Source organism: Flavobacterium xizangense (assembly GCF_054075145.1).
In genome coordinates this window covers 115,344-173,014 of the sequence record NZ_JBSIPG010000009.1, presented here as the reverse complement: position 1 = coordinate 173,014, position 57,671 = coordinate 115,344, and the positions used below count along the sequence as shown (strand labels likewise).

46 protein-coding genes (2 of these 46 cut by a window edge) are annotated in these 57,671 nt (G+C 33.8%); 13 read left to right on the top strand and 33 right to left on the bottom strand.

The window, feature by feature from the left end:
• Nucleotides 1-1,856, top strand: the 3' portion of a protein-coding gene (locus ACWA1B_RS17905) for a glycoside hydrolase family 2 TIM barrel-domain containing protein (RefSeq protein WP_456909262.1). It extends 832 nt beyond the left edge of the window; only the last 1,856 of its 2,688 coding nucleotides appear in the window; its start codon lies beyond the left edge, outside the window; it ends in the stop codon at nucleotides 1,854-1,856.
• 95 nt (nucleotides 1,857-1,951) lie between these two features.
• Here the strand turns inward: ACWA1B_RS17905 and ACWA1B_RS17900 are convergent, their stop codons facing one another.
• Nucleotides 1,952-2,464, bottom strand: coding sequence for a GNAT family N-acetyltransferase (locus tag ACWA1B_RS17900; RefSeq protein ID WP_456909260.1), 513 nt, complete (start codon nucleotides 2,462-2,464; stop codon nucleotides 1,952-1,954).
• 152 nt (nucleotides 2,465-2,616) lie between these two features.
• On the opposite strand from ACWA1B_RS17900, the gene ACWA1B_RS17895 reads away from it, so the two are divergent.
• Nucleotides 2,617-3,798 carry an MFS transporter gene (locus tag ACWA1B_RS17895; protein WP_456909258.1) on the top strand — a complete coding sequence of 394 codons (1,182 nt, stop codon included), beginning with the start codon at nucleotides 2,617-2,619 and terminating at the stop codon, nucleotides 3,796-3,798.
• A gap of 14 nt (nucleotides 3,799-3,812) precedes the next feature.
• Here the strand turns inward: ACWA1B_RS17895 and ACWA1B_RS17890 are convergent, their stop codons facing one another.
• The 4 genes from ACWA1B_RS17890 to ACWA1B_RS17875 form a co-directional block, all read right to left on the bottom strand.
• Nucleotides 3,813-4,430 (bottom strand): cysteine hydrolase family protein, encoded by a 618-nt coding sequence (locus ACWA1B_RS17890; protein ID WP_456909256.1) that lies wholly within the window; start codon nucleotides 4,428-4,430, stop codon nucleotides 3,813-3,815.
• Between the two features lie 82 nt (nucleotides 4,431-4,512).
• Nucleotides 4,513-5,283: an alpha/beta hydrolase gene (locus tag ACWA1B_RS17885; RefSeq protein ID WP_456909254.1), complete on the bottom strand. Its 771-nt coding sequence runs from the start codon at nucleotides 5,281-5,283 to the stop codon at nucleotides 4,513-4,515.
• A 7-nt stretch (nucleotides 5,284-5,290) separates the two neighbouring features.
• Nucleotides 5,291-5,830 carry a hydrolase gene (locus ACWA1B_RS17880; protein WP_456909252.1) on the bottom strand — a complete coding sequence of 180 codons (540 nt, stop codon included), beginning with the start codon at nucleotides 5,828-5,830 and terminating at the stop codon, nucleotides 5,291-5,293.
• Nucleotides 5,831-5,993: 163 nt separating this feature from the next.
• Nucleotides 5,994-8,429, bottom strand: a complete 2,436-nt coding sequence (locus ACWA1B_RS17875; protein WP_456909250.1) for a histidine kinase dimerization/phosphoacceptor domain -containing protein — start codon at nucleotides 8,427-8,429, stop codon at nucleotides 5,994-5,996.
• Nucleotides 8,430-8,635: 206 nt separating this feature from the next.
• Between ACWA1B_RS17875 and ACWA1B_RS17870 the strand changes: the two genes are divergently transcribed.
• Complete coding sequence (locus ACWA1B_RS17870) at nucleotides 8,636-10,609, top strand: sigma 54-interacting transcriptional regulator (protein WP_456909248.1); 1,974 nt, start codon at nucleotides 8,636-8,638, stop codon at nucleotides 10,607-10,609.
• On the opposite strand, the gene ACWA1B_RS17865 is transcribed toward ACWA1B_RS17870, so the two are convergent.
• Nucleotides 10,606-11,388, bottom strand: coding sequence for an alpha/beta fold hydrolase (locus ACWA1B_RS17865; protein WP_456909246.1), 783 nt, complete (start codon nucleotides 11,386-11,388; stop codon nucleotides 10,606-10,608). The two genes, ACWA1B_RS17870 and ACWA1B_RS17865, sit on opposite strands and share 4 nt — an antisense overlap.
• A gap of 289 nt (nucleotides 11,389-11,677) precedes the next feature.
• Between ACWA1B_RS17865 and ACWA1B_RS17860 the strand changes: the two genes are divergently transcribed.
• Nucleotides 11,678-12,514, top strand: a complete 837-nt coding sequence (locus ACWA1B_RS17860) for an alpha/beta fold hydrolase (RefSeq protein WP_456909244.1) — start codon at nucleotides 11,678-11,680, stop codon at nucleotides 12,512-12,514.
• A gap of 202 nt (nucleotides 12,515-12,716) precedes the next feature.
• Here the strand turns inward: ACWA1B_RS17860 and ACWA1B_RS17855 are convergent, their stop codons facing one another.
• The 23 genes from ACWA1B_RS17855 to ACWA1B_RS17745 form a co-directional block, all read right to left on the bottom strand.
• The gene (locus ACWA1B_RS17855) at nucleotides 12,717-13,397 is read right to left on the bottom strand and encodes a metal-dependent hydrolase (protein ID WP_035652303.1); all 681 of its coding nucleotides are present in this window, start codon (nucleotides 13,395-13,397) and stop codon (nucleotides 12,717-12,719) included.
• Between the two features lie 216 nt (nucleotides 13,398-13,613).
• A complete protein-coding gene (locus tag ACWA1B_RS17850; RefSeq protein ID WP_456909242.1) occupies nucleotides 13,614-14,717 on the bottom strand; it encodes a hypothetical protein in 1,104 nt (367 codons plus the stop codon).
• 88 nt (nucleotides 14,718-14,805) lie between these two features.
• The gene (locus ACWA1B_RS17845; protein ID WP_456909240.1) at nucleotides 14,806-15,237 is read right to left on the bottom strand and encodes a DUF4440 domain-containing protein; all 432 of its coding nucleotides are present in this window, start codon (nucleotides 15,235-15,237) and stop codon (nucleotides 14,806-14,808) included.
• Between the two features lie 79 nt (nucleotides 15,238-15,316).
• Nucleotides 15,317-16,135: a hypothetical protein gene (locus ACWA1B_RS17840; RefSeq protein WP_456909238.1), complete on the bottom strand. Its 819-nt coding sequence runs from the start codon at nucleotides 16,133-16,135 to the stop codon at nucleotides 15,317-15,319.
• 175 nt (nucleotides 16,136-16,310) lie between these two features.
• Nucleotides 16,311-17,249 (bottom strand): ring-cleaving dioxygenase, encoded by a 939-nt coding sequence (locus tag ACWA1B_RS17835; RefSeq protein ID WP_456909236.1) that lies wholly within the window; start codon nucleotides 17,247-17,249, stop codon nucleotides 16,311-16,313.
• A 262-nt stretch (nucleotides 17,250-17,511) separates the two neighbouring features.
• A complete protein-coding gene (locus tag ACWA1B_RS17830; protein WP_456909234.1) occupies nucleotides 17,512-17,862 on the bottom strand; it encodes a cupin domain-containing protein in 351 nt (116 codons plus the stop codon).
• On the bottom strand, nucleotides 17,862-18,482 hold the full coding sequence (locus ACWA1B_RS17825; protein WP_456909232.1) for an alpha/beta hydrolase: 621 nt from the start codon (nucleotides 18,480-18,482) through the stop codon (nucleotides 17,862-17,864). Before ACWA1B_RS17825 ends, ACWA1B_RS17830 begins: the two co-directional genes overlap by 1 nt.
• 64 nt (nucleotides 18,483-18,546) lie before the next feature.
• The gene (locus tag ACWA1B_RS17820; protein WP_142452475.1) at nucleotides 18,547-18,837 is read right to left on the bottom strand and encodes a GNAT family N-acetyltransferase; all 291 of its coding nucleotides are present in this window, start codon (nucleotides 18,835-18,837) and stop codon (nucleotides 18,547-18,549) included.
• A 91-nt stretch (nucleotides 18,838-18,928) separates the two neighbouring features.
• A complete protein-coding gene (locus ACWA1B_RS17815) occupies nucleotides 18,929-19,597 on the bottom strand; it encodes a YoaK family protein (RefSeq protein ID WP_456909229.1) in 669 nt (222 codons plus the stop codon).
• A gap of 5 nt (nucleotides 19,598-19,602) precedes the next feature.
• Complete coding sequence (locus ACWA1B_RS17810) at nucleotides 19,603-20,076, bottom strand: Dps family protein (protein ID WP_456909227.1); 474 nt, start codon at nucleotides 20,074-20,076, stop codon at nucleotides 19,603-19,605.
• A gap of 208 nt (nucleotides 20,077-20,284) precedes the next feature.
• Nucleotides 20,285-20,719 carry a DoxX family protein gene (locus ACWA1B_RS17805; protein ID WP_456909225.1) on the bottom strand — a complete coding sequence of 145 codons (435 nt, stop codon included), beginning with the start codon at nucleotides 20,717-20,719 and terminating at the stop codon, nucleotides 20,285-20,287.
• Between the two features lie 11 nt (nucleotides 20,720-20,730).
• Nucleotides 20,731-22,617, bottom strand: coding sequence for an amidohydrolase (locus tag ACWA1B_RS17800; protein ID WP_456909223.1), 1,887 nt, complete (start codon nucleotides 22,615-22,617; stop codon nucleotides 20,731-20,733).
• Nucleotides 22,618-22,678: 61 nt separating this feature from the next.
• A complete protein-coding gene (locus tag ACWA1B_RS17795) occupies nucleotides 22,679-23,311 on the bottom strand; it encodes a hydrolase (protein WP_035652272.1) in 633 nt (210 codons plus the stop codon).
• A gap of 98 nt (nucleotides 23,312-23,409) precedes the next feature.
• Nucleotides 23,410-23,730: a phosphoribosylpyrophosphate synthetase gene (locus tag ACWA1B_RS17790; protein WP_456909221.1), complete on the bottom strand. Its 321-nt coding sequence runs from the start codon at nucleotides 23,728-23,730 to the stop codon at nucleotides 23,410-23,412.
• 60 nt (nucleotides 23,731-23,790) lie between these two features.
• Nucleotides 23,791-24,606: an alpha/beta fold hydrolase gene (locus ACWA1B_RS17785; protein ID WP_142452469.1), complete on the bottom strand. Its 816-nt coding sequence runs from the start codon at nucleotides 24,604-24,606 to the stop codon at nucleotides 23,791-23,793.
• A 451-nt stretch (nucleotides 24,607-25,057) separates the two neighbouring features.
• Nucleotides 25,058-26,008 carry a polysaccharide deacetylase family protein gene (locus ACWA1B_RS17780; protein WP_456909219.1) on the bottom strand — a complete coding sequence of 317 codons (951 nt, stop codon included), beginning with the start codon at nucleotides 26,006-26,008 and terminating at the stop codon, nucleotides 25,058-25,060.
• A gap of 202 nt (nucleotides 26,009-26,210) precedes the next feature.
• On the bottom strand, nucleotides 26,211-27,578 hold the full coding sequence (locus ACWA1B_RS17775; RefSeq protein WP_456909217.1) for an alginate export family protein: 1,368 nt from the start codon (nucleotides 27,576-27,578) through the stop codon (nucleotides 26,211-26,213).
• A 2-nt stretch (nucleotides 27,579-27,580) separates the two neighbouring features.
• A complete protein-coding gene (locus ACWA1B_RS17770) occupies nucleotides 27,581-28,600 on the bottom strand; it encodes an MBL fold metallo-hydrolase (RefSeq protein ID WP_456909215.1) in 1,020 nt (339 codons plus the stop codon).
• A 134-nt stretch (nucleotides 28,601-28,734) separates the two neighbouring features.
• A complete protein-coding gene (locus tag ACWA1B_RS17765; protein ID WP_456909213.1) occupies nucleotides 28,735-30,498 on the bottom strand; it encodes an amidohydrolase in 1,764 nt (587 codons plus the stop codon).
• 8 nt (nucleotides 30,499-30,506) lie between these two features.
• The gene (locus tag ACWA1B_RS17760) at nucleotides 30,507-31,520 is read right to left on the bottom strand and encodes an alpha/beta fold hydrolase (RefSeq protein ID WP_456909211.1); all 1,014 of its coding nucleotides are present in this window, start codon (nucleotides 31,518-31,520) and stop codon (nucleotides 30,507-30,509) included.
• 51 nt (nucleotides 31,521-31,571) lie between these two features.
• Nucleotides 31,572-32,360, bottom strand: a complete 789-nt coding sequence (locus ACWA1B_RS17755) for an alpha/beta hydrolase (protein WP_456909209.1) — start codon at nucleotides 32,358-32,360, stop codon at nucleotides 31,572-31,574.
• A gap of 295 nt (nucleotides 32,361-32,655) precedes the next feature.
• Nucleotides 32,656-34,605, bottom strand: coding sequence for a sigma 54-interacting transcriptional regulator (locus ACWA1B_RS17750; protein ID WP_456909207.1), 1,950 nt, complete (start codon nucleotides 34,603-34,605; stop codon nucleotides 32,656-32,658).
• A 14-nt stretch (nucleotides 34,606-34,619) separates the two neighbouring features.
• Entirely contained in the window at nucleotides 34,620-36,203 is a 1,584-nt protein-coding gene (locus tag ACWA1B_RS17745; RefSeq protein ID WP_456909205.1) for a sensor histidine kinase, read from the bottom strand.
• Between the two features lie 198 nt (nucleotides 36,204-36,401).
• Between ACWA1B_RS17745 and ACWA1B_RS17740 the strand changes: the two genes are divergently transcribed.
• Nucleotides 36,402-37,424, top strand: coding sequence for an LLM class flavin-dependent oxidoreductase (locus ACWA1B_RS17740; RefSeq protein WP_035652249.1), 1,023 nt, complete (start codon nucleotides 36,402-36,404; stop codon nucleotides 37,422-37,424).
• Nucleotides 37,425-37,513: 89 nt separating this feature from the next.
• Here ACWA1B_RS17740 and ACWA1B_RS17735 read toward each other — a convergent pair whose 3' ends face one another.
• A complete protein-coding gene (locus ACWA1B_RS17735) occupies nucleotides 37,514-38,416 on the bottom strand; it encodes an AraC family transcriptional regulator (RefSeq protein WP_456909203.1) in 903 nt (300 codons plus the stop codon).
• 755 nt (nucleotides 38,417-39,171) lie between these two features.
• Between ACWA1B_RS17735 and ACWA1B_RS17730 the strand changes: the two genes are divergently transcribed.
• The 3 genes from ACWA1B_RS17730 to ACWA1B_RS17720 all read left to right on the top strand — a co-directional run bounded on the left by ACWA1B_RS17730 (nucleotide 39,172) and on the right by ACWA1B_RS17720 (nucleotide 42,873).
• The gene (locus tag ACWA1B_RS17730; RefSeq protein ID WP_456909201.1) at nucleotides 39,172-40,158 is read left to right on the top strand and encodes a BstXI family restriction endonuclease; all 987 of its coding nucleotides are present in this window, start codon (nucleotides 39,172-39,174) and stop codon (nucleotides 40,156-40,158) included.
• 276 nt (nucleotides 40,159-40,434) lie between these two features.
• Complete coding sequence (locus ACWA1B_RS17725) at nucleotides 40,435-41,706, top strand: MFS transporter (protein WP_456909199.1); 1,272 nt, start codon at nucleotides 40,435-40,437, stop codon at nucleotides 41,704-41,706.
• 90 nt (nucleotides 41,707-41,796) lie between these two features.
• Nucleotides 41,797-42,873, top strand: a complete 1,077-nt coding sequence (locus tag ACWA1B_RS17720) for a Ppx/GppA phosphatase family protein (protein WP_456909197.1) — start codon at nucleotides 41,797-41,799, stop codon at nucleotides 42,871-42,873.
• A 176-nt stretch (nucleotides 42,874-43,049) separates the two neighbouring features.
• On the opposite strand, the gene ACWA1B_RS17715 is transcribed toward ACWA1B_RS17720, so the two are convergent.
• The 3 genes from ACWA1B_RS17715 to ACWA1B_RS17705 form a co-directional block, all read right to left on the bottom strand.
• Nucleotides 43,050-44,330, bottom strand: coding sequence for a hypothetical protein (locus tag ACWA1B_RS17715; RefSeq protein ID WP_456909195.1), 1,281 nt, complete (start codon nucleotides 44,328-44,330; stop codon nucleotides 43,050-43,052).
• 76 nt (nucleotides 44,331-44,406) lie between these two features.
• Nucleotides 44,407-44,784 (bottom strand): hypothetical protein, encoded by a 378-nt coding sequence (locus ACWA1B_RS17710; RefSeq protein WP_456909193.1) that lies wholly within the window; start codon nucleotides 44,782-44,784, stop codon nucleotides 44,407-44,409.
• 600 nt (nucleotides 44,785-45,384) lie between these two features.
• Nucleotides 45,385-45,852 carry a hypothetical protein gene (locus ACWA1B_RS17705; RefSeq protein ID WP_456909191.1) on the bottom strand — a complete coding sequence of 156 codons (468 nt, stop codon included), beginning with the start codon at nucleotides 45,850-45,852 and terminating at the stop codon, nucleotides 45,385-45,387.
• Nucleotides 45,853-46,308: 456 nt separating this feature from the next.
• On the opposite strand from ACWA1B_RS17705, the gene ACWA1B_RS17700 reads away from it, so the two are divergent.
• From ACWA1B_RS17700 to ACWA1B_RS17680, 5 genes are all read left to right on the top strand, one after another.
• Nucleotides 46,309-46,902: a phage tail protein gene (locus ACWA1B_RS17700; RefSeq protein WP_456909189.1), complete on the top strand. Its 594-nt coding sequence runs from the start codon at nucleotides 46,309-46,311 to the stop codon at nucleotides 46,900-46,902.
• 54 nt (nucleotides 46,903-46,956) lie between these two features.
• Complete coding sequence (locus tag ACWA1B_RS17695) at nucleotides 46,957-48,090, top strand: ABC transporter substrate-binding protein (RefSeq protein ID WP_456909187.1); 1,134 nt, start codon at nucleotides 46,957-46,959, stop codon at nucleotides 48,088-48,090.
• Between the two features lie 15 nt (nucleotides 48,091-48,105).
• Nucleotides 48,106-54,315, top strand: coding sequence for a T9SS type A sorting domain-containing protein (locus ACWA1B_RS17690; protein ID WP_456909185.1), 6,210 nt, complete (start codon nucleotides 48,106-48,108; stop codon nucleotides 54,313-54,315).
• Nucleotides 54,316-54,367: 52 nt separating this feature from the next.
• The gene (locus ACWA1B_RS17685) at nucleotides 54,368-55,204 is read left to right on the top strand and encodes an outer membrane beta-barrel protein (RefSeq protein ID WP_456909183.1); all 837 of its coding nucleotides are present in this window, start codon (nucleotides 54,368-54,370) and stop codon (nucleotides 55,202-55,204) included.
• Nucleotides 55,205-56,382: 1,178 nt separating this feature from the next.
• Nucleotides 56,383-57,671 carry the 5' portion of a glycoside hydrolase family 43 protein gene (locus ACWA1B_RS17680; RefSeq protein WP_456909181.1) on the top strand. Its footprint extends 445 nt past the window's final position, so 1,289 of the gene's 1,734 nt are visible here — the first part of the coding sequence; the start codon lies at nucleotides 56,383-56,385; its stop codon lies off the right edge, out of view.

Here is a 57,671-nt window from a genome sequence, read left to right as displayed (position 1 = left end):
CGGTTATTTTGGATGAAAAGACTAAAGAGCAATTAGATTTATTTTCTGCACCAGTTGGTTTCAGATGGTTTTCGTTTACTGCGGACAAAGGATTTTTCTTAAATGGAAAACCAACTAAATTAATCGGGGCAAACCGCCATCAGGATTATAAAGATTTGGCGAATGCATTGCCAGATGTTTTGGCTGAAAAAGACATGCAGTTGATTAAAGATATGGGCGGAAATTTTGTTCGTGTGGCACATTACCCGCAAGATCCTTCTGTTTTAGAAGCTTGCGATAGAATTGGGCTTTTAGCAATTGTCGAAACTCCTGAAGTAAACCGAATTACAGAAACTAAAGCTTTTGAAGAGAACAGCATCGAAATGCAACGCGAAATGATTCGTCAAAGTTTCAATCATCCCAGTGTAATTGTTTGGGCCTATATGAATGAAATTTTGCTTCGCCCAAGATATGATGATAAATCGGTAGAAAGACAGAATTATTATAAAAACGTCGCAGCATTGGCTCAAAAACTAGAAAATGTAACTAGAGAAGAAGATCCTTCCCGTTATACAATGTTGCCAAATCACGGCGCTTTTGATTTGTACAATTCGGTTGGATTGACAAAAATCCCAATGATTGTGGGATGGAATTTATATCATGGCTGGTACAGTGGCGAATTTGGAGGTCTAGAAAAATTTCTTGAAAATCATCATAAAATATTACCAGACAAACCTATGGTAATTACAGAATTTGGTGCTGATGCAGACAGAAGAATGCGATCAGATAATCCTAAAAAATTTGATAAAACGATGGATTATGCGATGTTGTATCACAAACATTATTTGAATGCAATTGAAAATCTGGATTATGTTGCCGGAGGAACTATTTGGAATTTAGTCGAATTCAATTCAGAAGGAAGAGCCGAAAGTTGGCCACACATGAATAATAAAGGCATAATTTCCTGGGACAGAATTCCGAAAGATGCTTATTATTTTTATCAGGCAAGATTACTGAAAAAGCCAATTGTAAGCATTGGATCAAAAAGCTGGATAAATCGTTCCGGAGTTTTGATTTCAGAAAACGAATCGGCTTTTTATCAGGATTTGGAAGTTTTTTCCAATGAAAATGAAATCACTTTAAAAGTTAACGGACAAAATTTAGGAAGTCAGAAAACAAAAGATGGTTCGGTTATTTTTAATGTTCCGTTCAAAAATGGAAACAATATAGTAGAAGCTTTTTCAACTTCAAACGAAAGTGTAAAAGATTTTGCATCAATTCATTTCACGCTTTATGCACCGAATTTAAACAGCGTAAAATATATTTTTGAAAATATAAGAATCAGTTTAGGGGATCAAAGACAATTTACGGAAGAACTTACACAGCAAAACTGGCTTCCAGAACAAGCTTACACAAAAGGAAGTTGGGGTTATATTGGCGGTCAAGCGTATAAAATGCCTGGAAATCCTCAAATTCCATACGGAACAAATAAATTGATAAAAGGAACTGAAAATGACCCAATTTATCAAACGCAAAGAGAAGGAATTGAAGCTTTTAATTTTGATGTTCCAGACGGAAAATATGAATTAACACTTTATTTTGCTGAGTTTCTTTCAGGAAATACTAGAGAAGTGCTGGCATATAATTTAGCTGAGAAAAGTCAGAAGGAGGAAAAAGCCTTTAGAGTTTTTGATGTTTTGGTAAACGGACAGTTATTTCTGGAAAATTTTGGGAATAATAATTACTTAGAACCTGAAAAAGCGGTTGAGATGAAGACGACTATTTATGTAAAAGATGGCAAAGGAATTCAGGTTGATTTCAAACAAAAAACGGGTAAAACCATCCTAAACGGAATTGAACTAAAAAGAATTTTCTAAACCTACTTAATATTCTTTTCAATTATGGAATGAAACTTTAGAATATTTTACAAATGATTTAAATAAAAATGGCGCTTTAGTAGCACCATTTTTGCTTAAAGTTTTAGAATCATCGTTAAAATAAATGCATATTCTTTTATAAACTGAGGATAATCTAGTTCGTATTTATCTATTTGTCTGAAACCAGCTTTTTCATAAAGAAATCTTGCTGGGCTGCTTTCCATTACTTTCAGCCAAAGTATAGAACGATTTTTTTCTTTGGAAAAAGAGATGATAAAATTCATTACTGTTTTTCCAAGTCCTTTTCCGGTGTATTTTTTTAAAAGATATAATTTGTCCAATTCCATACATTCTTTTTCAGAATAGTGTTCGATTGGACTTTCTTTTAGTTTAAAATAGCCAATTGCACTTTCATCATCATAAATTAAAAAATAAAAAATGAAAGAATCCAAAAGTTCCTCTTTGAAAATTTCTTTTTTATAAAATTTATCTAAATACCAAGCGCCTTCATCCATCCAAAGGTATTGGTAGGTTTCATTATAAGATCGTAAAGCGATTTGATGCAATAAATCGAGATTGGTTTCTTCGCATTTTTTAAATGTAATCAATTGTTTTTTTTTTTAAGTTGGGAAATGCAAAATTAAAATAAAATGGAGAAACTAAGATTCATTCTCCATTTTAAACTTGCAGATGATTTGTAAGCAACTTTTAGTAATTCAGAATAAGATTTTATCTTTGAACAATATTTAATACCCCAATAATGCCTCCTAAGGAAAAATCAATTTATACAGTTCAGTTTATTTTACTCTGCATGAGTTCATTGCTGTTTTCATCAAGTTTTAATATGATGATTCCCGAGCTTCCAAATTATTTAAGCAGAATGGGAGGTGCCGAATATAAAGGTTTAATTATTTCCCTATTTACTTTAACGGCTGGAATTTCACGTCCGTTTAGCGGAAAACTAACTGATAAATGGGGACGTGTACCGGTTATGGCAATTGGCTCATCAGTATGTGTAGTTTGCGGTTTTCTTTATCCGGTTTTAAGTTCTGTATCAGGATTTCTTTTGCTTCGATTAGTTCATGGTTTCTCAACTGGATTTAAACCAACAGCAACTTCTGCATATGTTGCCGATATTATTCCGCAAAAAAGATGGGGAGAAGCGCTGGGAATACATGGTTTATGCTTTAGCATTGGCGGTGCGCTCGGTCCTGCTGTGGGAAGTTTGATATCAAATGAATTTGGAATTAATTTCATGTTTTATTGTTCATCATTGCTTGCGCTTTTGTCTATTATTATTGTAATGAATATGAAAGAAACGCTGGCGCAGAAAGAAAAACTTCATAAGTCAATGTTTTTTCTTAACCGACAAGATATTATAGACAGAAAAGCATTGCCTGCAGGAGTCGTAACATTTTTTTCTTATACCGCTTTTGGACTTATACTTACTTTAATTCCAGATTGGAGCAGTCATTTAGGCGCTCAGAATAAAGGACTTTTTTTTACGGCATTTACCATAACTTCAGTTTTAGTTCGATTTGTAGCAGGGAAAGTCTCCGACAGATATGGTCGTCCAAAAGTTATATTGGCAGGTTTGTTTATTGTTGTACTGGCTCTTTTTGTTATAAGTGAAGGCAGAGATATACAATTTTTGCTTGTAGGTGCGGGAATCTACGGAGCGGGCACAGGAATTTTATCGCCTGCAATTAGCGCATGGACAATCGATTTAAGTAGTCCGGAACATAGAGGTAAAGCAGTTGCCACTATGTATATTTCAATGGAAATGGGAATAGGATGTGGTGCTCTTTTGGGCGGAAGCTACTATAATGATCATATCATGCGCATCCCTCAGATTATGAAATTGGATATTTTGGCAATTTCCATGGGTATTCTTTATTTATTGTATTGGAAAAGAAAAAAGAAATTACAAAGCAGTATTTAAGAAATACAACGGTTTTAATTGTTGATATTAGCAATGAATTCTTCAGTTGATGAAAGAACGTGTCCATAATTTGGAAAGTTTGTTTCAACTGTTGCTTTTATCTCTTCCCAATTAAATGCGCCTATACCATCTTTAATTAAGGTTACATGATATCCTAATTCGACTCCATATCGGGCTGTTGAATCAATGCAGGTATTAGCTCTCATTCCAACAAGAACGATTTGATCTATATTATGCTGACGCAAAATAAAATCCAAATCAGTATTTGCAAAACCACTGGCAGTCCAATGGTTTTGTGCTAAAAGATCACCTTCTTGCATTATTAAGTCAGGATGAAATTCAGCTCCCCATGAGTTTTTCTCAAATAGAGTGATGCCTTTGCTACCTAAATGTGATGGCGCCATAAATTTCCAGTTTAAATAGTCGTTTTTTTGAGTATGGCGATGCGGTGTATAGACAATCTGGATTTTTTTCTCCCTTGCAGCAGTTAAAAGTTTTTTAATGTTTTCAACTACTTTGTTGCCTTCAACAGTTTCTTTAGTTACAGGATATAATTTTCCTCCTTCGGAAAGAAAATCATTGAAGGGGTCAATTAGTATTATGGCGGTTTTTTGAAGTTGATATAAACTCATGACATTAGTATTAAATAATAATTAAATAGTTTGCGATTAGAATAATTTTACAGAAGTGCTTGTGCACTTATATAGCATTTTTTTATAGATCTTCGTACCAACTAAGTATATAATCGGCGACAATTTCCCAGCCAGGTTCTCCACAAATGAAATGACTTTTTCCATTAAATATTTTGAGATCCACACGACCAGAATTATCGCTGTATTTTTTAGCTATAGTTTGTGTCAGGCTAGGAGGGAAAATATGGTCGCTACCACCTCCAATGAATAAAATAGGCTCGTGCGATTTTTTGAAATTGATATTTGAAAACGAGTTTAAAACCAATTCCCGACTGACTTTATAACTTTCAGGTACAGCAAATTTTTCAAATGCTTTCTGTTTTTCACTTTCAGGTATGGTGTTGAAAAAAGCATAATCGTACCATTCCCGACTTCCCATAAAATATTTATTGGAAGAAAAGAAACCAAACGCAGGAATTACTGTTTTTAAAGTTTGAAATGGCGGAAAAACATTTTTTGGAGGTGCTCCATCGATACTCACACCAGCTGCAGCTTTTCCTAATTCGACTAATTTCAAAACAGCCATGCCTGCCATAGAATGACCAATTATTAAAGGCTTTTCGGGTAGTGAATCAATTAATTTGCTAATATTAGAAACAATATCTATGAATCCTGTTTTAACAAGATCTGGATGAACTTTTGTTCTCAATTCAGCAGGATATCCATCGTGTCCCGGATTTGCTGGTGCATAAACGGTATATCCTTTTTTTTCATAGTATTGTTTCCATTCTGCCCAGGTTTTGTCGTTTACAAAATTTCCGTGAATCAGTATTATAGTTTTTGATTTTGACATGATTTTTTTATTTGATTAATGTTAAAATTTCTTTGAAGATATTTTGTCTGGAATCTTTAACAAGTTCATAAAGACACATTTCAGCGTTCGTTAGATCAGCTCCTTTGTTATGCAGTTTTTTCAACGCTATTTTACTACTTTGTTTTGATCGGGAAGAAACACAATCAGTTACGATTTGTACTTCAAAATCATTTGATAATAAGCCCATTGCAGTTTGATAGACACATATATGAGCTTCAATACCACAGATTAACCATTGTTTTTTTCCGGAATCAATAATAGACTGTCTGAAAATTTCAGTATCCAAAGCGTTGAAAGTATACTTTTCAATCGGTTTCTGATGTTGTAATAATTTTTCTAATTCAGGTATTGTTGTACCGAGTCCTTTCGGATTTTGTTCGGCCCAGATTATCGGAATCGAAAGTAGCTGACAGCCTCGAATGAGTTTTTCAAGATTTAAAATTAATGCTTCGCTTTTGTCCACAATCCGGGCAAGTTTTCCCTGAACATCAATTAGAATTAATCCGGTGTTTTCTTCTATAAGCATGACTTTTATTGATTATTAGCGTAATTAAACTAATAAATAAAACCAATTAATATGCCATGCCAATAAACTACCTAATTCATGGTATTTAACGCTTTTTATAAGCATTCAAAAGCGCTATATTTCGCTAAAGTGATTTAAATTAGTGAGATTTCGTCAATTCAATTTATTTTCTTTTTTCATTGATTGGAAATTCTTTTGAAAACTCAATTTTGAAGATAGTCCCGTTTTTATTTTCCATAGAAAAAGTTGCTTCTAAATCGTCGCTTAAACCTTTTATCAGACTCAATCCGAAAGAATTGATTTTCTTGGCGCTGATATTAACATCAAATCCAACGCCGTTATCGGCAATGGTCAATAAATATTTGTTTTCAGAAGTAGCTTCCAGAGTTACGTAAATCATTCCAGTTCTATCGTCTGGAAAAGCGTATTTGATCGCATTTGTAATCGATTCATTCAAAATAAGTCCAATTGGAACAGCTTGTGCAACATCAAGTTCAAGCGGATCAATTTTTAGTTCAAAACGAATTCTTTGACCAAGCGAGAAAGATTCCTTTAAATATTCAACCAATTCCTTAATATAATTAGGCATATTGATGGTCGAAATATTCTCAGAATTATATAATTTCTGATGGATCAGAGACATTGAATGAATTCGGTGCTGGCTGTTTTTTATTGCAGATAGTGCCATATCATTTTCTAAATAAGCCGATTGCGAATTTAAAAGACTAATAACAGTTTGCAGATTGTTTTTTACACGATGATGAATTTCTTTTAAAAGCCATTCTTTCTCATCCAGTAAATGTCTTAGATTAATGTTCTTCTGGTTGATTTCTTTTTCTTTCTGTTCTAATTCAGCATTGTTTTTTTGTTTTAAACGATATCTGTTATACAATAGGGCTATCGTAATTAGCAGCAAAACTAAGCTCCAGATAGAAAGCGTATTTAATAATTTTGATTTTTTTAATGCGTTTTCCTGCAAATCAGTTTCCTGATTTAAGAGTTTGATTTTTTGTTCCTTATTTACGGTTTCATATTTTATTCTTAGCTCTTCAATTTGTCTGTTTTTAGCATAGTCCAAAAGCGAGTCACTAAATTTTTTATATATTTTATGATTTATTAAAGCAGATTTAAAATTGCCATTAACCGAATCCAATTTATATAATGACATATAAAGAGCTTCAGTACCAAAGGTTTTATTGTATTTTTTTGATAATGCATCTATTTTATCTACATATAATTGTGTTTTTTTATAATCAGCTCGGTTAGCATAAAACAAAGCGATAGATGAGTAGCTATTGCAAACATCACGATACGTTTGAGGTGAATCCAGAGCGTCTGCTGCTTCTGCAGTTTTTTTGAAATAATTTTCTGCCGTACCATAGTTTTTAATTCTTGCATAACAATTGCCGTATGCATAATTAACCAGCATTTTGTCAAAGTTATTTGGAGGAGTATATTTACTTGTCACCGTATTCATGTATTCGATCGCTTCTTTATTTTTCCCTTTCATAGATAAAGATGCTGCGGCAGTTACAAAACTTTTGTACCAACTACCGCTGTTAAAAACGTTTTGGCCATATTTTATGCTTTTTTCAGCCATTTTTGAGGCTTCATCATAATGTCCCATATTTAAATATACTAATCCTAATCGCATATAGAAAATATCAGCAAAGGTGTAGTCTTTTGTATTTTCCATAGTTTCTACACTTTTTAAAGCATAATAAAACGCGCCTTTCATATTATATTGAGTACCTTCTATATATGAAATTGTAGTTTCTCCATATTGCTGTTGTCTAAAACCAATTTTTCGCATGTCAGCAATGTTTTGGTAGATTATTTTTTTAGCATCATTAATTTTTCCATGCCAGAAATAAATGGTGCACAGCTTCATTTTTGCTTCGATTTTTTTTTCTACAAAACCCAAGTCTGTATATAGCAATTCTGTTTCTTTTAGGATTTTCTCTTTTTCTGGATCCAAGTCGTATTGATAGGTTGCCTGGTTTAGTAATGCATCTGCTAATATTGCTTTGTCTTTTTGTTTGCGGCATTCTTCTACAACCTGCGAAAAGCATTTTTTGCTTTCAGGATAATTGTTGATTTGGAAGTAAAATTTCCCCAAAAGCATCAAACTCTGATGCTGCCACTTTTTTATTTTTAACTCATTACTGATTTTTACTGCCTCAGATATGTAGAGATTAGCATTATTAATATCGTCTGGAATTGCAAATGGTTTAAACAGGTAAAAAATTCCGAGTTGTAAAGCCAATTTGATTTTATCTACTCCTTTTGATTTTATAAAAAGTTGTTTCGCAGCATGAGCATTTCCTTTTGCGATTAAATCGCTTCCAATTAAGTAAGTACCATCATTAAAGCCTTCGTCATAAGCCAAAGCTACCGGAAGCTTATAAGCCTTGCACGTCAAAACTACGGAGCTGTCGGCATCAATTGATCCTTGATTAGAATTATATAAATAAAGCGAACAGGATTGAATTAACAAGCGTTTCTTTTTCAAATCATAATTTGCAGTTGCGGGATGATTTTGTGCTTCCGAATTAATTGCAATAAGAAACAACAGACAAAATGAGTACAAAAGTTTCATAGATTTATTAGAATTAAATTTTAGTAAGTTTTGGATTAACAAATATAGACACAAACAACTTCCGATTGTTGAGAAATTATATGAAAATTAATATTAAATATGATTTTTATTTACCTAAATTTGAAAACAGAACATTTTAATTGCGATAATTAACTATTTTTGTGTCAATTAATTAAGTGCAATATTAAGATAAAAATTACTCACTTATGAAAAAGACTGCCGATAACGGATATGAAACTGTTACTTCAGGACTAAAAAAAAGAATTTTAATTGTAGAAGATCAATTTATTGAAGCGCATGATTTACAGTTAATTCTCGAAAAGGCAAACTATGAAGTAACGGGAATCGCACGTTCAGTTGAGCAGGCTTTAGAACAAATTCAGATTGAAAAACCAGATTTAGTTTTCCTGGATATTATGCTGAAAGGCAGTCGGAACGGAATAGAACTGGCTTACTATCTTAAAGAAAAATACATCGGTTTTATATTTATTTCTGCTAATTCCAGTAAAAGTATTTTGGATCAGGCCAAGACTACTCAACCATACGGATTTATTGTAAAACCATTTCGCGATCAGGATGTTTTAACGACTTTGGAAATTGCATTTTATCGCCAGCAATACAGTCTGGAATCACAATTGATGCAACAATTTCAATTACAAAAAGAAATTACCGAAATCATAAATTCAAATGAAAAAAGCGAAGATAAACTGCTGGCTTTTGCCAAAATAATTCAGACTTATATTCCATTTGATTATTTAGAAGCTGGTTTTGCGACCACAACGCATTATGACAAACTTGGAATTATTCGCAAAAACATCGATTTATATCAAATTATTGATTCAAAAAAGTTGTCGCAAATTGCTGTAGTTTCTGAAAAAGAGCTTAATGAAACGTATAGAAAATCAACAATAGACAAAGAACCTATTATTTATAGTGAAGAATCACTGATAAAGAATTTTCAGGATGCGCCAATAAAAGCGTTGATTGCGCATAATTTTGGAATAAAATCCTATTTGGTTTTCCCCATTTCTATAGCAAGTATTCAGAGCTTTCATTTCACTTTTTACAGTCGAAATCTGAATATTTATTCTCAGGAAAATTTGAAGTTGCTCCATTCGCTAGAACATACTTTTTCTCAATTTATCAATAGAATTTATTCAAAACAGGATGTCAGCTTGCCTTTAAATAAAGTGGAAATTAAAAGTGCGAAACCTGTAAATATTTCAGAAGGTTTTGAGGGAATTATAGGTAATAGTTCGCAAATGATTTCAGTTTTCAATTATATCCGAAAAGTGGCGCCTTCTGACACTTCGGTTTTGGTTTTAGGCGAAAGCGGCACTGGAAAAGAAAAAATAGCGCAAAGTATTCACGCTTTATCTCCACGAAAAGAAAAACCTTTAGTCATAATTAATTGCGGCGCGATTCCAGAAAATCTGGCCGAATCGTTACTTTTTGGCCATGAAAAGGGAGCTTTTACAGGTGCAACAGACAGAAGAATTGGCAAATTTGAATTAGCTGATGGCGGAACTATTTTTTTAGATGAAATAGGGGAGATGTCGTTAGAACTTCAAGTGAAATTATTGCGTGTTTTACAAGAAAGAGAAATTGAACGCGTTGGAGGAATGTCATCCTTAAAAATAGATGTTAGAATTATTGCTGCGACCAATAAAAATCTTGAAGAAGAAGTCGCCGCAGGAAGATTCAGAATGGACTTGTATTATCGTTTGCATGTTTTCCCGATTATTGTTCCGTCATTAAAAAAACGAAAAGAAGATATTCCGGATTTGGCGAATCATTTCATAAAAGTCTACAGTGAAAAAATGGGCAGAAAAGCACCAATTCTTTCAGATTTTGCTTTGCAGCAAATTATGAATTATAATTGGCCCGGAAATATCAGAGAACTGGAACACGTTATGCAACGTGCTATTTTGTTAACTGACGGAAATACAATTAAGGAGATCGAGCTTTCAATGTCTTCTAAAATGCATCCTGAACAAGTTTCTGAATCCTTTTCGATTAAAACAATTTTAGAAAACGAAAGAGATTATATTTTATATATTCTGAAAAAATGCAACGGGAAAATTTCAGGAGCGGGCGGTGCAGCTGAGATTTTAGATATTCATCCTTCAACTTTAAATTCTAAAATCAAAAAACTGGAGATAAAGAGAGAAATTAGTTAACCAATTTTTTCCAGACATTCTGCTATAAACTCGGCAATTGCTTGCCAATTTTTTTGCTTTAAAACGAGATGATTGGTATCCCGAAATTCTTTATAGCACGTAATAGAATGGATGTTTTTATATTTTTTAAAATTAGAACGTTGAATTGAAGCTGGAATGAAATTATCTTTTGAACCAGATAAAAATAAAAGAGGAGCGTGTTTTTTCTTAAAATCGATTTTGGAGGAAGCACAAAAAATATCGCGAAAAACTAATTGTGATTCTGGAATTACTAATTTCTCGTAAGTCTCTTTTTGTTCTTCAAAACACATTTGATTTGTAAAGTAATGTTGCCATTTTTTAAAAGATATTAAATTGGTCTTTTCTTTAAAATTAAAGAAACCAAAAATGCTCCAAACCTTTCTGTAAAGTGAAAAATTGAAAAAAGTTACATTTTCCGGCGGAATAGAATGGATACAAATTCCAGCATAACCCAAATCTTTCTGAAGCAATAATTGTGTCAAAAGACCTCCGTACGAATGTCCAATAAGAATTGGTTTTTCGGGAAGTTTTTCTATGATTTCGATATAATAATTCAATAAATCGTTTAGCCGAATAGCAGCGATTTTTGGATTTGGATGTTGGCGTAAAGTTTCTGAAGTTTCATTTTTATAAGGCCAGGGCGGTGCTATCGTTTTATATTTTTTATTTTCAAAAAAAATAATCCATTCTTCCCAGCAGGAATGACTTATAAATGCCCCCGTAATAAACATAATCGTTTTGCTATTAGATAAATACATACTATTTGATCTTTAAGATTATTTTTCAGAAAAGCGGAAGTGGTTTAAAAAATGAAAACAAAAGGAATGCCTCTTTTGTAAAGCATTGATTATTAAAGAATCCTTGCTGATGAAAACTTTGTAATTATTAAATGTCGTTAAAAAGAAGTTTTAATTATTGAAATATCATAATTGTGAATGGAATAGTTGATTGTAAAAGCGTTGTTATTCAGTGTTTTGTGTTTTGGTTTAATCTTTGCCTGTCCCAAATGGAAAGAATTATTTAAATACCAATGTTTAAATTATAGTTATGAAAAAAATTTATGATGCAGAGACACGTTTTGCCGACTTAGGCGATCGTAAAATTGCTTATCGTTCTTACGGGAAAGGAAAAGCAGTATTTTTTGTAAACCGTTTTAGAGGAACTCTTGACACCTGGGACCCGTTATTTATTGCTTCAATGTCTAAAAAATTCAATGTTATTGTATTTGATTATTCAGGAATTGGTTCTTCTACAGGTAGTTTGACTCCAGACATAACGGTTGTAGCTAAAGATATTAAAGACCTTGCTGATATTTTGAAAATAGATTCAATTGTGGTTTTAGGTTGGTCTTATGGCGGATTGGTGGCACAAGCGGCAACTTTATTATATCCTAATTTGGTAACTCACGCGGTTTTAGTTGGAACAAATCCTCCAGGGAAAAATGAAGTTCCTATTGAACAAGCTTTTTATGATGCGGCTTTGAAACCAATAAATGATTTTGAAGACGAAATTGTTTTATTCTTCGAACCAAAATCAGAATCGAGCAAATTGGCGGCAAAGGCTTCACACGACAGAATTCATAAAAAAATTGATGTGACAAAAATTCCTTCTACAATGGATGTTTTTCAATTGTATTTTGGCGGAGGCGATGGTTTTAGAGAAGACGTTTTAAATTTTAGAGAACAAATCAAAAAAACGAAAACGCCAATTTTGATTATTTGTGGCGATCATGATATCAGTTTTGCGGTAGAAAATTGGTATTCCTTTTTTAATCAAATGACAAATGCTCAACTAGTGGTTCATTCCGGAACGGGACATGCACCACATCATCAATATCCGGAACTTACTTCAAAACAAATTATAAATTTTGTAAAATACACTTAATAGAATTTTAGAATTTAATCTCGCATAGTAATTTTCTAAAAATGATATTATGTGCTAAAAGGAATAGTTTCAGCTGCTATTCCTTTTTTTATGAATTTTTTTTTGCGAAACTTTTTATGGATTTTAATTTTAACTTTTAGTCATAATGATATTTCGCTAAAAGATTTGATTTAGCGAAATATAACTATGAAAACGACCAAAATTATAAGTCAATTGTAGTATTTATTTTTGGCAAATAAAGTTCAAGATTTGCATTTTTGAAAGCATCCAAAGCTTTTTGATGATCCATTACAATAAAACCGAAAGTGTCGTAATGAACGCCTAAAATTTTAGTCACACCAACAAGTTTCGAGGCTTCAATTGCTTCTTCAATTCCCATTGTTAGTCCGTCACCAATAGGGAAAACGGCAAAATCAAGTTTTGTGAATTTTGGAATAATTTGCATATCTAAAGTCAGCGCTGTATCTCCGCTGTAATAAAAATTTCCTTCGGGCGTGGTCAGTACAAAACCGCAGGCAATTCCTCCGTAAGAACCATCCATAAAACTGCTTGGATGTTGTGCTATCACGCATTTCACAGTTCCAAAATCAAAATCAAACTTTCCGCCTGGATTTATCGGATGCGCGTTTTCTATTCCTTGTTTTAATAACCAATTGTAGATTTCAAAATTTCCGAGCACTTTTGCGCCCGTGTTTTTTGCAATTCGCTCCACATCTAAAATATGATCATAATGTGCATGAGAAATAAAAATATAATCTGCTTTTATGCTATCAACATCAACCTCTTTGGCTAATTCATTCGGGGTAATAAAGGGATCAAAAAGAATATGTTTTCCATTCGTAAAGACAGAAAAACAAGAATGTCCGTAATAAGTAACTTTCATGATTAAAGATTTAATTAGTTAATAATGATTATTATTTTTCAAGAAATATGCCATGAGAAAAATGGATCTCGCTAAACTTATAAAGTTACAATTTAAAAGGTTTATTTATAGTGATTTTGATTCAAATGATAACGGAATTAAACAATAAAAGCTGCCCGGAATAAGGACAGCTTCTTTAAATATAGTTATGTTTTGGACTTTATTGATTTTGTTTTTTTAAAAGTATTCAATTTCATATAAAACTTTACTTGGCGAAGATTTATCAGAATAAGAGGTTAAGGTTTTAATCAAATGATTGTATTCATTATAGAAATATTCCGTTTTTAAACTTCCTCTATCATCAGAAGTTTCTGTTTTTGCTAACGAATCATTATCGGAATGAAAATAGTAGGTAAAACTAAAACCATCTTTTTGAGTACTTAAACCTTCTTGTAAATCTGAATATACTAAAATATTGTTTTCATACTTTTTTGTTCGCTTTGTTTGAGATGTTACCATGCCCTCATTGTTCTTTTTTCTTTCAATAAAAGTAATTACGTTTTTATTATTATCATAAGTATAATTTCTCTCAACGGCTTCTGAATTACCTTTTAAAACTTTTTTCACCACTAATTTATTTTTATATTCCTGTTCAATCGTACCAAAAGATTTTTTCTCTGTTAATATGTTGTCTTTAAAAATGCTCCTGATTGATTCAGAAAAAACAATTTGGTTGTCTTTGTTGTATTTGTAAATTCTTTCAACAATGGTTTTTGTGTTTGCATTAATTTGATGTAGTTCTTCTTTTCGAATTAAATTTTTACCGGAGTAATAGAAATTGCTGACATATGCTCCTGTATAATCTTTAGTTGTAACTAATCTATTTTTATTGTCATAATATTGATATCCAGTTGTTTTAAAGCTGCCATCTTTTGATAAGCTAACTGTTTTTCCATCAATAATTTTTCCCTTATCATCTAGATTTAGTTTAGTGGTAATTATTACATCGTCGTTTATTTTTTTTCCTGTTTCATCAAGATTATAGATTTGTTTTCTCGTGAATTCAACAATCATATCACCTTTATATTTTGTAAAAGTACTTTCAGTTACGTGATTCCAAAAAACACTTCTTGAAATAGGTCTGCCTATTGAATCAAATTCATCAACCATTTTGTTGCCTTCAAATGTTGTTATTTTTTTATACGGTTTAATCGAAAAATCCCATTGGTAACCAGGAGGCGGTGGAGGATATTCATGATCTAAGTATGGAGTAGGGTCTCCAATTTGCCCAAAAGATAAAATGCTGAAAAATAAAAATGCGATGTAAATAATTTTTTTCATTTAAATATTTTTTTTGCGATTTGTTGTTCGTGCTCTATATTTAGAATGATACAGAAAATCGTCAAAAGGTTGGTTGTATTATTAGTTTTTATTCATCTTTCGCTCTGGTTGAATGTAGCATTTCCAATTTCCATCCGTTTTTTGTTAAAATTGCGGTTGCGCTTTCCAGCCAATATACTTTTTTAATTGTTTTATCTTCAAACGAAAATACTGCGTGGTTTTTGTATGCAACCCAAGCCATTCCGTTTAAAATTTTTACATCAATAATTTCAATTGAATTCACTCGTTTCGGAATCGGTTTATTAAGTAAGGCCTTGTCTAAATAATTTGCAATAGTAGCATTAGTCCATATTTCTCCATTTTCCAAAAGAAGAAAATCTTTTGTGTAGTATTTATCAATGTTTTTAGAATCTAATTTAGACCAAATTTCATCGAAAGATTCAATAACTAATTGTTCTATTTTTGATTTGTCGGTTTTGGTTGCGTTTTGTCCAAATGATAATGTTGTAAAACATATCATAAAAATTAGGGTATTGAGTTTTTTCATTTTTTTTTTATTAGTAATGATTGCACAAAGTCATAGATATTTACGTAGCGTTTCATAAAGAACACTTCTTGGAGCTGGAAGATGACAAATTTTTATTGCTTTGCTTTTTAAATGCTGTCACATAATCAAAGCCAAGCTTTCCTTTCAATAAGCCAAGTTTTATTTCTTCACCTTCTTCAAAATTATTGTATTTTGTTTTGCCAACAGAAAACCTTTCTTCATAACCATTTTCCATTCTCAAAAAGAAAAAATATTCAGTTGATCTACCACCACTGATACTTTTGCTTTCTATTTTATAATTTTTATAAAAAGCTGTTGGATAAGAAAAATAATGATTTACAAAACTTGTCAAAGCTGTAGATGTGAGAAAGAATCCAATAAATAGTCCTAAATGGACAGTATATCTTCTCTTACTTTCATAATATACACTTGGTGTTGTTAATTTTAAGATTATTGTTAAAATAATAGCCACAACAATTCCTGTAAGACCTCCTAACCAAAAAAGTTTTGCGCCATTTATTGTATTTTCAAAATTTCTGATTTCAAATAATAAAGATATCAAGCCAATAAAAAAAAGTGTAGTTGAAAAGTAGTAAACTGATTTGTCAAATGATTTAGCTTTTTTTTCATCAGATACTTTTGGCGGAAAAAAGTCGTCAATAATAAGTTGTGAAGTAGCAACAATTTGTATTAGTTGATACATTCCATATAGAAAGAATGATAATGGAATGAGTCTAAATGTCCCCTTATTGTTTGCAAATAATGCAATTGGAATTACACATAATGCTATGTGTAAAAGTTTTTTGTAAAATTCTTTTCTTATAAAAGATGTCCCTTTATTTTCGTAACGGTTATTTTTTTTCTTGTTCAAAATAGGATAAATAAACGAAGGTTTGTTTCGCTTTATGTTTTCTCAAATATATTTATTTTTTCTTACAATTATAATAAGGATTTAAATTCACTAAATAAAAAAAGCCATCCTAAATAAGGAAAGCTTTTTCAAAAAAATAGTTGTGTATTTGTGATAAACCCGGTTTAGCATTTAATTAATTTATTTTAACCAAATGTGCTTCAATTGCTTCTCTTTGAGATTCGTATTGTGCTGGAAGTTTTAGGTTTTGGCCTAATTCTTCTAAGCTTTCATCTACTGTAAATCCAGGATTATCGGTAGCGATTTCGAATAAAACTCCGCCTGGTTCTCTGAAATACAAAGAGTGGAAATATTGTCTGTCGATTTGTGGTGTAATAGACAATCCGTATGCTTCGATTTTTTCACGGAAATGCATCAAAATTTCATCATTCTGAACGCGGAAAGCAACGTGATGAACTGTTCCATTTGCACCAAGACCTCTTTTTTCATCAGCTAATTCAACCAAATCTACAATAGCAGCATTTTCTACAGCGTCTGTAGCATAACGGTAGCGGTTTACATCCTGATCAATCAATTTGTAACCAAATATTTCAGTTAAAACTGCTGCTGTCGGTTTAATGTCGTTTAAAGTCAAAGTGATGTTATGAAAACCTTTTGTTGCTACATCTGCTTTTACTTCATCAGTTTCCCAAGCTTTTCTGTTGTCCTCTGTTTTTGATTCGATTAATTCTAGTTTTAATCCGTCTGGATCTAAAAATGTCAAATATTTTTCTCCAAATTTTTCTGAAGGCTTATTGTAAATAACATTGTATTGGTCAAAACGTTTTTGCCAGAAATCCAGACTTCCTTTTGGAACAGAATAACCAATTTCTGTAGCCATTCCAGAACCTTTTCTTCCTTGCTGAATTCCTTCTCCCCAAGGGAAAAAAGTCAAGATAGTTCCTGCGCTTCCCACTTCGTCACCAAAGTAAAAATGGTATGTTCCGGGATCGTCAAAATTCACTGTTTTTTTGATGAATCTCAATCCTAAAATTTTTGAATAAAAGTTGAAATTACGTTTAGCATCACCTGCAATTGCAGTAATATGGTGTAAGCCTAAAATTTTATTTTCCATGGTATTTTTATATTAAATTGTTGTTTGATTTTCTTATACAAATTTACGTCCGTTATCCTTCTGGATCGATTAACCTAGATTAAGAAATGAAATACCGTACGTTTTTGAGACTTTCAAACGATAACCAAATAACATTCCACTTGAATAAATGTCTTATTCTTCAAGGGTTTTTAAAGAAAGTTCGTTTTGAGATTACACGATATATCGTGATTTTACGGAATGTGAAATGTATATTTAGAAAATCCGAAGTAGGGGAAACGGCTTATAACTTTATAAATATTGATTTTCGGAGTTTTGCTTCAATATTTTTTGTTTTATGTCCTTTTCCTGTAGTGTCTTCAACAAGTAGAATGCAACCTGTATTAAATGTTCTTTTTTCTCCTAATGAAGTTTCGATTTCTACACCGCCTTCCAGTAAAACAATATATTGACGGTCGGGAGCATTGTGAAAATTATAATCGTAAGAAGGGCTAACTTCTCTAAAAACGATTGATTTTACGGGTTGATCATCAGATAAAAATCCTATATCGCCATTGTTTTTCAACGGAACTTCAAAGTCTTCAAAATGACTTTCTCCATTGGTATCGCTATAAACACGGGTAATTGTAATCATTATTTTTTATTGAAAATCAATGCATTTGCGCAATCTACCTCATCCTGGCTTATGGTATGTCCCATATTTGGGTAGATTTTTTTAGTAACATCAGCGCCCATTTTTGTCATAAGGGCTTCAGTATCATTAACTCTTTCGACAGGGACATGAAAATCAGGATCGCTTGTTCCAATAAATACCGGAGTATTTTCGAAGCTTCCTGAATAATGATTTTCATAAACCTGATCGCCAATCAGTCCACCTGTAAAAGCGACGATTCCGCCATATTTAGCTGCATTTCTTGTTGTGAATTCCAAAGCAAGACAAGCACCTTGCGAAAAACCTAAAAAGTAAATGTTTTCTTTTTCAATTCCGTTTTGTTGAATAGCCACCACAACCTGATGAATAGCTTCTAATGATTTTGAAAATGAAGGTTCATTTTGATCAAGAGGAACCAAAAACGAATACGGATACCAAGTTCTATTTTCTGCTTCGGGCGCGACCAATGCAAAACCTTCAACTTTAAGATGTTTTGCAATAGACAGAATATCGTGAGCTCCAGCACCACGGCCATGAATCATAATTAAAGCTTTTTTTGCTTCATTTAAAGGTACGCCGTCTGTTAATATTTTTGTATTCATAGTTTTTTTAATCTTTAATTTGTCGCCTCAAGTCTTTCTTCTTTCATCTTTAGTCTTTAAAACTTTACTTTTTCCAGATATCTTCATATTCATCCGGATGTCTTTTGAATTGTGCGTGTACATAAGGGCAAAGCGGTAAAACTTTCATATTATTGGCACGAACGTATGCTACCATTTCTTCTAAAAGTTTTTTTGCATAACCTTTTCCTTCTGCTTCTGGCTCAACTCCTGTGTGATAAACCGTTAAAAGATCGGGTTTGATGCTTACCGTCATTTCGCCCAGTTTTTTATCATCGACATAGAGATTAAAAGCGCCATGTTTTTTTTCGTCTAATTCTAATTTTATTATTTCCATATGTTTTAATTAGTTCCTTGATTTTATTAGGAATTTGTTTTTTTAAAGATACTATTTTATCAGGAATCTGCAATTCAAAATCGGCGTTTATCTAGTTTTCGCGATGATACCAATAACAGATAATCATTGCTGCTCCTGGCAGAATTAAAGTTTCCAATCCGAAAAACTTTCCTGCTAATGCTCCCAGAAAACAGCCAACAAGAAACCCAATTATAGTGACTAATTGTTTCTTGAAACTTAAAACCACATCAGCATCTTTAAATCCGGTTTTAAATAAATTTCCTAAATCAAGAGAAGCTTGTGTTACATTTCCGGTCATCATGGTTGTTGGTCCGTGGGTTTCTTTGGCGTAAAGTTTTCCAAAAGCATTCTGAAGTCCCATTGCAAATACAGTTGTCATAGCAACCGAATAAATTACCCATTCTGAAGTGTTATTTAAATAACTAAAAACTGAGAATGCAATCCCACTCAAAATCAATATTACGCCTTCCCAAAATAAAATAGTATACCGATTTGTCGCTCTTAATGCGATTCTTCCGCCAGTAATTACGGCAATAATAAAGACCGGAAAAGTCAGCAGTTTTATCCAGGCATTGATGTCTGAACCTTTGATGATTTGATAAGCAAAGACTATAAAGTTGCCCGTAACGTGTGCTGAAAATATCGAATCGGCAGCGACAAAAGTTACGGTATCACAATATCCTGCAATCATGGTTAAAAGCAGCGTTACGTACCAAATGTTTTTTTGTTGTACTTCCATAATTTTTAGTTTAAATGAGCGCGAAGCATCCACGCCATTTTTTCATGATTTTCGACAAGTCCCGTGATAAAATCACTTGTTCCAGCATCTTGTAGTTCGTTGGCAATACTGTTGATGTTTTCTCTTAAATAAATTATGATGCTTTCATGATCAGAAAGTAATTCTTTAATAAAACCATTGGCATCATTTTTCTCATGTAATTCTTCTGAAAGATGTGTCAATGCTAAAAAATCTTTTAAAGTTGCAGGCGTATAATGACCTAAAGCTCTGATTCTTTCGGCAACTGTGTCAACAATTTCATCAATGGCGTCATATTGCTGTTCGAAGAAAAGATGTTTATTATAAAAATCCGGACCTTCAACGTTCCAATGTGCTCTTTTTGTTTTGGTATAAAGAATAAATTCGTCTGCAAGAATTTTGATTAATACCTCAACAACTTTTGAGATGCTTTCTTGTTTAATTCCGATGTTTGCTTTCATTTTAAATTTGGTTTAGTTAATAATATATTATGAGTAATTCCAAATAAATTAAACACATAGAAACATAGGTTTTCTTTGATTTTGAAAAAAAATAAAGAAAGAAACTAGTTTCTCACACATAGTTCTATGTGCATTAATGCTAGTGAAACGCCTTGGTACGCATCAAAAAGCTATGTTTCTATGTGTTAAAAATATTTATCTGTTTAAATTAATTGTTTATTAATGTCAATAAATAATAATCAAGTGAATAAGTTCCTGCGCCAAGTGCAAGAAGCAATAATAGTGATAAAGTGTACATATAAGGAACGTCACGTACTTCTAGTGAATCATTTCGGTGAACCACAAAATAACCAACGGCCGTAACACCAATTGTTGGAAGCACCGCAAGGCGTGTTCCGAGTCCGAGAATAATGAAAAACGGAATTATTGTATCTGAAAAAGTAGCCACTAATCCATTCAGTTTTTCAGGCAGATGCAACGGATTCGGAACGTGTTCTTTTTGTCCGTTTTCAACTCTAAATTTCTTCATTCCGTGCACTCTGAATAATTCAATTGCAAGCAAAACTCTAAATACTAAAAGAGCTGCATTGTTGAACGAATTTCCTAAATCGGAATAAAGGATTTGTTTTATAATATCAATCATTTCTTTTAAATTTAGAAAGCAAAACAAGAACAACCTAAGGCGCCCCAAAATGCATTATAATTATTGACCGGAACATTGCTCATTCGGGCGGCATCGTGATTGTGTAAATGAACATCACAACTTCCGCTGCAACAGTGAATCTGTGAAGTCAGTTTTGGTTTAGCATCTGCTTTTGTGTTTTTTTCAATCGTACTCTGAAAACTGCTTCTCACCGGATAACCGTTGTAAATATTTGTTGGCGACCAATCTGGTAAAATTGGAATAGTAGGAGGAGAGAACGAAGAAAAATCGCCATTTGCATACACAATCTTTCCGTCTACAATGGTCAGATCAGCTTCTATTTTTTTAATGTCTTCGTCATCAATAGAAAAATAATCACGATCTAAAACCACTAAATCAGCAAACATTCCAACTTTAATATCACCCTTTTTAGTTTGTTCCTGTGAAAACCAAGCGCTTCCTCTAGTGTATAATTCCAAAGCAGTTTGTCTGTTCAATCGGGTTTCATTATACAATTGTAAGCCTCCAACGGTTTTTCCGACCGTCATCCAATACATAGAAACCCACGGATTATAACTGCTCACACGTGTAGCATCTGAACCCGCGCCAACAGGAACTTCCATCTCAATCATTTTTTTGATTGGTGGAGTGTTTTCGGCTGCCTTTGCTCCGTAACGATCTGTGAAATATTCACCTTGATACGCCATTCTGCTTTGTACAGCAATTCCGCCGCCTAAAGCTTTTACACGTTCGATGTTTCTTTCGTCAATTGTTTCGGCGTGGTCAAAAATCCACGGAAGTCCATTGAAAGGAACATCCTGATTGATCTTTTCAAAAACATTCAAAAATCGTGTTATGCTTTCGTTATAGGTAGCATGAAGTCTGAATGGCCAACGGTTTTCTACCAAAAGGCGAACTACCTTTTCAAGTTCTGCTTCCATATTTTCTGAAAGATTCGGCCTTGGTTGAAGAAAATCTTCAAAATCGGCAGCAGAGAAAACTAGCATTTCACCAGCTCCGTTATGACGGTACATGTCGTTTCCTTGGTATAGTTTCACGGTATCAATCCAATCTGAAAAATCTTCAAATTCGTGTTTTGGCTTTTGAGTAAAAAGATTATAGGCAATTCTTACCGTTAATTGTTTCTTTTCATTCAATTCATTAACCACTTTATAATCGTCTGGAAAGTTTTGGAAACCACCTCCGGCATCAATAACACTTGTGATTCCGAAACGGTTCAATTCTTTCATAAAATGACGCGTCGAATTGATTTGATGTTCATAAGAAAGTGTTGGGCCTTTAGCTAAAGTCGAATACAAAATCATTGCATTTGGAGTCGCAATTATAAGTCCGGTTGGCTCTCCGTTTGAGTCGCGTTCTATATGTCCGCCCGGCGGAGCAGGAGTGTTTTTATTGTAACCAACTGCTCTTAGTGCGGCTCTATTCATGATTGCACGATCATACAAATGCAGGATAAAAACTGGAGTATCTGGTGCAATAGCGTTAATTTCTTCCAAAGTTGGCATTCTGCGTTCCGCAAACTGAAATTCAGACCAGCCGCCAACTACACGAACCCATTGTGGATTCGGAGTACGATCGACTTGCTCTTTAAGCATTCGAAGCGCATCGGCCAAAGATGGAACTCCATCCCAACGTAATTCTAAATTATAGTTTAATCCGCCACGGATAAGATGAATATGCGAATCGTTGATTCCAGGAACAGCTCTCTTATTCTGAAGGTCGATTATTTTGGTTTCTTCAGAAGCAAAACTCATAATGTCGCTGTCATTTCCAACGGCAATAAATTTTCCGTCTTTGATTGCAACTGCTGTAACATTTGGAGTTTCTGGATTGAAACTATGAATTTTTCCGTTGAATAAAATTAAATCTGCTTTCATAAATTAATTGATTAGAGTTGAGCTTCGGATAGGTTAAAATATTGTAAATGCATTTACTAGATTAGTGTTTCAGCATTGTGTGAGCATATTGAATTCCTATACCGTATGAACCTCCATATTTTTTCATCAAAGAAGTTACAGGACCATAAGTTTCCTGACGAGCCCAATCTCTTTGAAGTTCTAATAAATATTGGATAGCAGTTACCGGAATTGCCCCAGCTTGTATCATTCTTTCTACGGCACGTTCGTGCGCTTCTTTGCTAACATCACCACAAGCATCTGTAATTACATATACTTGATAACCTTCTTCGATTGCTGATAAAACCGGACCAACGATGCAAACACTTGTCCATAATCCTGCAAGAACTAGTTTTTGTTTTTTCTTTGCTACAATGGCTTTATATGCATTTTCATCTTCCCAAGTATTCATTGTTGTACGATCGATATATCCTGAAGTTGCAATTGGATAAAACTCTTCTACTTCTGGAAAAACCGGCCCTGAAAAACTTTCTTCTGCAACAGTTGTTACAATTGTACTTACATTAAAAATTTTTGATGCTCCTGCGACAATAGCAACATTCGTACGCAATTCGTGTACAGGAAGATTGCTTGTAGCAAAAGCCATTTGACCTTCAAAATCGATTAATACTAAAGCGTGATTGTCTGGGGTCAATAAGTTAACTGATGGTTTCATAATTTTTATTTTAAGATTTATATTTAGTTAAGCCAATGAAAGACAAAACTTTTAATTGGTTGTTAAAGAATTTGCCTTTTGAAAAAGACATTTTTTATTTATTGATGTATGGAAAGTTTTCTAATCATTTCAGTTGAAACACTGTCGGCATAAGTTCCGAAAGCACTCGTTAGAACACCTTTCAGATTATGGATTTCAGATATAATGCCGTACACAATATCTTCATCTGCGGGATTACTGTCGCCTTCAAAGCGAAATAAATATTCAATTTTGAATTCTTCCGGCGACAAGCTTTGTTTGGTAGTGTTGCAACGAATGCAATCTGAATCAAGATTAAAATCTGCTGTAAAACCTTGAGAACTCAACCATTGCAAAGCTTCAGTAACGGTATCGAAAGAGGGTTGTTGGAAAAAACTCATAATTTAGTAAGATTAAAACTGCCTTTAAAAACAAATCTTTTGCAGGCAGTTTTGATTGATTTATTTTATAAAAGCCAAAATATCCTTGTTGATGGTTTCTGCCTCAGTTGTAGGCATTCCATGAGGAAATCCTGGATACGAAATCAATTTTCCGTTTTTCAGCAATGCAGCAGATTTTGGTGCTTGATGATAAGGAACAATCTGATCATCTTCTCCGTGCAATACAAGAACCGGAATATCCAAACTTTTAAGATCTTCTCTAAAATCGGTTTCAGAAAAAGCTTTTATTCCTTCATAATGTGCTAAAACAGATCCCATCATTCCTTGGCGCCACCAATTTTGCTTAATTCCTTCCTGAACGGTTTGTCCTTCGCGATTCCATCCATAAAAAGGAATAGGGAAATCATAAAAATATTGTGATCTGGTAAAAGCTGTTCCGTTTCTGATTTCGTCAAAAATAGACAAAGGCACACCTTCTGGATTTGATTCGCTTTGAACCATAATTGGCGGTACAGCGCTAATGATTACAGCTTTTGCGATACGTCCTTTTCCGTATTTTGCTGCATAACGAATTACTTCACCACCTCCTGTTGAGTGACCAACGTGAATAGCATCTTTTAAATCTAAAGCTTCAACTAATTGAGCAATGTCAGATGCGTAAGTTTCCATGTTATTTCCCTCAGAAGTTTGGCTTGAACGTCCGTGTCCGCGGCGATCGTGTGCAATAACTCTGTAACCTTGTTTTAGGAAAAACATCATCTGTGCGTCCCAATCATCACTTGATAATGGCCAGCCGTGATGAAAAACAATTGGTTGTCCAGTTCCCCAATCTTTATAAAAAATTTCTGCTCCGTCTTTTACTGTAAATGTGCTCATGGTTTTTTGATTTTAAGATTAATATTGTTTTTAAAATTTTAACTAAAATTGAATGTTAAGTTTTGTGTTTTAACTTTTAAATCAATTTATATTTTGTTTTGTTATTAGTATGATGCAAATATATTATAGAATAAAACCTGCATCGATTAATCTAGATTAAGAAGTAAAAATTGGGGTGATTTTTTTTATCAGAATTTAAGGATCTCGAGTAGAATGCCATTCTTTGTTGCTTTTCATTTTCGGTACTTTAATTGATTTATTTGAATGCCAAACAATGCCAATTAATGTGCCTAAAATTATAAAGTCAATGATAGTGAGGTTTTTACCGTTTTTAAGGAGTCGCTATAGTTGCGATATTTCGCTAATTTATGAGCTGAAATTGTTTTATATAGAATTTTGAACTTATAGAGGAAAAAGCCAAAAATACTTTTCTGGCTTTTTTCGATTTTAATTATTCACGAATGGATGATTTATCCTGAAGCGTCATTTTGGCAATTTCATCTTTTCTTTTAAAACTTACGCCATTATGTTTTTTAATATAATCGAGTAAATCAGATGTTGTTTTTACCATTTGCGGAGTTCCGCCAATTCTGTCATGAAAACTGATCGATATTTGCCTGCGTTTGGATTCGCTCTCGGCATATAGCTGATCAAATTCTGCTTTTACCTGATTAAAAAATTGGTCCGATGAAAAGTTTTTACCTTCAATCAAAACGATATCGTTGCAGCGAATAGTGTAGGGAACAACAACAAAATCTTTTTTATTGGCTTGAATGATAAAAGGTTCATCCCGGCTTAAATCGTCTATGTGATAAGTAAAACCTAATTCCTGCAGGATTTTAATGGTATTTTCCCCACGACGAAGCCAATTTGCATTATAGCCAACAGCGGTAAATCCGGTAACTTGTTTTATTGCGTCGACGCCGGTTTTAATAAATTTCTTTTCTTCGTCATAAGACATGGCGTATTGCGAACTCCAATTCATGCCATGAGCAGCCGCTTCGTGTCCACGCTGTACGATTTCTTTTGCAAGAGCAGGATTTTGTAAAACAGCAGAACCGACCATATGAGAAGTAACTTTTATTCCGTGTTTGTCCCAATTGTCCAGCATTCTCGGAATTCCTTCTTTATAACCATATTGATACCAGGTTTCAGCAGGAAAGTCATTATAGCCTTTCTGCATGTTTTGAGGAAACGGACTTTCTGCATTTTGAGGCTGACCGCCCGCTTCAAACTGCATGGAAACGGAGACAACTAATCGTGAGCCATCCAACCATTTGTTTTGTATTTCAGAATCCATTTTTTCTTGTTTTATAGTATTTGAAAAAGTGTCAACAGGATTTGCCATTACTGCAGCGCCTGTTAAACCAGCCATTTTTATAAAGTTTCTTCTTGTTGTCATTGTTTTGATATTTAGAAATTATCATTTTCTTTTTGGCGTAATTTTTTTAACACATAGAAACATAGTTATGCTTTGTCAAAAAGGCGTTTCACTTAATTTGAATTCACATAGCTATGTGTTAGAAACTGGTTTCTTTCAATATTCTTTACCAAAATCCAAAAATCTATGTTTCCATGTGTTTAAATTAATTGCGTAGTAGGTTTTAAAACTTAATCTGTGCCGTTACGCCAGTAAAAAACATATTTTTTCCAGTTCCGGCTGCTTTTAAGAAATCCCCGGCTTTAAACCAGGTTGCTTCAACGCGGAAATACAAATATTGATTTGGCGTGTAAATAATTTCGCTTTCCAATTGTTTTCCAATTTCTTTAGCATCGGTTGCATCACCGGGATAAATCATAATAGTGTTTGGACCGTAAATTCCGTCTTCGCTGCTGTATCGCCAAAACATATCATAATCAATAACCCAATCGATATTTTTTGCCAATTCAAAACCAATAGAAGGATGAAAATCAACTAAATTAGATGGTCCGATGACAGAAGCTAATCCAAAGTAAGCGCCTCTTGGAAACAACGGATTAAAAGTATTTAATTGATTGTCGCCATTGGTTTTGTCACCGCTAATCAATTCGACTTTAAACCCTAATTCAGGTTTTAAAACAACTGAAGTAAATTGATATCCGGTATTTAAAGAAACCGTCCAGGCTTTAATATTTTTGGAATCTACATCTCCAAATTGATAAAGTGCTTCGGCATCATAACGCCATTCGTTATATTTACCCCAAATACGGGTTCCTATAGAATGGCGTAATTCTTTTCCGCTGGCATCATCAAAATTGGCATTTGCTCTTTCGTAACCTAAATAATAAAGGTCAATATTTTTGACTGCGGGAATTTTATTGATAACAAAATAACTTCCCCAAAACGGTCTTTTTTTGTTCGAAGAATCATCAAAAATACCGTCTTCAGCAACCACATAATGACTGTAGAATAAATCGGAACGAAAATTATTGATGCCAAATATAACTTTTGCAGCATCAAAAGATTGACGGTTATTTGGCCCGTCACGAACAGCCACTAAACGTTGTGAACCGTAACTTAATTCTTGTCTTCCTGCTCTAAAAATCAATTGTTTATTTTTTTCAGAAAACATATTTACATCAATAAATCCTTGATGTACTTCAAGCGGATTACTATCAACCGGACTTGGATCAATTCTTCCGTTGGCATTACTGCTTTGAAGCTGAACAAAAGCCCGGAAATATTTACTCGAATGAAAATCGGCATGAAGCAATAATCGGTTTAAGATGTAACCATCGTCATCAACAGGATCATCTCCCCATTTTTCATTTTTGGCATAGAAATATTGGTACCTGACCTCTCCTCCAAAACTTAAAAACGTTTCGCCAGAAGAAGAAAGCGGCATATATTTCATGGTTTTGTACCAATTTTTTTTGACCGTATCTTTTTCCAAAACCTTATAGTTTTCATCAAAACGCAAAGGCTTAAATTCAGGATACGACTGCGCGTGGAGCTGAATAGAAAGTAGAAATAAAAGAATATATTTTTTCATGGCTATTTGCCTAAGTTTTTCTTAATGTCGTTGTATGCATTTGGAATATTGAAATTGTAATGAAGCCAATTAAAAAGAACATACCCTTTATCAAATTCCTTCATCGTTACCGACGCTTTTACCTGATCTAAAGTTTCTCCTTTTTTAACGGCAATTTCTACATTTTCCTTTAAAGTATTTACATAATCAATCGTATATTTAATTCCTTTTTTATTGGTAATTCGGCCGTGACCCGGAACCACAACATCATTGTCTCCAATCCTATCATAAATTTTTTGAAGATTACGAACAGGTTCCAAAAAATAACCATCAAAAAGCCATGGAATCGCCGGACTTTCAGCAATAAACGGATTTCCTGCCCACAATACATTCTTGTCTGAATCCTTTAAATATACAAATAAATCGGCTGGAGATTGCGCTGTTCCCGTATTAATAATTTCTACAATTTTGCCACCGCCTAAATCTAATTTCAGACTTTGATTTAAAGCAATTGTAAGATCTGCAGGACGATATACACTTTGCTCGATGCCGCGATCTTTTCCAAAAAGCATGATCATAAATTGTTTGATTCCTTCGAAATTCTTCGCTAAGTTTTCTTTGCAGAATTCATTTTGGATTAAAATAGTTTCTTTTGGAAGCAAATAATTTCCAAAACAATGATCTCCGTGATCGCTTGTATTGACTGCATAAACAATAGGTTTTGGCGTAACAGAACGAATCAGTTTGTACAATTGATCGTATAATCTTTTGCTCAACATAGTTTCAATTAATAAAACGCCTTTATCACCCACAATAAATCCCGCCGAAGTGGCTTGCGGAATTCCTTTAGTCGTTTCTGTTTCAGTCGTTGATGGCGAAACGGCGTAGACATTATCCGAGATTTTATGCAGTTGCAATGTCACTTTGTTTGCGTCCCAAATAGGAACTTCAGGCGGCATTGGAAATTGTGCATATGTTTTTTGTGCCGATAAAAAAACGACAACAAAAAGTGTTGCAATTAAAATAGATTTATAATTTTTCATGATGTATTATTTATATGTTTTAAAAGTTAGCCCACGGATTAAACTGATGAAACGGATTTTCGCTGATCGGATATAAAAAAAATCAGTGTCAATCCGCTCAAATCTCTGTCATCTGCGTGCCATTCCCGTTGTTGTTATTTCTGGTAACCTCCAAAATATTTCACAGGAGACCAATCCGGAATTACCGCAGGAATTTCTGGACTCAAGGCTTTATATTCCGCGGAAGCGTAAACAATTTTGCCGTTTACAATCGTCAAAACCGATTCGATTTTTCGAACGTCATCTGTTTTTGCAGCGAAATAATCATCAGATAAAATCGCCATATCCGCATACATTCCTTTTACCAATTTTCCTTTGTCTTTCTCCTCGCCAGAAAACCAAGCACTTCCTGAAGTATATAATTTTAAAGCGGTGAATTTATCCAAAACTTGATCTTTTGGCCAGAACTGCATGCCGCCAATCGTTTTTCCAGTCAAAAGCCAATGCAAAGCCATCCAGGGATTGAAAGTTGAAATTCGTGTTGCATCAGTTCCCATTCCGACAGGAATTCCTAATTCAAGCATTTTTTTAATTGGAGGCAACTGTGTTTTTGGAGCTCCGTACAATTTAGTATATAATTCTCCCTGATAATACATTCTGAATTGTACTGCAATACCGCCGCCAAGTTTTTTCACGCGTTCGAGTTCAGATGGCGTAATGGTTTCGGCGTGATCAAAAAACCAGCGCAATCCATTAAAAGGGATTTCTTTATTCACTTTTTCAAAAACATTCAGCATTCTGTCAATTGATTCTCCATAAGTGGCATGCAAACGAAAAGGCCATTTGTTTTTGGCTAATAAGCGAATAATAGGCTCTAAATCGGCTTCCATTTCATCAGATAAAACAATTCTTGGCTCTAAGAAATTCTCAAAATCAGCAGCCGAAGCCACGATATTTTCTCCAGCACCTTCTTCCACATAACCATTTGCCACAATCAGATTATCATTTTTATTAATTTGAGTTGTCGCAACCCACTTTTCATAATCTTGTAATTCTTTCCCTTTTTGCTGCGCAAATAGATAATAAGATATTCTTAAACTTAATTTATTTTGTTTCGCCAACTCAAGAGATGTAACATAATCAGCAGGAAAATTTTGGCTTCCGCCGGCAGCATCAATAACACTTGTTAATCCAAAACGATTTAATTCATGATTGAATTGGATGGAACTGTTAATGCGCTCTTCCGGATTTAATTTTGTTGTTAAACCCAGAGTCGTATATATGGCTTTTGGAGTTTCTTTGGCGTACATTAAACCCGTTAAATTGCCTTTAGTATCTTGTTCTAAAAGGCTTCCTTCGTATTTAGTGTCTTTGGTGTAACCCAGAACTTCGATTCCTTTTTTGTTTAGAAAAGCTTTTCCATATAAATACGTTATAAAAACAGGTTTATCAGGAACTGCGGCGTTGATTTCGTCAATTGTTGGTTGTCTTTTTTCTTCAAATTGAAATTCGTTCCAGCCTCCAATCACTTTAATCCAAGCGCCGTCGGGAGTTCTTGCTGCTTGTTCTTTCAGCATTTCCATGGCGCGTTTTAAGGTTTTTACGCCGTCCCAACGCAATTCAGAATTGTAATTCAAACCTTCGCGAATAACGTGCATGTGACTGTCATTCAATCCTGGAATTACCGTTTTCCCTTTGGCATCAATCAATTTTGTTTCTGTGGATTTATAAGAAGAAAGAATGTTTTTTTCGGTTCCAATGTCCAGAATAATTCCATCTTTCATTGCAATTGCCTGAACAAATTCGTTTTGTTTCTGCATGGTTGCAATTTTTCCATTATAAATAATCAGATCAGCTTTTTGCTGGGCTTGAGATAGCAAGCCCGCAAAAAACGATAATATTAAAAATAGTTTTTTCATGATTTTAATTATTTAGCCAGAAAAAAGGCTAGTAAATCTTTTTGTACTTGTGCTGTATTTTCCTGAACCAACCAATGTCCTGAACCAGCAATTTTAGATTCGGTGACATTTTCTGCAACCAATTTCGAGTGATCTTTAAGGAAAGCTGCTGCGAAATATTCTCCGCCCATAGCTAATAATGGCATTTTTAGTTTTTTCTTTGCGAAAATAATGTTGTCTTTTCCATCCTGATCAAACGCTCCAAACCATTTAAATGCAGCAGTTGTACCACCTTCAACGGCATAAGCTCTAATAAATTCTGTAGTTTCTTCAGCAGTAAACGGATCTTTTACATGTCCTACAACTGGCCAGAAATTAGTCAAGAATTCTTTTTCTTTTCCTTTAACAATATCTCCAGAAGCCGGCCATGCAAAGAAACCAAACCACCAAGCAGATCCTTTTACATTTGACCAAACTGGTTCAATACCAGGCAAAAGTGCATCCATCAGAGCCAATTTATTTACACTGTCGCCATATTGCGCCGCATAAGCATACGCCACCATAAGTCCGATGTCGTGTCCGGCTAAATTGATTTTTTTATACCCAAGCTGATTCACTAATTCATGAATATCTGATGCCATTGTTTTTTTGTCGTAACCACCTTCTGGCTTGTCAGATTCTCCGACACCTCTTAAATCAGGAGCGATTACAGTAAAATGTTTAGAAAGTTCTGGTAATAAGCGATTCCACATGTACCAGTTTTGCCCAAAGCCGTGAACCAAAACCAAAGGATCGCCCTGTCCACCAATAACGTAGTGAATTTTGATTCCGTTTACAGTTGCTGTTGCATGTTTAAAATTGGATGGTGGGTTTGCAGGAGCGACTTCGGGAGTTTCTGTTGTTGGTGTAGATGCTACGGCAGGAGTTTCTTCTGCTTTTTTGTTGCATGAAATTAAAGTCAATAGTGTAAATCCTAAAAATAAAAACAGGGTAGTTTTACTTTTGAAGTTTAAATAAGCGCTGTTTACTAAATTCGTTTTCATAATCTTAAATTTTATTGGAATAATTGGTTAATAAATAATTGGTTTTAAATTTTATGGATGTTGTTTTGCAATCCAGTCTTGTATATAAACTGCGATTTCCTGCCAGCCAGGCTGATTCAGAACAAAATGGTTTCTGTCTGGAAAAACTTTGAAGTCTGTAACAGAATCTTTATCAGTGTATTTTTTATAATTGCAATAATTGAGCGATTCGGGAATAGTATGATCTATTGATCCTGCAATTAGTAATAATGGTTTATGTGGCGCTTTAAAATCTACTTTTGCAGCTGAAGTTATAGTGTCACGAACAATTAATTTTGATTCTGGAATTACAGATTCGCAATAGGCTTTATCCTGCCATTCTTCCGGCATTCCGTTTGTAAAGGCGTATTGCCATTGCGGAAAACTCATTAAGAAAGTTTTTTTTGTTGAGGTGAAAAAACCAAGAGGTCCCCAACCAGCTTTCAAAAAAGAAAACTTAAAAGTCATAATTCCTTGAGGAGGAACAGAATGTATTGCAATTGCAGCCGATGCTAAGTTGCGCTGTAAAAGTATCTGCGCTACCAGTCCGCCAATAGAATGACCAATAATAATAGGTTTCTGCGGCAGATTTTTAGCGATATTTTCAAAATATTCAATAAGATGCGTTAATCGTAATCCGGCAATTTGAGGATCAGGATGACGATCGCGTAAAACACTCGCCGGAGCATCTTTATACGGCCATGCCGGTGCAAGAGTTTTAAAGCCTTTATTTTCAAAAAAGTCTTTCCACTCGTCCCAACATTTATTACTGACAAAAGCGCCCGTGATAAAAAGAATTGTAGTAGGGTTTTCAGTTAGCATAATACATTGTTTTAATGTTATGCCAAACTATAAACTAAAACCGAACCTTTTATTTAAGTTATTGATTATTAGCTGTTTAAATGTTTTTAAGAAAGCTATACCAAACTATATATCGTTGAAAAACGGAAAACAAGTAACTTAATATCGTTGATAATGGTTGATGGTTGTTAGTTTTTGGTTGATGGTTGTTGATTTTAAGTTAATTGCAAAGACTTTATCAAAATTTGTAATCAATCATTAAAGAAACTCAAAACAAAAAGACCATCAACGATCAACCAAAAACTAACAACTATAATTAAAAATGGCTTCTCTTAATACCCAGCTTCTGCATTCTTGAAGCCAAAGTAGTAGGAGGAAGGCCTAATATTTCAGATGCTCCGCCTGCGCCTCTGATTCTTCCGTTGCATTTTTCTAAGACATTAATAATATGCTCTCTTTCGTTTTCCTGAATAGTTTTAAAATACCATTCATTTGCCGAATTGCTTATTTTAATTTCATCAAAAGCAGGAAGCGGAATATGTTCAATGGTATTCGTTTTTGCTAAAAGAATGCTTCTTTCGATAAGGTTTTCGAGTTCGCGAATATTTCCGGGCCATTGATATGACAAAAGACTTTTTAAAGCATTTTCAGCTATCTCGGTTACATTTTTTCCCGTTTTAACACTATATACAGCAATAAAATGACGGGCAAGAAGACCGATATCTTCTTTGCGTTCTCTAAGCGGCGGCAATTGAATTGGAAAAACATTTAATCGATAATATAAATCAAGTCGGAAGCGACCGTCTGCGACTTCTTTTTCCAGATTACAATTTGTTGCAGCAATTATTCTAACGTTTACTTTTATGGGAACATTTCCGCCAACACGTTCAATTTCTTTTTCCTGAATGGCGCGAAGTAATTTTGCCTGCATTTCAAGCGGCATATCTCCAATTTCATCTAAAAATAATGTTCCGTTGTTGGCTTGTTCAAACTTGCCAATTCGTTTTTCTGTGGCTCCTGTAAAAGATCCTTTTTCATGACCAAATAGTTCAGATTCTATTAAACTTGGATGCAGTGCAGAGCAATTGATTTTTACAAACGGCTGATTTTTTCTATCCGATAATTGCTGAATGCTATTAGCAATACTTTCTTTTCCTGTTCCGCTTTCTCCTGTAATTAATACGGTTGTATCGGCCGGAGCGACTTGCAGAATATGATCAAATAATTTTAATAAAGCCGGACTTTTACCTACAATGGATTCAAAGCCAGAAATTTTTGCATTTTTGCCTGCATTTGTATTTGCAACTGAGTTTGTTTTTTGGACTATTTTTTTGTCGGCATTGATTAAATTTTCAATAGCATAAATTAAAGGTTCCTGAAGTCTTTCACATAATGTAAGATGATTTTTGTTGTAATTATCAGCTTGTTTGCTGAAAAATGACAAATATAATCCTCCATTTTCATGAAGTGTCAAAGGAACTGGCAGCATTAGATTGGATTTCATATTCATAGAATTCGCAATCATTTTTTTGATAGGCGTTTTATCGCATATTTTTATAAAATCCTGATTGTTATAAAAAGTGGCTACGGTCTCAACCTGACTTTTGTTTCTTAAATCATTTATTTCAGATTCTTTTAAAGCGGTGATGTTTTGTAACTCTTCAATCCCAATTTTCTGATATTCATGCAATCCTGTTCTCGAGTAGCCTAAAACTCTGTTTGATAGTTTGCTATCGACATAAAAAACAGCCATTACAAGATCAAATGAAATCAGCGGTTGTAAAGAAGTGACAATATTAAGAACTCTGTCATCCCAAGTACCGCTTTTTTTGACAATTGCTTTGAGTTGTTTCTGAAATAAAAGCTCTTTGCGAATAGAAGACTCAATACCATGTTCCTGATGGTATTTGGCAATTTCAATTGTAACCAATAAATCCTGTTCTCTAAAAGGCTTTACTAAAAAACCATACGGATACGTTAATTTTGCTTTGCTAAGTACTTGTTCGTTTGAATTTGCAGAAAGATAAATAAATGGAATATTATCTTCTTTTAATATTTCAGCAAGGTCAATACCGGTTTCTTTTCCTGATAGAAAAATATCCAATAAAACCAATTCGGGTCTCTCCTGAGCAATATAATATTTGGCATCTGTTACTGAACGCGCCATTCCCGTAACAGAATGACCTGCTTTTTTCAGCATCAATCGCAAGTGATTTGCTTCTACAAATTGATCTTCAACAATAAGAATTTTTAATGATTTTGACATTTTATAGATTTAAATTAATGAAGATTATTTTCTTTGAAAGTAAATTCCAATGATATCTTGGTACCATTTGAATTTGTAATTAAAAACTTTCCTTCGATATCTGCAGATAGCCCATGCATTAATTTTACACCTAAAGAAGGATAGTTGTAAGGATCAAAATCGGGTGGAAGCCCGATCCCATTGTCATGAATAATTAATTTATAGTTTTCATCGTCAGTTGTTTTAAGCGAAATAGTAATAATATTATTTGTACGATTTGGAAAGGCATATTTAATAGCATTCGTAACGGCTTCATTGAAAATAAGGCCAATTGGAATTGAATGTGACAGTGGCAGACTAAAACTATCAATATCAAGAATGAATCGGATGCTGTTTTTGATTTCGAAAGAATCTTTTAAATATTCTGTTAATTCGAAAATATACGAAGGCATATCAATAATCGACAAATTTTCTGATTGATATAATTTTTGATGGATTAAGGACATGGCCTGAATTCTGTTGTGACTACTGTTGATGGCCTGTATTGCTTCTTCATTTTTTAGAAATTCAGCTTGGCTCGCCAATAAGCCAACAACCATATGCAGATTATTTTTTACGCGGTGATGAATTTCCCGCAACAGCCATTCTTTTTCGGCTACCATGTTTTGTAGGGTATTGTTTTTTTTATTTATTTCATTTTGCTGCGTTTCCAGAATTATATTTGTTTTTTTCTTAAACCTATAGCTTTTGTAAAGTAGCCCAAGAATGATAAGTAAGAGGACTACAAAAGTTATCATCGAATTACGTAAAAACACCTCGTTTTTAAGTCTGCTTTGCTGCAAAAGTGTTGTGTTTTTAAGTCTTATAATATCACGGTTTCTTTTATCGGCTTCGTAAATAATATTAAGTCTGGAAGAAATTGGTAAAATTTCGTCTTCTTTTAGATGCGCAGCTTTATAAAAAAATATGGCTTTATTTAAATAATTCAGCGATTTGTTAAAATCTGAATAAGAAAAATATAATTCACTGATTTCTCGATAGCAATCACCAATTCTTTGATTGTTTCCTGATTTTTCAAATATTGCTGCAGCTTTAAAAATGGGAACCAACCTTTCTGGTATTGGTTTCCTTGTTCTCATTTTTGCCGACCAAACCATGACCCAGGACTCTGCCAAATCATCTAATTGATCTGTTTTGCTCAATGCCGCGATTGCTTTTCTGGCGGTAACTTCAATCATCGAATCGTTATTTCTCAACTGATACACCATTGAAAGTTGCAGATAACATTTTCCAATATAAATATTAGAATGCAAGGCTTGGCTTATTCTAAGGGCATCTTCGGCATAGTGAAATGCTTTTTCTAATGTTTTAGGATTGTCGTAAGAAGCTTCATACCAGTCGCTTATTTGCAACAGAATTTTGACTTTATCGATGTTTTCCTGAAGTCCATTTAATAATTTTTCAGCTTTTTTTACTTGTTGTTCACTATAAGCGGGCTCTTCATCAATATTATTTTCGGGAACAAGCAACTTTATTTCAGAGGTTTCCACTTGCTTTAAATCTTTTAAAAAAGTCGAGGCATTTAAGTCTCCAATTGTAAATAATACAAGGAGGAACAAAATTATTTTTGTTTGATTAGACAACATTTTTCGTGGAATTAAACTGGTTATACGAAGGTATTGATAATTATGTACTTAAGTTTGAATTATCCTAAAATTGATTGCCGACGATATATCGTTGCTTATTCTCTGCAAGGATTCTAGATTCCTTGAGTAATGATGCTTATATTTGGGAGTATAATTTTAATAATGCTATCAATGAAGAAAATTGGATTTTTATCTTTTGGGCATTGGGCAAATCATCCTTCATATAAAGCTCGTACAGCAAGCGACACCTTGCTTCAATCCATTGATTTAGCCGTTGCGGCAGAAGAAATTGGTTTGGATGGTGCTTATTTCAGAGTGCATCATTTTGCGAGACAGCTCGCATCACCATTTCCTTTACTTTCTGCCATCGGTGCTAAAACAAGCAAAATTGAAATTGGGACAGGAGTAATCGATATGCGATATGAGAACCCATTGTATATGGTTGAAGATGCCAGTGCCGCTGATTTAATTTCAGAGGGACGTTTACAATTAGGAATAAGCAGAGGATCACCGGAACAAGTTATTGACGGTTGGCGCTCTTTCGGATATGAACCCGAACAAGGTGAAACAGATGCCGATATGGGACGCAAAAAAGCTTTAGAATTCCTGGATAAACTTAGTGGTGAGGGATTTGCAGAGCCAAATCCGTATCCTATGTTTCCAAATCCGCCTGGCTTGTTGCGTCTGGAACCCTATTCTGAAGGATTACGAGAAAGAATTTGGTGGGGAGCTGCATCTAACGCCACTGCTGTCTGGGCTGCTGAAAACGGAATGCATCTGCAAAGTTCTACTCTGAAATATGATGAAAATGGAAAACCTTTTCATATTCAGCAGGCTGAACAAATCAGACTGTATAAAGAAGCATGGAAAAAAGCGGGACATGATCGCGAACCAAGAGTTTCAGTGAGCCGTTCCATTTTTGCGCTGGTCACAGATCAGGACAAATATTACTTTGGCGATCAAGGAAAAGGCTCTGATAGTTTTGGAAATATTGAAAGCGACAAACGAGCCATTTTCGGAAAGAGTTATGCAGCTGAACCAGATAAACTTATTGAAGAGTTAAAACAAGATGAGGCTATTCAGGAAGCTGATACACTGCTTTTAACAATACCTAATACATTAGGCGTTGATTATAACGTGCATATACTTTCTTCTATATTAAAATATATTGCTCCAGAGATGGGCTGGCGATAGAGTTTAAAAATATTTTTTAAACTCGTTGTTATTAAAATGCCCCAAAAAGTTAAATACTATTTTGGGCATTTTAAAATCGCTATACCATCTTATGATGACTTTGATTGTGGAGAAAAACGATATTGCAATGGCGATACTTTCATGTGTTTTTTAAATAGACGAGAAAAATAATACGGATCATCATATCCTAATTCAGCTGCAATAATTTTTACTTTAACTTCAGAAGTTATTAGTAATAAACAGGCCTGTTGTAATTTTAAGTGAATAAAATAATCCAATGGAGCCATTCCAGTGCTTTTTTTGAAAAGCAATGAGAAATGTGAAGGCGATAAATTGTTTATTAAAGCCAGATCTTCTAAAGTGATTTTTCCGCCCAGATTGTTTCTCATGTAAGCAATAGTGCTGCTTATTATGTCTTTTTCGTCCTGTCTTTTTTCATTGACATTGACATCAGGGTATAAAAAAGAGGAAAGAAAATGATATAAGCATAAATTTGCCTTGGTAATATTTTCTTTTCCATAACCCATTTCAAGGTTTTGGTACATGATATGCCATAGTTCTATTCCTTTCTCATTATAGGCGATTTGTCGCGGACCGTCAAATAAGCCAATATTGAAACTTTTATTAAAAATATCTATTTCGCGACTGCTAAAATGAACCCAATATATAGTCCAAGGATCATCTTCATCAGCTCCGTAAATTATATGTTCACTTGTTGCAGGAATTATAAAAAATTGATTTGGTCTAATTTCAAAACGTGTTCCATTTATACTATGCCAACCTTTTCCGCGCACACAATAAATTAGAATATTATCTGTGCATCCTTTTTTTCGTTCCCTGTAATAATAAGTAGCCTTCGGAAAAAAACCAATATGTGTAATATATAAATGACCTAAGACCGGATTCTCTTCAATTGCTTTTTGCCAAATATTATTAGGCAAGGAAATTAATTTTTCCGTCCGAAATTCATCGCGTTGTTTAAAACTTTCCATGATAATTTAATGTGAACAAAAAAGCGTTTAAGGCTAAAATACAATTTTATTTTCTTCTGTTTTAATTTTAAAATGATTTTTGAAAGATCAATGGATTTTGACTTTAACGGTCTTAGTTATTTTTCAGATGCAAAAGTTTTTGATATGATTGTGATTTTACATTTCTGAATAACAGGTAGTTGTGTTTTTTTTATAAATATTTGAATTAAGAAACAGGAAAAGTTTTTTCTCTTCAATTTTTGAACACTAATTTTTGTATGAAATATTCTAGCATATTTTTTTCTTTATCAACCCGATAATAAGATAATCCATTACAATGATTTACTAAATTCTCCCTAGTAATTTTATAGGTTTATAAAAGTATTTTCTCAAAATAAGCAAATAAGAGAATAATAAGATAATCCATCATAATAATGAAATAGTCCATTTATTTTAAGAAACTAATAAAATAGATTTGCTTATATTTAACAAATGTTTAAGTCGGAAAAAAGGAATAAATTTTAAGCGTTTGGCTGAAATTTATTACTTTTTTAAAAATAATTTTACGTTAAAACATTGATATTTAGTTTTTTGTAAAATTTAAAAAATATATTGTAAAATATTTAGAAAGAACTGCGAATGAAAAAATAATACTTAAAAGTTAATCAAAAAAAGATCGACATTTTACGATGAATTTTTTAAACTAAATTAAGGAATGTAAAGAAGATATTGCTGCCAAATCTATAATAAAACTAATCAACCAACTAACTTAACCTATGGCAAAAAGACTACCCAAACTACCTCCTTTACTGCAAAGTAAAATTTACAAAACCGGACAAACAAGAAGCGCGAATGATGATGTGATTTTTCAAAATAGAGCCAATAGAAATGGCACCGTTTTGATCCCTTTTGAATCTATTGATTTATTCGACGTTTCCGTTCTGACTTCTCAAAAATTTGAAAGTGGATTTATTGTAGTAATGAGCCCTGAGGATTATTACACAAATCCTGATGCATTAATTACTATGAAAGCCAAGAAGCTAAAACTTGGTGTTAATACTATTTTATTTTATGAGACAAGGACACAATGGAATAATTTTAATCCTTATAAAAATAAGCTCTCTGTAGCTGAGAAAAGGGCAGTTCCTATTGATGGTCATTTTGTCGCAAGAATAGTATCATCAGGAATAAAAGGCGAGGAGAAAATTATTCTTGGTTTTAATACCAGCAACTGCAAAGGTGCCGGAATTAGAGTTGCCGAATATGCTCCACTTTCAATAATCAAATCCTGTCATTTGCAATTAGAATATTTATTTTGGCTCTGCTACGATGCTGAAGAAGTAGCGCTCAACGCTGGCATGACGGAAAGTGATATCGAAAATCGAAAGGCTGCTATTATTACAGCCTGTAATAATCAAAAACTATCCAATACCGACCGACTTTACAAGACGCGAATTATTGACAATGTAAAAAACACGATTTGCCCTCTTTGTCTAAAAAAATTAAGCGCAGGGGCTTTTATGATCAATTTTTTTGAATCATCTGAGAAATCATCAGATATTGACAAAGAAGTTAGTCAGATAAACCTTTTTTACATTAATCAGTTGAAAATTGGAGAATTTAACCATTCGCCATATAATTTGGCTTGGGGACATCAAAGTTGCAACATGATTTGTAAAGAAACCGGGGTAATTGAAACTATTAAATGGATGAAAGAAGTGGTAGTAAATACTATTATTTTCAATAAAGATTCATCCAATTAAGACTTTATAGAATATGCTGAGAAGTATTTTATTGAAAATGTATACACTCTAAAAACAGCATAAATCCATAAAATCACAAATCCACTATTTAATAAAAAGAATGGCCATTTGTCAAAATGCCAAGCAATACTCATTTGCAGTAATTGCAGATTGTTTTTTTGTGTTTTAAGACAAAAAAAAGTAAAACTTGATTAGTGATATAAAAGCTCTTCCGTTGAATCTATTTAAAAAGTGGTATCAAAAAACATAAAAAATCATCAAAAAAAAATAAAAAAAATGATCAGCGACTTAAGAAAAAAATACATCGAAAATTATAGTGGCTTTCCAAGAGAAATTTGGATTTTGACATTAATAACTTTTATAAACAGAACGGGAACAATGGTAATTCCGTTTCTCTCAAAATACATGCGAGAGAATCTGCATTTTGAATATAATCAGATAGGCTGGGTTATGGTATGTTTTGGTGTGGGTTCTTTTATTGGAACCTGGCTAAGTGGTGTTTTGTCTGATAAAATCGGATTTTATAAAGTAATGATAGGTAGCCTTTTCGGAAGCGGTATCATCTTTTTTATGTTGCAGTATATAACATCATTTGAAGGGTTTTGTTTTTCAATTCTACTTTTAACAACTATAGCAGATATGTTCAGACCCGCAATGTTGGTATCTTTAAATACATATACTCGAAAAGAAAACAAAACCAGAGCACTGGCTTTGGTAAGATCAGCAACAAGTCTGGGCTTTTTATTTGGTCCTCCTTTAGGCGGTGTTATAATTATGCTTGTTGGATATAAATATCTGTTTTATGTAGATTCGGCTACTTGTATATTGGCGGTTTTAGTTTTTGTTCTTTTAGTTAAAGAAAGAAAACTTCCTTTCAAACTCAAAAAAAACAATATTGGAGTAGACAAATATGCAATATTAAAAGATAAAGCATTTTTAACGCATATGTTTATTTCGCTGATTACTGGAATTATGTATTTTCAAGTATTCACTACATTAACCCTGTATCACAGAGAACAATTTAATTTATCAGAAGTAAACAGCGGTTTGATTTTGAGTTTTAGCGGAATATTGACACTGCTGTTTGAATTGCCAATTGTCAATTATGTAGAGAAAAACAAAATTAATAAGCTTAATGTTATTATGGTAGGTTTGGGCTTTATGGTGCTTAGCTATATTCTTTTATTAACGAATGACAAATGGTACGGAATATTGTATGTAATGATGTTTTTTATGACACTTGGTGTAATGTTGACTTTTCCTTTTGCAAATTCATTTGCTATGACGAGATCACACAATAATCAGGAGGGAAGGTACATGTCTGTTTTCACAATGAGTTTCAGTCTTGCACACATTCTAAGCGCTAAAACAGGTATGGAAATTGTCGCGTATGCGAGTTACAGAGCAGATTTCATATTTATGAGTTTAATTGGTTTATTAGCTATTTCGCTTTGTTATTGGTTGGTAAAAACGGTTGAGAAAGAAACAATAGAAACTAAAATAAAAATAGTGCAATCCATTTTTGTTGATAAAAACAAGAAGCTATAACTCGCTTTGATCTGAAAATGAACCTATAATTCCTTTTCAATGTTTGAATAAAAATGAGCTTTTCATATTATTAATAAACACTCAATTAAGATGAAAAAAAATATTGCATTCATAGCTATAATTATTTTTATTTTCTCGGTTCCTTTGAACTTGATGTCTCAAGAGCTTTATGCAGGAATTGAAATAGGAAGCAAGGGAATAAAAATGTCGGTAATAAATGTTCAAAATATTAAAAAAGGTAAATACGAAGTAGTTGATTTTTGGACAGAAAATATTGCTATCGCGAAAGGGATTTCCATTGACGGAAAATTAGCCGAAAATGATATTGAAACGGCTTTTAATGTCACGGTGAAAAATTACACCAAATTGCTAAAGGAATTCAAAATTGAGGAAAAAAACATCTTTATAGTTGTATCTTCTGGCGTAGGAATGGCCAAAAATGTAGACGTATTACTTCAAAAGTTATATGTTTTTACAAATATTAATGTAGCCATAATTACTTCTGATACGGAAGCAAAATTATTATTAAAAGGATGCATTCCACCAAAAGAATATTCTGATTCGTTAATTCTTGATATTGGAGGAGGGAATACGAAGGGCGGATATGTAGAGGAATTTAATGAGGAGGATATTTTGGTGTTTTATCCGGTAACTTTAGATTTGGGGACAGTAACTTTTACAGAGAAAATAAATAAAAAAGCAAAAACGAATTCAGTTGACGAATTTAATGAACTGCTCGTTAATGCATTGCCTGAATTAAAGGAACAGACCGATCATTTATATCAGCAAAGTCCTAAAATCAATAACAAAAAGAATGTATACATGTCCGGAGGCGCAGTTTGGGCATTCTATACATTGTATAAAGGGAAAGGAGCAACAGAAAATTTTAGTCCGTTTGAAATTAAGGAAGTTGCAGATTACAACACTATGATAAAAACAGATTACGCAAAATTTGAAGCATTAGCATCGCAAAATAAGGATGTTGAGAAAGTATTGAAGACTTATTCTCAAAAATATTTAATTGCGGCAAATTCAATATTGCTGACTGTATTAGAGAAAATTCCTGATGTGAAGTCTAAAAAAATCTATTTTACGAAACAGGGACAAATGGCATGGCTGCTTTCTTATATTGCTGATTCGGCAAAAAGAGCAAAAAATATCCGTTAAGGATGTCTTTAACTATATTTTTTATTAGGTTGAAACGACTGATTTTGGAGCTTAGTTTTTAATATTATGGGTCATAAATTAAGCTCGAAATAATAGTTTTATAAATATGTGATGAGAAAGTGAAATGATGTAAAAAAGCCCGTAATCTAAAAGATTACGGGCTTTTTTATTGATTTTTAGTTAGTTAAATTTGGGCTTTTAATTCTAAAATCAGGTTTTTTTCTCATAGATGAACTGGCAAATAATTCATCGTTTTTAAGTTTTACAAATTCGATTCCGAATTCTTTTCCCTGATACCAATTACTAATAAAGGAATTGGTAGCAGTATTTTGCGTTGTTCCAATAATTTTGGTGTCATTAATGAGCAAATCTTTTAAAATTATTTTCCCTAAAAATTCGTCGGAAATTGTAACGGTATCTGAAAATATAATGAGGTGGCTAAACCCGGATATTACGGAATTGGTCAATGTTAAAAAAGTGTTTTCTCGAATTAATATTGCTTCGTGTTTAAGTCCTTGAATATCAGTGCCTATATCTTCTGTATGCATCATTGTGATATTGGTAGCATTTACTCGGGTCATTTCTTTTTTGCTATCTAAAACTTCTCCTTTTCTGGTATCAACTGTTTCCATTTCAAAACATCGAGATCCGTAACTGTCGGACAGAAACGGACTTCTAATAGCAATACTGTTAGAGAGATTGCATTGGACACCTTGTGTAAAATCAAAATCATCATCTGCGGAGCGTACAGATACTAAATTGTTGGCATTTACATATCCTCCATAAAATTGAAAAGAGTCATCATCACATGAAGTCACCTGAATATATTCTAATTTTGTTTTGCTTCCAACTCCAGCTAATGATAGTCCATTTATTGGTTTATTAGCAGGTGTTCTTTTTCCAGAAAACTCAATCCGGACATATTTTAAAATTCCAGAATCACTCTCTTTGTTGTCACCGCCATACTGTGCTTTTTGTGGGTCAAGATCGAATTCTAAAATGCCAACTCCTCCGCTTTTGTTTATTGGTGCATCTCCTAAAAGAATAATGCCACCCCAGTCACCTGTGTTTCTATCTCCAGAGTTTTTATTTGAAGTAAAAACAATAGGATCAGTTTCGGTGCCTTCAGCAATTATTTTGGCTCCTTTAGTAACGACTAATGTAGTCAGAGTTGTAGCATCACACCTTATGAGCGTGCCAGGCTGAATGGTCAAAGTTACATTTGGAGCAACATAGACTGTACCGACTAATACATAAACATTTTCTTTTTTTAATGTCATGTTTGCGGTAATAGTACCATTTAGTATTATAGAGGCTTCATTATAATTGGTCGTTTTGGGATTAAAGTTAGTCCACATATTCAGCCAATTGGCATCACCACTAATACCTTTAGTGTTTTGTGCATTAATTAGGATTGTGAAAGTAAAAACTACAAGCAATATTAATTTTTGTTTCATAACTTCTATCTTTTTAAAATTATTTTAAAAAAAAGGCCAACCTTTAAAAAGTCAGCCATTTCACAATTTCAAACCATTATAATTTAGAAGCAATCTCTTTTTTGTATTTGTTCAGAATTGCTTTGGTCATTCCTAAGTTTGCTTTAGTGGAGTCAACTGCGAGATAAATCATATATAAGTTGTTCTCAGAAACATCAATAATATGAATTTGAGAGGTTAACGTAATCATGATATCTGAAACAACCTGATTTTTAAGCCCTAAAGCACTAACAGCGTTCATTTTTGCTTTTACGACTTCAAGGTTGAAAGCAGATGCTAATTCTGGATCGAAATCTGGAATTATTGAAAGCGAAAAGTATGACATTCCTGTTTGAATTTCTGCAATTGAAACTGCGATGAAGCCTGGTACATTTTTTTCTAGATCATCTCCGAATTGTTTTAAAAAATCTGACATAATTAGGTGTATTTAATTAGTTAATATTTGTTATTTCTTTGCTGTTGTCGACTTTACAAATATATTTTTAAAAATATCCAGCTATTAATTTTCTATAAATTGATTTCTTCTTTTTCCTGCTTTTTTTTTAGACTCATATCTTTTTTTTTGAATAAATTTTTCAAAAACGCTGATAATGAGATTCTTATGTTTTATTTTTTTGTCACCATTTAGTGGTTGTTATTTAAAATATTCAAATTATTGTATTTTTTAATTTAAAACATTGTTAATGAGATGTTTATGATTTTATTTTTTCGCCATTGGATGGTGGTATAATTTTTATTTTATTTGTACTGTTTTTTGTAAGTTTTTGTTTTTGTGTTATTTATGGTTTTATGCTTACAATTTTAGCCTTTTCGTGGTATTATATTTGTAAAAAAACTTTTTTGAGACTTGAATTTGTAGGAAGAATTTAAAATAAGTTCAATAAACAAGTATTTTTACGTAAGGTAAAATAGTGGCTTATAATTGGTTTTATCCATTTTTTGAAATCAGACGAAAAAAAAACTAAAATTTAGTTTCAGAATCTTATTAGGTATATCATTAATCTGATGAATAAATTTATTCTTTTGAATTCTCAAGTTGTACTTTAAATTTACCCCAATACGGATTATCTGCCATTTGTGAGTGTCCAATTATAATAATGTGATTTCCTTTTTGAGTGAGTTGTATTCTCAAATCCGTTCCAAAAGGCCCGTTTGAGGAGCTATCAGGAAAAATAATTTGGTTAAAACGAATGTTTCCATTGGCTTTTTCCAAAATAATCTTTCCGGTTAATTTACCTAAGTTTTCATTTTTGAATTTGAGAAATGCGCGCGGATGAATTGAATCTAAGTGGCCTTCGGCTATATATAGCCCTTTCACATCTTTAAAATTCATTAAAATAGTGTCATCTATCTGCTTGTTTTCCTCTCTGTTTTTTTGAATGGCAATTGTATCAGCAGAGACGTGAACAGAATTATTTTTAATTTCTTTTTGCTGACAGGAATAAAAGAAAATTGAGATCAAAATATATGTAACCTTTTTCATAACCTTTTTTAAGTTGAGTAGCTCAAATTTAAATTTCTTTGGAAAACTTTGGTTATAAAATACTGTATAGATTTTATAGGATTTAGATTTAAATATAGTCAAACTACGTTTAAAATAAATATGTTTCTTGCTAAAAGGAGTTTTTAATTAAGTCATTATAATAATTATTTAACTTCAAAAATTAAACTGTCTGAAAATAATTGCAGACACTTTTTTGTGTCAAATTCCCTTTGTTTTTGTCTCCCTTTTTAGTTTTTTTTTAATCATTTAACACAAAGTGTTATTGTTCAAATGTTTATAGGTGTAATTTGTAAAAAACAGGTATAAACACCTGTTCCAAAACTCTTTATATAAATTAATTTAGCATTGTAATAAAAAACTTTCAGAACTATTTTTTATCTCACAAATTATTTACAAATCAAAAAACAAATATTAACCAATTAATTAAAAAAAATTATGAATGACATTTTCTTAGGATCAATCATGGCTTTTGGTTTTGATTTTGCACCAAGAGGCTGGGCAACATGTAGTGGACAAATAATTGCTATTTCCCAAAATACTGCGCTTTTTGCATTACTCGGAACTACTTATGGCGGAAACGGACAAACTACGTTTGCTTTACCAGATTTAAGAGGCCGCAGCATGGTAGGTGTTGGTCAAGGACCTGGTTTAAGTCCTATTGTTTTGGGAGAAGTTAGCGGAACAGAAAATACGACGTTAACAATCAACAACATGCCTATGCACAATCACCAAATCAATGCTGGAACTGGTGCTAATCAGGTAAATTTAGCAACTAGCGCACTTGCTTATACTGGTGGAACAAATTCTAATGAAACGGATAGTGGTAGTAATTATTTAGGAGCAGCTGGTGCTACACCAAATATTTATTGTGAGCCAACTGGAACTACGGTTAAGGTTGGAGGTATAGCTTCTACTATAGGTGGTTCAACAGCTATAGCTGGAGGCAGTCAGCCATTTGCAATTAGAAATCCATATTTGGGTACTAATTTTTGTATTGCTATGGAAGGAGTTTTTCCTCCACGTAGCTAATATTAAGTATAAAACAGAGGTGAAGTATTTACCTCTGTTTTTTAATCTTATTTTATGGATAACGAAATCAAAATAGGAATTTTAATTCCAAAGTCACAACAGTATCCCAGTTTAGATAAAGATTTTATGAGAGGATTAAAGCTTAATGCTCTTAATGTAAAGTTCTTCGTTGAAAGCATTGGTATTGGTGCAGATGAGAATATGATAATTGAGAAAATTCAAAAAATGAACTTTCAGGAAGATATCTCAATTATTATCGGCTTTTTTGGACATTATAATATAACCGAAGTATATAATTATGCTTCAAAAAATGATATTTTATTATTAGCAGCAGATCTTGGGGCAACTGTACCTTACGAAGCCAAAGCTCAAAAGGGAGTATATATTAATTCATTTGGGCTAAGTGAATCGTGTTTTCATTTAGGTATCTATTTTTCAAATAAGAATTATCAAAAAATTGTTACTTCAACTTCTTTTTATGATTCCGGTTATGGTATGCTTACCGCTATTGAGCAAGCATTAACAGAAAAATCTAATTTTTCAGGGCATTATATAACTCCTTTTTTGCCAAGAGAAAACGAAGCTTTATATATGGATTATACCATTAGCAATCACAAACCCGATGCTGTTTTTGCATTTTACAGTGGTTTATATGCCGAGGAGAATGCCAATTTTATGACTCAAAATAAAATTACCCAAAAGTATCCTTTTTATGTTACTCCATTTTTTATTAATGATAAAATTCTGGAAGAGTATAAAAGCAATCCTTACAATCTGTATGTAGTCAGTTCATGGATGCAAAATGATACTGAAACATTAGATTTTACTAACGAATATTTCAATAGATATTCAGAGAATCCATCTGTCTTTTCAATTCTAGGATATGAAAATGGACTGATATTAAAGAGCATACTTCATAACGCAAGTAATTTTACTAAAAACTCTTTAATTGATGCCATTACAGAATTAAATATTGCCGGACCCAGAGGAATAATTCGCTTTGACAAGGAAACAAACAGAACAATATTTAATCATCATATCTATGAGATAAATCTAGATTCTCCTGATACTATAAGCTTTAGAAAAATTGAAACATTGATAAATGACGGACATTTTATTAAGGCTTTTACCTCAACTACAAAACCTGAAAAATTAGGCGGTTGGCAGAATGCTTATCTGTGTCATTAAACTAAATCGTATGTTATGAAAAAAAAATTACTCTTATTTATTATGCTTTTGTGTTCGTTTTTTATAGAGCAAAAAATAAATGCACAAGTTAACGCAGGTGATATTGCCTTTATAGGGTATCAAACTGGAGCACCTGCACAAGATGGTTTCACTTTTATTACCTTAAAAGCAATACCAGCTGGGACGACTATCTATTTTACTGATCGTGGTTGGAATCGAACTACTTCGACATGGGTAACAGGAAGTACTGAGATGCATTTGCAATGGAATGTTCCAGGGACAGTTCCCGCCGGAACTATTGTTTCGGTTATAGAAACAACAACTGCTGACCAGCTTACTGTTACTGGTACAACAGGTCTAGGTTTTGCATCTGGTTTTATTGGTTTTAACCTGAGTGCGGGTGATCAAATGCTCGCCTATCTTTCTCCTGCAGGTGCACTGCCTGTTTCTCCAAACGCACCTACATTTATTGCAGGTATACATGCAGATTACAACTCTGGCGATTATGATCCTGTTACAACTTGGAATACTGATAATACAAGTGGAGGACCCTCGAGTGCTCTTCCCTTGGGATTAACTAATGGTGTGAATTGTATTTCATTATATCCTGGTGTAACGGAAAAAGCAAATGCAAGATATACGGGTACTTTAACTGGTACTTCAGCAGACTTACTAGCAAGCATTAACAATATAGCAAATTGGGATAAATTCGATGGTGTTGATTTAGGAATAACTCCATCAGGCTATGTTACTCCTAATGTATCTACGGCTGTACTAGCAACCGTAAGTTCTGCTGGAGCTTCAAATATTAAAGCAGTTTCTGCTACATTAGGCGGTTCCGTATCTGCTGATGGAGGTGATTCATCTGTGGTTAGAGGAATTGTTTGGTCTACATCAGCAAATCCGGTTGTTACCGCTAATACAACAGTTCCAATTGGCAGCGGGACTGGTACATTTAGTGCTACAATAACCGGACTTCCTGCTGCTACAACAATTCATTTTAGAGCTTATGCGACAAATAGCGCGGGAACAAGCTATGGTAATGATTTGACATTTACAACCGGAGCTGCACTAACTGCGCCTACTCCTTCAAAAACTGATATAACTTGTAATGGAGGTACTACTGGTTCAGCGACAGTTGCACCAACTGGAGGAACAACTCCTTATACTTATTCTTGGTCTCCTTCAGGCGGATCTGGTGCAACAGCCAATAATCTTTCCGCTGGAAATTATACGGTGACTGTTACAGATGCTGAATCAACACAAATAACAAGAAACGTTACTATTAATCAGCCAAATGTATTATCAGGCATAGTTTCTAAAGTTTCGGTTTCATGCAATGGAGGTACCGATGGTTCAGCAACCGTTACACCATCTGGAGGAACAACTCCATATACTTATTTATGGTCAAATGGTGTTATAACCGCAACCGCATCAAATCTTGTAGGGGGAACATATAGTGTCACAATTACTGATGCGAATTCTTGCACTAAAACAATTAATAATATTGTAATTGATCAGCCACCTGTATTATCGGGTACTGCTAGTACAACTTCAGTTTCATGTTTTGGAGGAGCAAATGGTACAGCTACTGTTACAGCCTCAGGAGGTACTCCCGGATATACATATGCATGGTCGCCTTCTGGAGGAACGGCTGCAACTGCAAATGGATTGTCTGCCGGAACTTATAGTGTAACAATCACAGATGCTAATTCATGTTCAACAACGGTAAGCAATATTGTTGTAGGAGGCCCAACGAATGCTTTAATAGCTTCAGCTGGAGCTCAAACCAATATTTTATGTAATGGATCTGCAACAGGGTCTGCAACAGTAAATGTTACAGGAGGAACTGGTGCTTATACTTATTCTTGGTCTCCTTCTGGAGGAACTGCAGCTACAGCTACAGGTTTAACAGCTGGAACGTACACTGTTACTGTCACTGATGCAAATTCTTGTCAAGCTACCGAAAGCTTTAATATTATCCAACCGACTGCTTTAAATGCTACACCTGTAGCTCAAACTAATATTGCATGCTATGGTGAAGCTACAGGATCTGCAACTATTTCAGCTAGTGGAGGTACTGGTCCATATACATATTCTTGGTCACCATCTGGCGGAACTGCAGCTACAGCAACAGGATTAGCAGCAGGAACCTATACGGTTACTGTTACAGATGCAAATTTATGCCAAGCAACTCAATCCTTTACTATTGCGCAACCTGCTGCAAGCTTATCAGCAACAACCGCGACAGTAGGCGTAAGTTGTTTTGGAGGAAGTAATGGCTCTGCAAGTGTAACAGTATCTGGTGGTACTCCGGGATATACTTATCTTTGGGCTCCACTGGGCGGTACAGCAAGCTCAATTACTGGCAGACCAGCAGGAAGTTATACTTGTACTATTACAGATGCTAATGGTTGTACTCTTGTAAAAAACCTTACAATTCTTACTCCTCCAATATTATCAACAACAATTACAAAAACTGATGTTTCTTGTAATGGAGGGACGAATGGAACAGCAACCGTAAGCGTGACGGGCGGAGTCGGTGGATATACTTATTCATGGTCACCTACGGGAGGAAATGCAGCAACTGCAAGTGGGCTTGTAGCTGGTACTTACACTGTAACGATCACAGACGCTAATATGTGTCAGGTTACTCAAAGCGTTACTATAAATCAACCTGCTCTTCTTACGGCAACACAATCACAAACAAATGTTCTTTGCAATGGTGGTGCTACAGGTACCGCCACAGTAAATGTAACTGGTGGAACCGGAACCTATACTTATTTATGGTCTCCATCTGGTGGAACTGCGGCTACAGCTTCAGGGCTGACCGTAGGAAATTATAGTTGTTTAGTTACTGATGCCAATGGATGTAGTATAACAAAAAACTTCACCATTGTACAGCCACCAGTTTTATCAGCAACGACAAGTCAAATCAATGCAACCTGTTCAACTGGTGGTCAGGCAGCGGTGTCTGTTAGTGGAGGAACTACTCCATATACCTATCTATGGTCGCCATCTGGCGCTACAACTTCAATTGTAACTGGATTGTCAGCGGGTAATTATAGTGTCTTGATTACTGATGCCAATGGTTGTACATTAACTAAAAACTTTGTTGTCACTTCTACAAATACTTTAGTCGCTACTACTTCGCAAACTAACATATTATGTAATGGATCTGCAACAGGATCAGCTTATGTCTTACCAAGTGGTGCTCCAGGGCCTTTTACATATGTGTGGTCACCATCTGGAGGAAATACCGATACTGCATCTAATCTTAGTGCAGGCAATTATTCCGTAACAATTACTTCTTCTAATGGTTGTTCGATTGTAAAAAACTTTACAATCACGGAACCTTCGGCGCTTGTGGTTACTCCAAATTCTCAAACAAATGTTTCTTGTAATGGTGGAGCTAATGGTTCAGCAAGTGTTATTGTAACAGGAGGAACAGGTTCTTATACTTATCTATGGGCGCCTTCTGGCGGAACTGCTGCTACAGCTTCTGGTCTTGCCGCAGGAACTTATACAGTAACAGTAAAAGATGCCAACTTATGTACTAAAACACAAAGTTTTACTATTACAGAACCTAATGCTCTTATTGCAACAACAACCCAAGTAAATGTTTCTTGTAATGGTGGTTCAAATGGATCTGCAACGGTAAATGTGACAGGTGGAACTGCTCCTTATACTTATACATGGTCATCTGCTGGCGGAACTGCAGCAACAGCAACAGGATTATTAGCCGGAACTTATACCGTAACCGTTAAAGATGCAAATTTATGCCAAACAACTGCCAGCGTTACCATTACACAACCGACAACTCTTACAGCAACAACATCTAAAACAAACGTTACTTGTAACGGATCTAATGACGGAACTGCTACTGTAAATGTAACTGGCGGAACCGGCGCTTATACTTATTCCTGGTCTCCTTCTGGTGGAACTGCAGCAATAGCCTCTAGTCTTGCACCGGGGACTTATGTTGTAACGGTTACAGATGCAAATCTATGTCAAACGACCGCTAGCGTTACCATCACAGAACCTACCTTGCTTACTTCAACTGTAACATCTACAAATATATCTTGTAATGGTGCAAATAACGGATCTGCAACTGTAACAACAACCGGAGGTACGGGGACTTACACTTACTTATGGTCTCCTTCTGGCGGAACTGCAGCAACTACAACTGGTCTTGCACCAGGGAATTATAGTGTAAAGGTTACAGACGCTAATTTATGTGAGACTTTAACAACTGTAATTATAACTGAACCTGCAGCACTTGTTGCAACAGCATCTCAAATAAATGTTTCTTGTAATGGAGGTTCAAACGGATCAGCAACAGTAAATGTGACTGGCGGAACTGCTCCTTATACTTATGCATGGTCTCCTTCGGGAGGAACAGCTGCTACAGCTTCAGGCTTGACGGCAGGAGCTTATGTAGTAACTATTACTGACGCAAATGCATGTCAGACAACTGTAAATGTTGTTATAACTCAACCTGCGTTACTAACTGCAACAACTTCTAAAACCGATATTTCTTGTAATGGTGCAAATGACGGGACCGCAACAGTAAATGCAACTGGTGGAACTGGCGCTTACACTTATTCTTGGGCACCATCTGGAGGAACTTCAGCAACAGCAACAGGATTGAGTCCAAACACTTATACCGTAACAATTACTGATGCCAATGGATGTTTTATTACTAAAACAATAAACATAATCACAACTCCGGATGTAACTGCTCCGTTACCGAACGTTGCCAGTCTTCCGATGATTACGAACTATTGTTCTGTTTTAACATCCGAAATTGCTATTCCAACTGCAACAGATAATTGTGCAGGAGTTATTAATGGGACTACAACTGATCCTTTGACTTATAATGTCGTGGGAACTTATGTTATAACATGGAAATATGCTGATGCAAGCGGAAACAGTACTACACAAACACAAACTGTAAAAGTACTTGATTCTCCAATTAGTGCAGTCACTCTAAGTAATGCTGAATTTACATATGATGGAAATCCGCATTCTCTTCAGGTTGCAAATTTGCCAACTGGAGCTACAGTAACTTATTCAGCTAATAATATTTCGACAAATGCCGGAACTTATGCTGTTACTGCTACAATTACACCTTCAGCTAGTTCGCCAAATTGTTCAACAATAGTATTAACAGCTAATCTTGTAATCAAGAAAGCTTCACAACAAATTACATTCGGCGCTATTCCGGTTAAGACACTTGGAGCAAACAATAATTTTAATCTCGTAGCAACTTCAAGTGCTGGTTTACCAATAACTTTTACATCTACATATAGTTCTGCATTGCCACCAGCTACAGTTTCAGCAACTGGTGCTGTTACGATGCTAAGATCTGGTCAAGTCTTAATTACTGCTCAACAAGCTGGAAATAGTAATTATCTCCCTGCAACAGATGTTTCGCAATTATTAGTAATTCTTAACAACAATATCGACATTAAGAGCATTACAATAGGATCTAAAGTTTTTGAAAACCCAGGAAAAACAATAAACTATTTATTGCCTTGCGGTGACAATAATCCAACAGTTTCAATTGTCAACGAATCAAATGCGACAATTACGCCTTCTTTAAACTTTACTTTGCAAACTCCTAAACCAGGAATTTATACTCAAAACGCAACGATTACATCCGAAGATGGAAGTACATCTGCCACTTATTCTATCACAGTTGAAAAACCATTTGGTTTCTACGATATAGTACATCAAAAGTTCAACAATGTATTGCTTGTAAACAATAATCCACAAACAAACGGAGGTTATGAATTTGTATCGTACCAATGGTTTAAAAACGGACAATTAGTGGGAACGGGTCAATATTATTCAGCCGGTAATGATACAAGTTCAACTTTAGATGCTAATGCCGATTATATGGTAAAAATGACTACCAAAGATGGAAAAGTTTTACAAACGTGCTCAACAAAAATCAAACTTACAAATTCGCTTCAGGCAAAACTTTATCCTAACCCTGTTGAGGTAGGAAAAATGCTCACCGTAGAAGCTGATTTTCCTCAAGAAGAGGTAGAGAAAATGCAAATTAGTCTCTATTCTGTTACAGGCAAGTTAATCAAAACTGTGCAATCATCTACAGTCGTTACCGAAATACAATTACCTGAAACAACTGAAAGCAACATGTACCTTGTAGTTCTAGAAACTCCAAATTCAAAAAAATCTTTCAAAGTAATTGTAAAATAAATAAACCCTGCCAGTGCCTGATACGAAAGGCACTGGCATAAATTAAGTAAAGATGAAAAAACATATAAAATCATTTGCTGTAATTATGACGTTTTTAACGACATGTTTTAACAGTTTTGGTCAGGACAAAAAACACGAGTTCTCGATTTCAATTGGAGGCCCATTTTCATTTGTAAAAGCTATTTCTGCCGGACAGACTGTTGAGGGAAATGGAATGAATGCTGGTCTTCGTTATTCTTATTATCTAAATGAGGGAATAAGTATTGGTATTGGTGTTGAATATCAAACATATAGTTCTGATTTTAAATTTAGTTCACTTGGAGGTCAGTACAATGCTGTTGATGCTGAAAATGAATCATTTCAGTTTAGATACCGTGCAACAAATTATAGAGAAGAACAAAACTTAGGCTATATTAATGTTCCAATAGGTATTCAATTTGAAACGCCCGGAACTTCAAAATTGTATGTTGCAGCAGGAGCAAAAATTGGATTTGCATCAAGTGGAAATTATCAATCAACAATTTCGAATCTGACAACTAGCGGTTATTATCCGCAATACAATGTTGAATTGTTTGGCCCAGCATTTGCCGGTTTCGCAAGTACAGATAATGTAGAAACTCCAGAACAGGATCTTAATAATAAAGTTTCGTATTCCGTAACTTTTGAAACTGGTTTAAAACAGGTAATCAGTCCTAGAAATTCGATATATATAGGAGCCTATTTAGATTATGGATTGAATGATATCTATGATAATGATACTAAAAACCTTGTACAATATAATCCTGAAATACCTGTTGTTTTGCAACATAATAGTGTATCTAGTTCGGGTTTTACTACAAGTGGAAGATTAGTGTCTTATGGAATTAAATTAAGATTTGCACTAAGGTAAATTTGGATCCAATAAATAAAATTCTATTCAAGAGCTGTTTCACTAACAGCTCTTTTTTGTTGAGTAAATTTTTGGAGAATCTATAATTCAATATTCTAAAGCAGTTTATATAAAATCATAACGATCAAAGTAAATACATTATGAAAAAATACAAGCTGGAGATAATATCCTTTAAAGTTTATTAACCATGATGACGGTATAATTATAATAAAAAATGTCCAGCTTATAATTCGCAATAAAGCGCTGATGAGTCCTATTATCAGACTTGTCGTAAATGAAATATCTGCGAATTCATAATACCATATCAAGTAATAAATCCCAGCAAAACATATTCCGATGCCGTGATTAAGTATACCACTGACAATGAATTTCGCTGTTGGATGAAAATTCAAATCAATTCCGGTTAGTATAGCCGTTAGAAGCGTAGGTTCCCGATAAATTTCGCTATCTGTTGCTGAAACAGTCTTATAAAATAATCTGAGAGCACAATAGGCAATAAACCAGGAAGTGAATATTTGAAAGAGCAGGTATAAGGCCATAAAAATGCTGGCAGTAGTTTATTAGGCAAATATATAAGATTTAAATTTAGAACGCTTAAAAAAGAGTAGAGTCTTTGATTTAGGTTTTTAATGAGTTATTCATAATTGGATTATTAGTTAAATAGTAAAAGTAAATCTAGAAGTTTTAATTTTTACTGTGAGATAGTCTTAAGTCGTTAAATTATTTAAATTCATTGGATCTTAAAGAGAGTTAAAAAGAATTTTTAGTCCTGAATCTTCATCTAACCATTAAACTTGATTTGGATTCTTTAATCTAAGTTTTAGCTTATTTTTTTGATAACATTTTTCTTAATACTTTTTGAAATTTGGTTATACAAAATCTCACTTATTTTTTTACTGTATTGGATAATTTTTAAAAAATAACTAGTAAAACTCTAGTTTTTCTAAAATTCGGGAGGAATAAAATTGATAAAAAAAGAATATTTTGTCAATTTTATTACATACACTGCTTTTTAATATGCTTTTTTTTATTTTTTTATGAAAAATTTTATCAAGCAACCGGTTGTTTTTTTAAATGTTTTTTTATATTTGTAATAAATACACTTATTATTTATACGGATTCAATTATTTTATAACCACACATTTCAAAGAGATGTTAAAATACAAGAACAAATTAAAATGAAACAGCGACGAATATTTCTATTACTATCCTTATTATTTCTTTTTTCTTTTAATGAAATAAAAATTAAAGATTCCCTTGTAAAAACTAAAGTTGGGAAAATGCCTATTTTTTCTAATGTTGTTTATACAGGCAATGATAATATTTATAAAAATAATCCTTTAAAAGCAGATGAATTTTATACTCCAATTTTGCAAGGATGTTATCCTGATCCGGCTATTACCAGAAAAGGAGATGATTATTATATGGTTTGCTCTTCTTTCGCCATGTTTCCCGGAGTGCCAATTTTCCACTCAAAAGATTTAGTGAATTGGAGAGATCTTGGAGGTGTTCTTAATAAAGTTTCAGAATTTAATCCGCATGATACTGGAATTAGCCAGGGCGTGTACGCACCGGGTATAACGTATAATTCACACAATGATACTTTTTATATGATTGTAACTGCCTTTACGGGAGGAATGGGGAATATTATAGTAAAAACAAAAGATCCTATGAAGGGATGGGGAAGTCCGATAAAATTAGATTTTGACGGCATTGATCCCTGCATTTTTTTTGATGATAACGGAAAAGGATATATCGTACACAATGATGCTCCAGACAAGGGAAAAGCATTATACGAAGGTCATCGCGTAATTAAAGTTTGGGAATATGATCTTGTAAATGATACAGTAATTCCAGGCACAGATAAAATTATTGTGGATGGAGGGGTAGATCTTTCTAAAAAGCCAATTTGGATTGAGGCGCCTCACTTATATAAAAAAGATGGTCGCTATTATTTAATGTGTGCCGAAGGAGGTACTGGTGATAATCATAGTGAAGTTGTTTTTATCAGTGATAATCCAAAAGGGCCATTTAAACCCGCATCTAATAATCCAATCTTGACACAACGTTATTTTCCACAAAACAGGACGGATAAAGTGGATTGGGCTGGACATGCCGATTTAGTTCAGGGGCCTGATAATAAATATTACGGTGTGTTTCTGGGTATTCGTCCAAATGATAAAAATAGGGTGAACACGGGCCGTGAAACATTTATGTTGCCTGTAGATTGGTCTGGAATTTTTCCTGTTTTTGAAAACGGATTAGTTCCTCTTGAGCCAAAAATAAAAATGCCGAAAGGTGTTACTGAAAACAGAACTGGCAAAGACGGATTTTTTCCTAATGGAAATTTTACGTTTACTGAAAATTTCACATCTGAAAAATTAGATTACAGATGGATAGGACTTAGAGGACCTCGCGAAAATTTTATTTCAGTAACTAAAAATGGACTTGAAATTAAACCTTTTGC

Excerpts from the sequence above, each read along its gene's own strand:
- ACWA1B_RS17760 (WP_456909211.1), bottom strand. The coding sequence starts at position 31,520 with ATGAAAACGAATTTAGTAAACAGCGCTTATTTAAACTTCAAAAGTAAA.
- ACWA1B_RS17685 (WP_456909183.1), top strand. The coding sequence starts at position 54,368 with ATGAAAAAACATATAAAATCATTTGCTGTAATTATGACGTTTTTAACG.
- ACWA1B_RS17715 (WP_456909195.1), bottom strand. The coding sequence starts at position 44,330 with ATGAAACAAAAATTAATATTGCTTGTAGTTTTTACTTTCACAATCCTA.
- ACWA1B_RS17895 (WP_456909258.1), top strand. The coding sequence starts at position 2,617 with ATGCCTCCTAAGGAAAAATCAATTTATACAGTTCAGTTTATTTTACTC.
- ACWA1B_RS17850 (WP_456909242.1), bottom strand. The coding sequence starts at position 14,717 with ATGAAAAAAATTATTTACATCGCATTTTTATTTTTCAGCATTTTATCT.
- ACWA1B_RS17830 (WP_456909234.1), bottom strand. The coding sequence starts at position 17,862 with ATGATTACAATTACCCGTGTTTATAGCGATACCAATGGAGAAAGTCAT.
- ACWA1B_RS17730 (WP_456909201.1), top strand. The coding sequence starts at position 39,172 with ATGGCAAAAAGACTACCCAAACTACCTCCTTTACTGCAAAGTAAAATT.
- ACWA1B_RS17800 (WP_456909223.1), bottom strand. The coding sequence starts at position 22,617 with ATGAAAGCAGATTTAATTTTATTCAACGGAAAAATTCATAGTTTCAAT.
- ACWA1B_RS17750 (WP_456909207.1), bottom strand. The coding sequence starts at position 34,605 with ATGTCAAAATCATTAAAAATTCTTATTGTTGAAGATCAATTTGTAGAA.
- ACWA1B_RS17880 (WP_456909252.1), bottom strand. The coding sequence starts at position 5,830 with ATGCTTATAGAAGAAAACACCGGATTAATTCTAATTGATGTTCAGGGA.
- ACWA1B_RS17810 (WP_456909227.1), bottom strand. The coding sequence starts at position 20,076 with ATGAAAGCAAACATCGGAATTAAACAAGAAAGCATCTCAAAAGTTGTT.
- ACWA1B_RS17875 (WP_456909250.1), bottom strand. The coding sequence starts at position 8,429 with ATGAAACTTTTGTACTCATTTTGTCTGTTGTTTCTTATTGCAATTAAT.
- ACWA1B_RS17735 (WP_456909203.1), bottom strand. The coding sequence starts at position 38,416 with ATGGAAAGTTTTAAACAACGCGATGAATTTCGGACGGAAAAATTAATT.
- ACWA1B_RS17705 (WP_456909191.1), bottom strand. The coding sequence starts at position 45,852 with ATGAAAAAGGTTACATATATTTTGATCTCAATTTTCTTTTATTCCTGT.
- ACWA1B_RS17870 (WP_456909248.1), top strand. The coding sequence starts at position 8,636 with ATGAAAAAGACTGCCGATAACGGATATGAAACTGTTACTTCAGGACTA.
- ACWA1B_RS17790 (WP_456909221.1), bottom strand. The coding sequence starts at position 23,730 with ATGAGTTTTTTCCAACAACCCTCTTTCGATACCGTTACTGAAGCTTTG.
- ACWA1B_RS17835 (WP_456909236.1), bottom strand. The coding sequence starts at position 17,249 with ATGGAAAATAAAATTTTAGGCTTACACCATATTACTGCAATTGCAGGT.
- ACWA1B_RS17765 (WP_456909213.1), bottom strand. The coding sequence starts at position 30,498 with ATGAAAAAACTATTTTTAATATTATCGTTTTTTGCGGGCTTGCTATCT.
- ACWA1B_RS17695 (WP_456909187.1), top strand. The coding sequence starts at position 46,957 with ATGGATAACGAAATCAAAATAGGAATTTTAATTCCAAAGTCACAACAG.
- ACWA1B_RS17725 (WP_456909199.1), top strand. The coding sequence starts at position 40,435 with ATGATCAGCGACTTAAGAAAAAAATACATCGAAAATTATAGTGGCTTT.
- ACWA1B_RS17780 (WP_456909219.1), bottom strand. The coding sequence starts at position 26,008 with ATGACAACAAGAAGAAACTTTATAAAAATGGCTGGTTTAACAGGCGCT.
- ACWA1B_RS17860 (WP_456909244.1), top strand. The coding sequence starts at position 11,678 with ATGAAAAAAATTTATGATGCAGAGACACGTTTTGCCGACTTAGGCGAT.
- ACWA1B_RS17805 (WP_456909225.1), bottom strand. The coding sequence starts at position 20,719 with ATGATTGATATTATAAAACAAATCCTTTATTCCGATTTAGGAAATTCG.
- ACWA1B_RS17865 (WP_456909246.1), bottom strand. The coding sequence starts at position 11,388 with ATGTATTTATCTAATAGCAAAACGATTATGTTTATTACGGGGGCATTT.
- ACWA1B_RS17775 (WP_456909217.1), bottom strand. The coding sequence starts at position 27,578 with ATGAAAAAATATATTCTTTTATTTCTACTTTCTATTCAGCTCCACGCG.
- ACWA1B_RS17845 (WP_456909240.1), bottom strand. The coding sequence starts at position 15,237 with ATGATATGTTTTACAACATTATCATTTGGACAAAACGCAACCAAAACC.
- ACWA1B_RS17770 (WP_456909215.1), bottom strand. The coding sequence starts at position 28,600 with ATGAAAAATTATAAATCTATTTTAATTGCAACACTTTTTGTTGTCGTT.
- ACWA1B_RS17890 (WP_456909256.1), bottom strand. The coding sequence starts at position 4,430 with ATGAGTTTATATCAACTTCAAAAAACCGCCATAATACTAATTGACCCC.
- ACWA1B_RS17825 (WP_456909232.1), bottom strand. The coding sequence starts at position 18,482 with ATGAATACAAAAATATTAACAGACGGCGTACCTTTAAATGAAGCAAAA.
- ACWA1B_RS17785 (WP_142452469.1), bottom strand. The coding sequence starts at position 24,606 with ATGAGCACATTTACAGTAAAAGACGGAGCAGAAATTTTTTATAAAGAT.
- ACWA1B_RS17740 (WP_035652249.1), top strand. The coding sequence starts at position 36,402 with ATGAAGAAAATTGGATTTTTATCTTTTGGGCATTGGGCAAATCATCCT.
- ACWA1B_RS17720 (WP_456909197.1), top strand. The coding sequence starts at position 41,797 with ATGAAAAAAAATATTGCATTCATAGCTATAATTATTTTTATTTTCTCG.
- ACWA1B_RS17815 (WP_456909229.1), bottom strand. The coding sequence starts at position 19,597 with ATGGAAGTACAACAAAAAAACATTTGGTACGTAACGCTGCTTTTAACC.
- ACWA1B_RS17755 (WP_456909209.1), bottom strand. The coding sequence starts at position 32,360 with ATGCTAACTGAAAACCCTACTACAATTCTTTTTATCACGGGCGCTTTT.
- ACWA1B_RS17700 (WP_456909189.1), top strand. The coding sequence starts at position 46,309 with ATGAATGACATTTTCTTAGGATCAATCATGGCTTTTGGTTTTGATTTT.
- ACWA1B_RS17795 (WP_035652272.1), bottom strand. The coding sequence starts at position 23,311 with ATGAAACCATCAGTTAACTTATTGACCCCAGACAATCACGCTTTAGTA.
- ACWA1B_RS17820 (WP_142452475.1), bottom strand. The coding sequence starts at position 18,837 with ATGGAAATAATAAAATTAGAATTAGACGAAAAAAAACATGGCGCTTTT.
- ACWA1B_RS17855 (WP_035652303.1), bottom strand. The coding sequence starts at position 13,397 with ATGAAAGTTACTTATTACGGACATTCTTGTTTTTCTGTCTTTACGAAT.
- ACWA1B_RS17690 (WP_456909185.1), top strand. The coding sequence starts at position 48,106 with ATGAAAAAAAAATTACTCTTATTTATTATGCTTTTGTGTTCGTTTTTT.
- ACWA1B_RS17885 (WP_456909254.1), bottom strand. The coding sequence starts at position 5,283 with ATGTCAAAATCAAAAACTATAATACTGATTCACGGAAATTTTGTAAAC.
- ACWA1B_RS17710 (WP_456909193.1), bottom strand. The coding sequence starts at position 44,784 with ATGTCAGATTTTTTAAAACAATTCGGAGATGATCTAGAAAAAAATGTA.